Below are 57,671 nucleotides of genomic sequence, written 5' to 3'. Positions count from 1 at the left end.
TGTCACAAATACTGGTATTGCGACAGCGTGGATTTCAAGACATCCAGCTAATATGCAAACTATTTTAGGGACAATGAAAGAAAGTCGCGTAAAAGAAGTGGCACTTGCTTCGGATATTGTTCTGACTCGTGAAGAATGGTATGAAATTTATCGTGCTGCTGGAAATGTCTTACCATAATGACTTGACCTGAGACGGGTTTCATATTCTATAGTTAACCTATCAAGAGGTAGGAGAGTGTTCAACTATGGAAGGAACGGTCTTTATAGGGAGTTTAGAAAGTAGCTTTAAACCTTATAAGACAACTTGTGCTTACCAGCCAGGTTGTTTTATTTTTTTTAATGTAAATAGAAAAATATGGATTTCTGATATAGAGCAAGTGGTGGTGACAATGAGAATTATTCAATTTAATTATCAAGGTGAGAAATATTGTCTAGCTTCTCAAGGTAATGGAGTGTTTGAACCATTAAAACTTCATTTAGAAGAAGCGTTAAAGAAATCGATCGTTTAAGAGAGGTGAGAGAATGGCTACGATAAGAGATGTTGCAGCACTATCAGGGTATTCAGTATCGACAGTTTCAAGGGTATTGAATAATCATCCTTATGTTTCAGATGAAAAAAGAGCGCGTGTAAAAAAAGCGATGGCTGAGCTAAATTATATTCCTAATAACCAAGCTCGTATTTTAAGTTCTGGACAATCGTTTAGTGTTGGATTAGTTGTTCCAAATACAACTAACCCATGTTTCGCTCAAATAATAAGTGGGTGTTTATCTGCAGCAGGAGAGTTAGGGTACCGTGTGACAATCTTACAAACAGATTTTGTCGAAGAAAAAGAACGTGAGTATCTTCAACAATTATTATCGAAGGAGTATGATGGACTTATTGTTAGTTCACATGCTATACCTCTAGGTGAAATCGCATCTGCTGCTAAAATGGCGCCGATTATTTGCTGTGAAAATCCAAAAGATGTCGATATTTCTGCCGTATATAGTTACAGAGATGATGCATATAACGAGTTGTTTGAAACATTAAAAAAAGAAGAGCATCATTCAATTGGTCTTGTCTTAAGTCGAACGGAAAATGAAAGTCCTAGTATGAATGCTATTGTTCAAGCTTATATTAGCCGATATGGTGATATAAAAGAGGACTATGTTTATCGTGAGGCTATGACTTATCAAGATGGAAGCTTAGCTGCCGACTATTTTAAGTTAAGTTCTAATTTACCGACAGTTATTATTTGTAATGATGATGAAGTTGCTGCAGGATTAGCAAGTGGATTTACTGAAGAAATATCACCTTTAATTATTGGACAGGGAGATAGCTTGATTAGTAAAATAACTAATTTATCAACAATTAACCATCATTATGATCAAGTTGGATATGAGAGTTTTAAAAAATTATTTAGTGAAAAAAGAGAAAAAATTGAATTTAAAAGTGATGTCATTTGGCGTTAAAAAGCTTCTCTTATAGCAGAAGCTTTTTTTATTTGGTTATTTTGTGTTATGATAGATTTATTTTATAAATAGTATAGGTATCTAGCATGTGAGAGCATTGGATTGGTAACCTCTTGGAGGATGAAAGTAATGAGTATATTAACAATTGAAGAATTGAATTATGAACTGCCAGATAAAGTGTTATATCAAGATAGTTCGTTGACGTTAAATGCAGGTGAGCATATCGGTTTAACAGGTAAAAATGGTGCTGGAAAAAGTACTTTAATAAAAATATTGATAGATGAAGTCTTACCAGATTCAGGTAAGATAACATGGCAAAATAATATAAAAATTGGTTATTTAGAGCAATATTTAAAAATAGAAGAAGAACAATCGATACGTAATTTTTTAAAATCAGCTTTTGCAGATTTATATAAATTAGAGCAGGAAATACAAGAGCATTATGATCAGTACGCCATTGATTTTTCAGACGAAAGTCTTGCTAAAGCAGGAGAAAAACAGGCGACTCTTGAACAAAAAGGATTTTATGAGATTGAACAACAAATTGAAAGAATGGCGTTTGGTTTGGGGATTACAGCAATCGGACTAGATAAAAAGTTAGTTGAATTAAGTGGTGGGCAACGTTCGAAAGTTTTTCTAGCCAAACTATTATTAGAAGAGCCAGATGTTTTACTTTTAGATGAGCCTACAAACTACCTGGATGATAGCCATGTTCAGTGGTTGAGTGAGTTTTTATCAGAGTTTGAAGGAGCCTACTTAGTTATTTCTCATGATGCTCATTTCTTAGATAGTATCACTACTTATATTGCCGATATTGAGTTTGGTAAAATCAAAAAATATCCGGGTAATCTTAATAAAGCACTAAAACTGAAAGAGATAGCAAATGAAAATTATTTAAAAGAGTTTCATGCTCAGCAAGAAAAGATTAATAAGTTAGAAAGTTATATCAGAAAGAATAAAGCAGGTTCTCGTTCGACAATTGCTAAAAGTCGTGAAAAACAACTGAATAAAATTGATCGGATTGTAGCACCAGAAAAAATTGTAACATCTACGTTTAACTTCCCTTACAAACCTACTTTGGTTAATTATATTGTTGAAACAACGGATTTAGGAATTGGGTATAAGGAAGAACTGTTGCCACGTTTAAATCTCATTATTCAACGCGGAGAAAAAGTAGCGATAAATGGATTTAATGGGATTGGGAAATCAACCTTACTTAAGACACTAATGGGAGAGATACCAGCGTTAAATGGTGAAGCAAAGTTAGCCGATGGAACAGATGTGAGTTATTTTTCACAGGAGCTGATTTGGGAGAGTGACCGTATGAGTCCATTTGATGTTGTCAGACAAGCTTATCCTGATTTAGTGGATAAAGAGGTTCGACAATTTTTAGCTCGTGCAGGTATTCAGGATGATAACGTTAAGAAATCTCTTAAATATTTGAGTGGCGGGGAACAAACGAAGGTTAAATTGAGTTTGATGACAGTGGATTCTAGTAACGTTTTGATATTAGATGAACCAACCAATCACTTAGATAAAGAAACTAAACGAGCTTTAAGAAAAGCTATTTCTACATACGAAGGAACAGTGTTACTTGTTTCTCATGAAAAAGAATTTTATACGCCGTTTATTGATCGAGTGATTAATATAGAAGACTTAACATAAAATTTCTTATCTAACTAGGAGTAGAGCTACAGAATAGTACTAAAAATAATCAGATTGAATTCCTCATTTATGAATTTAATCTGATTATTTTTTATTATAAGTTAAAGAGTTAGAGACAAATTCACAAATTATGCTTACCAAAACACCTAAATTGTATATGTTTTTTTTTTTTTTGGTACAATAAAAATTTTAAAAAAAATATATCTTAACAAAATGTTAAGATGATTTATGAAGTTAAATTACAAAAAATTAAATATATGGAGGAATTATATTATGACGAAAAAATCAATCGTTAGTAAAAGTGTTAAGTATTTAATGCTAGCATCAATTTTAGGAACTACGGGGATCAGCTTAATGGTTGGATCTTCAGCAGACGCTTCTCAATTAAGCCCTGTTGTAACACAAGAATTAAAAGCAAGTGAAAAAATTCAAAACTCAGCAATCACTTATGTAGATGCTGATGGTTATATGCAAGTAATGCCTATTGAAGAAGGCGCGGTTGTTTCTTTATCAGGTACAAAAAAAGCAATCACTGTTAAAGTTGGTAAAGAAAAAACTAAAATTGAAGGTGCTAAAGAAGTAATTTTCAAGGGAATTACAATTGCTAAAAAATCACACTTACATTTAACTACAAGTATCGAAAAAATTAAATTAGATAACGTTAAAACTGAAAAAGGTTTTGAGATTAAAGATTTACCAAATTTAGATACGTTCTTAGTTAAAGATTCAAGCTTTGGTTCTGAATCTGCTTATTCAATGAAAGTTCATGGAAATGATAAATTAACAAGCTATATCATTGATAATACTAAATTTGAAGATAATTTTTATATCCATCACAATGATGAATTAGAAGTTTCTTACATTTCAAATTCTGTATTTGACAAAAATGTTCGACAAGAAGATAACAAAGAAGGTTACTATACTCAGTTCGTAGGAAATACTTTCGTACGTGATGGTAGACACGAAGATTCAATCAGTTCTGGTGGAAAATCAGAAAAAGATATCTTCTTTATTAATGAACATAAAGAAATCGAAATGGGTGCAACACGTTACAATGCTGAAAAAGAAGGAAAAATTAAATATATTTTACCAGATGGCGAAAAACAAAAATATGTTGTTCCAGTAGGTGTCGATGTAGAAACAGTTGTAGATAAAAAAGATACTGTTATTATTACATTAACAAATGGTGAAGTTTTAACGTTACAATCACCAAAATCATTAACGTTTAAAAATGTGAATATTACAAAACGTATCTCTTTCCAAAATAAAAAATTAAAATTAGAAAATCTAGCATTCAATGATTGTAAAACAGCAACTATTGATATTGCACATGTACATTCATTAAAAACAGCACAATTCTTCTACACACATGTTGGAAATGGTCATAATGCACATGTAAATATTCATGATAATGATGGTATGGAAATGTTTGTTGTTCAAGATTCAGTTGTTGATGCTAAATTACGTTTAGATGACAGTGAAAAATTAACAAAATATGTTTTGAACAATGTTTTGGTCCCAGGATATATGAATGCTGATGATTTAGGAGAAACTGTTTTAGAAATTAGTAACTCTAAATTTGATCACAAAATCTATAGCAGTCAAACTATTGGTGGAGAAGCTGGTAGAATGAATACAGGTGATGAGCCAGTCTTAACATCTGAAGATAGTGCTAAATTTGACCCATTTGTTGAGTTAACAAGGGAAGAATTAATGTCTAAATTTAATATTTTAGCAATGGACGATGATGATGGTGATATTACTAAAAATGTAACATTTGAAGGGCTTGAAAATGTTGATATTTATACAGATGGAACATATGAAATAACAATTGTTATTTCAGACTCTGATCAAAATATTGTTAAGAAAAATGTCCAGTTAGTTATAGGATACTAAAAAAAACGCTAGTTATTTAAGGCTTTTGTCAATAAGTCTTGATAGACTTAGCTTATAAAGAAACTATGCGAGAAAGGTTATTCTTTCTCGCATAGTTTTTTGTTATCTTATTTCTATTAGTTGATTCATCATAAATAGTCTTAATTTCATATACTCAAATATTTTTACCCCATATGATACGAGTATTAGAGTTTTTGTATGTGTTTAGGTTCTATATTTCCATTCGAATAAGAATAAACCATCGGAGTTCTAATGTCTACATCATAGCAGTAAGGTCATTTTTTGAGATTCATAATAATTAAGTAGATGATCAATCATTATTTCTTCCGCTCACAAATTCTAAAATTTTAAGATAATTACATGTTTTGTTAGTTGAAGATAGTAGTATTCATATTAGAGTAACCGTTAGAGCACTTATTAAAAGATTAAAAGGTAGTTTTTCATACTTTTAAGTACACTGTCTAAAGGGTCTAATAGAAACGCAGTAAAGCTTATTGGCCAAGCGTATAAAAACTTTCTCGTAAAGTGAATCAATAATTTAAAAACTCGCTTTTCCAGAGTGTGAGTATCTTTTTAAATGAAGTAAGTTTAGTATGAATAATTAAGGTATTTCTATTTTTAATTCTAGCGTAAAATGATTAAAATAGAGTTTAATTTATTGAACTGTTTTTTATTTTCTGATATAAAAAAACCAGTTGGTCATATGACTAACTGGTTTTTCATTTATTCGTAAACTAATATTTTATACTAAAGATTCAAAACTAGAAAATGAGACAATTAATCGGTTGTTCAGTTCTTCGCTACGTTCTGCATCAATTGCTTCAGTCTGACTGACAATAACAAGTGCTGAAGATTCGTAAAGCTTTTCGACTGCTCCTTGGAACTGTTTTTTTAGGATAGGACTTGTACATACATATGTTGAGCCTACTTCAATAGCATCTGCTTTCATTTCAAATCACCTACACTTTTATCTTCATTGATTTAATAGTATCATAGTACGATATTTTGATGTGTTTAGCAACCATTATTTTAATTAAATAACATTAAATAGACGTATTCGCTCTGAAAAAAAATAAATACATTAATCTTACATACATCTAAACACGAACATTATGTTAGGAACTTATCTAAAAAGATAAGAAAAAGTTGGATTTTAGTTAGAAGTGTCGTATATTATAGAGGTGGTCAGCTGTTAATTGCAAAAGCTGATTAAAAATGTGTCTTTAAAAGGGGAAATAAAAATGGAAATTTTTGATTACGAAGATATTCAGTTAGTACCTAGAAAATGTATTGTTACAAGTAGAAAAGAGTGTGATACAACAATAAAGTTTGGTTCACATATATTTAAAATGCCTATAGTACCTGCAAATATGCAGACTATCATAGATGAGTCGCTAGCAGAATGGTTAGCAGAAAATGGTTATTTTTACGTGATGCACCGTTTTGAACCAGGAAAAAGAATTTCATTCATTGAAAAAATGGCTCAAAAAAAATTAATTTCATCGATTAGTGTCGGTGTAAAAACAGAAGAATATGAGTTTATAGATGACTTAGCAACAAAAGGATTAAACCCAGATTATATTACTATTGATATCGCACATGGTCATTCTGAAAGTGTGATTGAAATGGTTAAACATATTAAAGAGAAACTACCTGAAACATTTGTGATTGCTGGTAACGTTGGGACGCCAGAAGCTGTTATTGATTTAGAGCAAGCAGGTGCGGATGCTACAAAAGTAGGGATTGGACCTGGTAAGGTTTGTATTACAAAAATCAAAACAGGTTTTGGAACAGGTGGCTGGCAATTAGCAGCTCTTAAACAGTGTAGTGAAGTCGCGACTAAACCGCTTATTGCTGATGGTGGTATCAGAACTAATGGAGATATTGCTAAATCATTACGTTTTGGAGCGGATATGATAATGATTGGCTCATTATTCGCAGGTCATAAGGAATCTCCAGGAGATTTGATTGAAGTCGATGGTAAGTTAATGAAAGAATATTTTGGTAGTGCATCTGAATATCAAAAAGGGGAACATCAAAATGTTGAAGGTAAAAGAATGTTAATGCCTTATAAAGGGAATTTGGAAGATACACTTATTGAGATGGAACAAGATTTACAATCTTCTATTTCATATGCAGGTGGGACATCAATTCAAGCAATCAAAGAAGTTGATTATGTTATTTTGAAAAATTCGATTTATAATGGTGATCGCTAATTTTTAATAAAAAGGATAACTATGCTTGCATAGTTATCCTTTTTTGTTTAAAAAATAACATATATTAAAAAAAACTGATATTTTTATACTATTTTATAGTATTATAGAGAGTAGAGATTAAATCGTGAGAAGTTGACGAGAAAGGAGTAATACTGTGTTTTGTGAAGATTGTGAAGAGGAACTAAAAGAAACCGATAAGGTCTGTCAAGTTTGTGGTAAAAAAGTGAAGCAGCCTATCGATAAAAAGAAGTATTTAATGGCTCTAGCTCTAGTCACTTTAGTTGGTGGTACAGCAACAGCTGGTGTAGTAGCATATAAAAATAATCAAAAAGATTCAGGAAGTGTTTCGACAACAGAAACTAGTGGAAGTAAAGGCGGTATCATGTTAGAAGAGGCTGATGAAACGGAAGAAACTTCTAAGGATAAAGATAAGCCTAAAACTGATGACAAATCTAAAGACAAAGATAAGCCTAAAACTGATGACAAATCTAAAGACAAAGATAAGCCTAAAACCGATGACAAATCTAAAGACAAAGATAAGCCTAAAACCGATGACAAATCTAAAAACAAAGATAAATCTAAGGGCGAGGACAAATCTAAAGACAAAGATAAGTCTAAAGACGAGGATAAATTTAAAGACAAAGATAAATCTAAGGGCGAGGACAAGGCTAAAGACAAAGATAAATCTGTTGGTATATCACCAGGATCTTCAGGTCAAAATACTTCAAACTTACTTGATGATGGAACAGAGGAGATTGCTAATCCAGAAGTGAGATCAGCTCTAGATACACAATTAAAAAATGTTTATGGTACTAATTCTTATTATTTCCAAGATATAAGTGTTCAACAAGCTTTTGAAACAAATGATCAAAAACAGTTGGCTGCAGGAATGATTAATTTATACATTATGCAAATGCTATTTGATAAAGTAGAACAAGGTAAAATGGAACTATCGGGCAGCTATAAACTAACGTCTAAAGATAAAACAAGTGGTACTGGTGTATTGAAAGATATGTCAGATGGTACTAGTTTAACAAACGAAAAATTAGTTGAGTATATGCTGGTCGATAGTGATAATACAGCAACGAACGTTTTAATCAACCGTTTAGGTGGGCTTGGTGAAATAGAGAAATTTATCCAATCTAAAGGCTATTCAAATACCCATATTAATCGTAAAATGGCCGATATGGGAGCAATAAGTCAAGGAAAAGAAAATTACACGTCTGTAAAAGATACTGGAAATTTACTTTCTAAATTGTATAAGCATGATCTAGTTTCTAAAGAGATGGATGACAAGATGCTTGCCATTCTTTCTAAAACTAAAGATAAAGCCAAACTAAGAAAAGATTTACCAAAAGATGTAACAGTTTATAGTAATTCAGGTCAATTTAGTAATTACGGTGTTATCAATGATGCAATGATTGTAAAAACAAAAGATAAAACATTTGTATTAGTTGTTTTAATGCAAAATGGAGATCAATATACTCAGGTCTCGAATATGAATACAATAGGTTCCAAAGTATATAATTTAATGACTGGTAAATAAAAAACACTGAGAAGCGCTAACTTCTCAGTGTTTTTTTATTAATTATAACGATGTTTTCTTGTAGAATGATTGAGTTAATTTTTTCAATGAAGGGTAAATCAGCGTTACGATAATGACAGTTGAGATTGTATTAACAAGTGTAGCAGGTAGTGATCCGATTGCGCTAACCAGTGCTGTTTTAAAATTAGTTGTCATAATGAAAGATATGCCCAAATTTTTTAGAAATGTCATAATGATTTTAGCCACCCCAGCACCTGCTGCAGTTAGGGTAATCGTTAAGATGCTTTCATTTTTAGTTTTCAGGACATTGAAAATAAGAATAGCAACACCACCTACGATAAAACTTTCAACAAAGAAATAAGGTGCTTCTAAAGGGAAACCATTTAAAAGGTCAAAAATTGCAAATCCCATTCCGCCTGCTAGGGCTCCTTTTTTATAGCCCAGTAATAACACTGCTAGGAGAAGCACACTATTTCCTAAGTGGATGAAAGGTGCTCCGAAAGCACTAGGTACAGGTATTCTAATCATGGTACCGATAATAGTAAGTGTAGCGAAAAGTGCAATAAGCACGATATCATTTGTTGCGATTGTTTTTTTAGTTTGAGAGGTCATTTATTAATTTTTCTCCTTTTTGAGTCTTAGTTCAGCTTGATTATAGGCACCATGCCACACATGTCCTAGGAATGGATTGATTTCTAGGCCGTTTTTAATAGCAGCCGCAACGAATTTTTTTGCTAACAGAACGGAGTCTTTGACAGATAAACCGTTACCTAATCCCGCAGTGATGGCAGCTGCAAAAGTACAACCGGCACCGTGATTATAATCTGTCTCAAATTTTTCATTCTCTAATAAAAGAAATTCGTTTCCATCATAAAATAAATCAATAGCTTTATCAGATTTTAAACGTTTGCCACCCTTTATCACGACAGTTTTAGGACCAAGTTCAAGAATGTTACGTGCGGCTTTCTTCATGTCATCAAGAGTTGTTAACTCTCCTAATCCTGATAAAATGCCAGCCTCGATTAGATTAGGTGTAGTAATAGTTGCAACAGGCAGAAGTAACTCTTTCATTAGCGCAACATTTTCTGGTTGTAATAATTCGCTCGTCCCTTTACATGCCATAACAGGATCGACAACAACATTTTCCTGGTTATATGTATCAATATATTTTCTAGCAAGACGAATAGTTTCGAGTTCACCGAGCATTCCGGTTTTCAGTGCCTGAAGAGGTGCCCCAGCATAAACTGTTTTTAGTTGCTTATCGACGAGTTCAGCAGATAAAGAAGTTACTGTATGTGACCAATTCTCGTCAGCATTCATCGTGACAAAACTAGTGATTGTTGAAAAACCAAAAGTTCCGTATTCTTGAAATGTTTTTAAATCAGCTTGGATGCCCGCACCACCACTTGAGTCGGATCCAGCTATAGTTAAAATTTTAGGTATCATAATAAGTTAACCCCCATTTAGTTTGTTGTCATAATAATAAATGATATACTCTTTTATAGAAACATCCAATTGGGTTATCTTTAGGTCATCCACTTTAAAGGGAGGTTTATAAAATGTGGCAATTAAAGAAAGAAAAAAATAAACCAGTTTATCAGCAGATTGTAGAGCTTATTCTAGGGTATATTGACCAAGGGAGGTTGCTTCCTGGTGAAAAGATACCATCTGAAAGGAAATTAGCCGAATTATTAACTGTTAACAGAACAACAATTGTCCATGCTTTAGATGAGTTGGTATCCATGGGAGTCATCGTAAGAAAACGAGGAAGTGGTACAGTCATAAATGATGGGAAATGGGGCGTTTACCGTGGGAGTACAATTGATTGGCGTCATTATTTATCTAAAGGTAACACGATAAAAACGCATGAGTATAATAAAAAAGCTCATAGGATATTAGCAAATCGAGTGGAAGTACTGGATGTGTATTCTGGTGACTTGCCGTTAGGATTAGTACCGGAACTAGATTTACCGACAATTTCATGGAAAGAATTTTTAAATGAAGAAAAAAAACAGGATAGTTATGGCTACTTTCCACTGCGCCAATTGATTGTTGAACGTCTTAATGAAACGAATAAACTATCTTTAGATGTTCCTAATTTGATGTTAACACCTGGTGCACAACAAGCGTTATTATTATTAGTCCAAGTGTTATTAAATAATGGGGATGCTTTGGCTATAGAAGAGCCTTCATCTTTTTATCAGTTGTTTATTTTCCAAGCAGCAGGAATTAGAGTTTATGGGATTCCAGTTGATAAAGAAGGGATGAGGGTAGACGTACTTGAAGAAAAGATATTGAAAAATCGGATAAAAATGGTGTTAGTTAATCCAAATTATCAAAATCCGACGGGAACGACTATGAGTCTTAAGCGTAGAAAAGAGTTGATAAGCATATGTCGCAAATACCAACTTCCAATAGTGGAAGATGATGTATTCGGTGAGCTATACTTTGATGAAGAGTCACGACCACCATTATTAAAAAAAATGGATCCGGAAAATGTTATTTATATTGGGTCATTCTCTAAAATTCTTGGTGCGACGACCAAAATAGGGTGGCTTAGTGGTCCTGTAAAAGTAATTGAAAAGGTAGCAAAAATTAGGTCAGACTTAGACTTAAATATGAGCATATTTCCTCAAGTGTTGGCGTATAATGCTTTGGAAAATAAAACCTATGAATCCCAGATGTCAGATTTGAGACTAGTATTATTTGAAAAGATGACTGATTTAACTGTTAGGCTTGATGAAAAGTTAAAGGATGAGGTCAGTTATTATGTCCCTGAGGGAGGTTGTTATTTATGGTTAACCTTTAAGAATGTAAAAATAACAACAACTGACTATGATCTTCTTTTAACACAAGGGGTAATAGTGACACCGGGCTTTGTTTTAGGAGCAGGACCTCAGAGTTTGCGTATTAATTTCTCGAGGCTTATACCCGAACAGTCTGTTATTTTGGTAGACGTTTTGACAGAAATGATTCGGAAAAAAATAGCAAGTAATTAGGATATTGTTTGACAGAATTAAAAGTAAGGGCTACACTGTATGTGAATCAAGAATAAAGATACAATCTGTTAGGTGAGGCTCCTATATTGGAAATACGCTGCTGCTCAAAAATGTCGAGAGACGCCAATGAGTCAACTGGAATTGTCGAACAAGGCTCTTCCTAATGTAGCTGACGAGGTATTCGTCTAAGCCATATAGTGCTAAAACTCGACGATGAGATTTGGTATTTGCTTGTAGGCTTATTTAAGTTTATTTCTGCATGCACTTCTCATTAGTTGAGGAGTGCATTTTTTGTACTCAAAATTTAGATTGAAGATCTGTTCTTAAATTAGGATAAGAGAAAGGGTGAGGAGTTTGGATAGTTGTAGACAGTTAGAAAAAGCAGAACCTGGAAGTAGTCGACAGCAAAGAAGGACGATTATTGGTTGCTTTGATGATAGAGACATCAAGCTCCCTGCTCTAAAATAATGAATTGTTTATTTTTTAGCCTGTAGTTTGCTAGTATCAAAGTGTTGATGGCAGTTTTTCTTTGCTACTTAGGAAAGCGAGGAAATTGACATGAAAAACAAAAAAAGAAACTTTAATCAATTAAACAGACAGGAAGTCAAAGATTCAGAATTAAAACAATTAGCAGCTCTATCGGAACGCGAGTTGATGATGACGTTAAGAACATCACCAAATGGCCTATCGAAAGAAGATGCAGAGGACCGTTTAGAAGAATATGGTCCAAATGAAATAGCAAGTGAAAGTCCCGTCCCAGCATGGCGTTTATTTTTAAAAGCTTTTCAAGATCCTTTTGTTTATGTATTGGCGTTATTATTAGTCGTATCAGCAGCAACAAAAGATTATGAAGCAGCAATTATTATGGGGATTATGATTTTATGCAGTGCCTTAATTCAGTTTGTTCAAAGTTACCGGTCACAAAAAGCAAGCTTTGAATTAAAAGAAATGATTGAAAATACATGTGCCATTACTAGGGACGGTGTGACAACAGAAATACCTATGGATGAAGTTGTGCCAGGTGATATTTTAACTTTATCCACCGGAGATATGATACCAGCTGATGCGGTACTAATTTGGTCAAATGATTTATTCGTCAATCAAAGTTCTTTAACAGGTGAATCAATGCCTGTTGAAAAATTTGTTGAAGCGGGTGTTGATGAGAAACAATTAAAAGATCCAAGTTTAACAGCTTTAGACATGGAAGATTTGGTCTTTATGGGCACAGATGTACTAAGTGGTCAAGGCAAGGCGATTATTTTAAGAACAGGTGCGAGTACCTTCTTCGGTGATATTGCGAAAACAGCAACGGGTCAAAGAGGCGATACAGCTTTTGATGTTGGGATGAATAAAGTGAGTAAGCTACTACTTAGAATGGTAGTCGTGTTATTCCCGATTGTTTTATTACTAAATGGCTTTACAAAAGGAGACTGGAGCCAGGCATTCTTCTTTGCAATTGCAGTAGCAGTAGGGTTAACACCAGAGATGTTACCGATGATCGTCACAAGTAACTTAGCTAAAGGTGCGTTAAGTCTTTCTAAAAAGAAAGTCATTGTTAAAGAATTAGCAGCTATTCAAAACTTAGGAAGTATGGATGTGCTATGTACGGATAAAACAGGAACCATTACAGAAGATGAAGTAGTTCTAGTGGAGCACGTTAATCCATTAGGTAAGGAAAATGATGAGGTACTGAATCTAGCTTACTTGAATTCAAACTATCAAACGGGTTGGAAAAATCTAATTGATCATGCGGTGATTAATTATTATAGTAAAGCAGTTGCAGAAAATGATCGTCCTAATGTAGAGAAAATTGATGAGATTCCTTTTGATTTTACACGCAGACGTTTAACTGTGGCTGTGGAAACTGAAGGACACCAATTGATGGTAACTAAAGGTGCGGTTGAAGAGATGATGACAATCTGCTCGCAAGTCGAGATAGATGGTGAAATCAGAGCATTAACACCAGAATTGCATGAGGAAATGATGACGGTTAATAACAGTATGAATGAAAGAGGCATGCGTGTTATTGGAGTGGCTTACCGAAAAGATGTTTATACAGAAGCAGAGTATTCTGTGTCAGATGAGCAAGATATGATTTTAGTTGGCTTCATTGGATTTTTAGACCCTGCAAAAGTTTCAGCTATTCCTGCGATTTCATCTTTACAAGAGCACGGTGTAACCGTTAAAGTGTTGACGGGTGACAATGAAATCGTAGCTAGAAAAGTATGCCAAGATGTGGGGATTCCAGTGACTGATGTTTTAGTCGGAAATCAAATAGAAGAGATGACGGATGATGAGCTTATTAATATAGTAGAAACTGTTAATTTGTTTGCTAAATTATCACCTATGCAAAAATCAAGAATTATTAGTTTACTTCAACAAAAAGGACATACTGTTGGTTTTATGGGGGATGGGATTAATGATGCCCCTGCATTAAGAAAAGCAGATGTAGGAATCTCTGTTGATACAGCAGCAGATATAACAAAGGATGCAAGTTCAATTATTTTATTAGAGAAAAGTTTAACGGTACTTGAAGATGGGATTATAGAGGGGCGTAAAGTATTCTGCAATATGATGAAGTATATCAAGGTAACAATCAGTTCGAACTTTGGTAATGTCTTCTCTGTTTTAGTAGCCAGTGCCTTTTTACCATTCTTACCAATGCTATCACTCCAACTATTAGTACAAAATTTAGTTTACGATATTGCACAATTAACAACTCCTTGGGACAATGTGGATGAAGAGGATATTGAAAAACCGGTAAAATGGGGAACAAATGGATTATTGAAGTTCACATTATGTATTGGACCTGTAAGTAGTATTTTCGATATTTTAACATTTGCCTTAATGTGGACAGTGTTTGGTGCGAATACAGTAGCAGAGCAAGGTTTATTCCAAGCGGGTTGGTTCTTAGTTGGCTTAACAACGCAAACGTTAGTTGTACACATTGTTAGAACTAAAAAAATTCCGTTCATTCAAAGTCGTTCAAGTTTTTCACTTGCATTGGCTAGTATAGCTGCGATTTTAATAGGGATTGGAATTATAGCGACACCTTTGCGTGACGCCTTCCACTTTAGTGCACTGCCATCTAATTATTGGGGATGGTGGATTGCAATAAATATCATGTATATGATAACAGTACAAGCAGCGAAACAACTTTATATCAAAGTAAATGGTGAGTGGTTATAAAAAACAAAAAAGTTTTTAAAAAATTCTAAAAGGATTTTTTTCACTAAGTAATATAAATGACAACAGTTTCATTAAATAAAACGTAAGGACTATTAGAATGATTAATGGTCCCTACGTTTTATTTTTTTGTGAATTAAAGTATAAAAAAGCAAGAAGTACGAACAGTTAAGTGCATAAAACTTGATGATAGAGCGTTTTTAAAGATATAATAAAGGTATATAGAAAACGTTTTCTGTTGAATGGTTATGTTATATGTTTTATTTTATAACAGATGTAAAATAAAAAACATCCTAGTTATAGATAGTGAATACCCTCACTAACTATAACAGGTTGTTTAACTGTTATAGTTCTGTTGCTATATTTTGACGAGCTTAATCACTTGCAATGGTTCAAATCACGTGGTAAATTAGACTCGTAAGCACAGAGGAAACTGATACAGATTTTAACTCTGTTTAAAAAAACACACTAATTAATGTAAAAGAGAGGATTGTGTCACAATGGCGAAAGAAAAAAACAACCCGCTTGATTTTGAAAAGTTCCTAGCAGATATTAGCGCTGACTTTCCAACATACCAAGTTTTAGATGAGGATGGAAATGTAACAAATCCAGATTTAATGCCTGAATTATCAGATGAAGAATTAGTTGAATTAATGAGTAATATGGTTTGGTCACGTGTATTAGACCAACGTTCAACTGCTTTAAACCGTCAAGGACGTTTAGGTTTCTACGCTCCAACTGCTGGACAAGAAGCTTCTCAATTAGGTAGTCAATTTGCAATGGATAAAGAAGATTACTTATTACCAGGGTACCGTGATGTACCTCAATTAATTAAACAAGGTTTACCACTAACAGAAGCATTCTTATGGTCACGTGGCCATGTTGCTGGTAACTACTACCCAGATACATTAAAAGCATTACCACCACAAATCATTATCGGTGCACAATATGTTCAAGCAGCAGGTGTTGCTTTAGGACTTAAAATACGTAAAAAAGATAACGTTGTTGTAACTTACACTGGTGACGGTGGATCTTCACAAGGGGACTTCTACGAAGGTATTAACTTCGCTGGAGCATACAAAGGAAACGCAATTTTCTTCATCCAAAATAACGGATTCGCGATTTCTACTCCACGTGAAAAACAAACAGCAGCAACTACATTAGCTCAAAAAGCTGTAGCAGCAGGAATTCCAGGAATCCAAGTAGACGGTATGGATGCATTAGCCGTATACGCTGTAACTAAAAAAGCTAGAGAATGGTCAATTGCAGGAAATGGTCCTGTATTAATCGAAACATTAACTTACCGTTATGGTCCACATACATTATCAGGCGATGACCCAACTCGTTACCGTTCAAAAGAAGAAGATACTATTTGGGAAAAACGTGATCCATTAAAACGTCTACGTATCTACTTAACAAACAAAGGCCTTTGGTCAGAAGAAAAAGAAGAAGCTGTTATCGAAGCTACTAAAGAAGAAATCAAAGTTGCTATTAAAGAAGCTGACGCTGTTCCAAAACAAAAAGTATCAGACTTCCTTAAAAACATGTTTGAAGTTTCTCCTCAAAGCATTAAAGAACAAATCGAAATCTATGAAGCAAAGGAGTCTAAATAATCATGGCACAAAAAACAATGATCCAAGCGATTACAGATGCGCTTGCTGTTGAATTAGAAAAAGATCCTAATGTCCTAATCTTTGGTGAAGACGTAGGTAATAACGGTGGGGTATTCCGTGCGACTGAAGGCTTACAAGCTAAGTTCGGTGAAGACCGCGTGATGGATGCACCTCTTGCAGAATCAGGTATCGGTGGTATGGCTTTCGGTTTAGCATTAGAAGGTTACCGTCCAGTTCCTGAAATCCAATTCTTCGGATTTATCTTCGAAGTTATGGATGAAGTAGTAGCACAAATGGCACGTACACGTTACCGTATGGGTGGCACTCGTCACATGCCTATCACAATCCGCGCACCATTTGGTGGAGGAGTTCATACTCCAGAATTACATGCTGATAACTTAGAAGGGCTTATTGCTCAATCTCCTGGTATCCGTGTTGTTATTCCATCAAACCCATATGATGCTAAAGGATTATTAATTTCAGCTATTCGCGATAACGATCCAGTTGTCTTCTTAGAGCACATGAAATTATACCGTTCATTCCGTGAGGAAGTTCCAGATGGTGAATACACTGTTCCTTTAGATAAAGCAGCTGTTACTAAAGAAGGTAAAGATGTTTCTATCATTACTTACGGTGCAATGGTTCGTGAATCTATTAAAGCAGCAGAAAAATTAGAAGCAGCAGGTATCTCAGTAGAAATTATTGACTTACGTACAGTTGCTCCATTAGATATCGAAACAATTATCGCTTCAGTTGAAAAAACTGGTCGCGTAGTAGTTGTTCAAGAAGCTCAAAAACAAGCTGGTGTTGCAGCACAAGTTATTTCTGAAATCTCAGAACGCGCTGTTCTTTCATTAGAAGCACCTATCGGACGTGTACCTGCTCCAGATACTATCTTCCCATTCGGTCAAGCTGAAAATGCTTGGTTACCAAATGCGGCTGATATCGAAGCTAAAGTTAAAGAAGTTTACGAATTCTAAGACTAGATAATTAAAATGGAAGTTTAGGGAGTGAGCTTATAAAGAGCTGCTCCCTAAGCTATAACAATAACTGAAATTGAAGGGAAGAGTGCGATCATGGCATTTAAATTTAAATTACCAGATATCGGTGAAGGTATTGCAGAAGGCGAAATCGTAAAATGGTTTGTAGCAGTAGGCGATACAATCAACGAAGATGATACATTATTAGAAGTACAAAACGATAAATCAGTGGAGGAAATTCCATCTCCAGTAACAGGTAAAGTTTTAAACATTGTTGTTTCTGAAGGAACTGTAGCAAATGTTGGTGACGTATTAATCGAAATCGACGCTCCAGGACATGAAGATAATGACGCACCAGCTGAAGTACCAGCGGCAGCACCTGCACCAGCAGCGGCTCCAGCAGCACCAGCAGGCGGCGTATTCCAATTCAAATTACCAGATATCGGTGAAGGTATTGCAGAAGGCGAAATCGTAAAATGGTTTGTAGCTGTAGGCGATACAATCAACGAAGATGATACATTATTAGAAGTACAAAACGATAAATCTGTTGAAGAGATTCCATCTCCAGTAACAGGTAAAGTTGTTAACGTTGTTGTTCCAGAAGGAACTGTAGCAAATGTTGGTGACGTATTAATCGAAATCGACGCTCCAGGACATAACGATGCACCTGCATCAGCTCCAGCGGCAGCAGCACCTGCAACTTCTTCAGCAGCTCCAGCAGCGGCAGCAGTAGTTCCAGTAGCAGCTGATCCATCAAAACGCGTTTTAGCAATGCCTTCAGTACGTCAATATGCACGTGAAAAAGGGATTGATATCACAACTGTACCTGCAACAGGTAAAGGTGGACGTGTTCTTAAATCAGATATCGATGCAGTAGCAGCAGGCGGCGCTCCAGTAGCGGCAGCAGCTCCAGCAACAACTACAGAAGCACCAGCAGCAGCTCCTAAAGCAGCGGCTACACCAGTTGCAGCACCAATTGCTCCAGCAGCAAGTGGCGAAGCTCAAACTCGTGAAAAACTTACACCAATGCGTAAAGCAATTTCTAAAGCAATGGTTAACAGTAAACATACAGCGCCACACGTTACATTATTTGATGACGTTGAAGTTTCTAAAATGTGGGATCACCGTAAGAAATTTAAAGATACAGCAGCTAAGCAAGATGTTAAATTAACATTCTTACCTTACGTTGTTAAAGCGTTAGTTGCGACAATGCGCGACTTCCCAATCTTAAATGCTTCAATCGATGATACAACAGAAGAAATTGTTTACAAAAACTACTATAACATCGGTATTGCTACAGATACTCCAAACGGATTATTTGTACCAAACATTAAAAATGCTGATTCAAAAGGTATGTTTGCAATTGCAAGCGAAATTACCTCTAATGCTCAAAAAGCAATGTCAGGTAAATTAGCTGCAGGCGAAATGCGCGATGGTACTGTTACAATCAGTAACATTGGTTCAGCTCGTGGTGGCTGGTTCACTCCAGTTATCAACTACCCTGAAGTAGCTATCTTAGGTGTAGGTACTATCGATCAACAACCAATCGTAAACGAAGATGGCGAATTAGCTGTTGGACGCGTTATGAAATTATCATTAAGCTTCGACCACCGTATTGTTGATGGCGCGACAGCTCAAAATGCTATGAACAACATTAAACGTTTATTAGCAGATCCAGAATTATTATTAATGGAAGGGTAAGGTGACTCACACATGGTAGTAGGAGATTTCGCTTTAGAATTAGATACAGTAGTAATCGGAGCTGGCCCTGGTGGGTATGTAGCAGCAATCCGTGCAGCACAAATGGGACAAAAAGTAGCAATTATTGAACGTGAATACATCGGCGGCGTTTGTTTAAACGTCGGATGTATTCCTTCAAAAGCCCTAATCAGTGCTGGTCATAAATATCAAGAAGCTTTAGATTCAGAAATCTTTGGTGTTACAACTAAAGGTGTTGAATTAGACTTCGCTAAAACTCAAGACTGGAAAGATAACGGCGTTGTTAAGAAATTAACTTCAGGTGTTGAATTCCTTCTTAAGAAAAATAAAGTTGAAGTAATCAGAGGGGAAGCTTTCTTCGTTGATGAGCACACTTTACGTGTTATCAATGACGAATCAGCTCAAACTTATGAATTCAACAATGCGATTGTGGCAACTGGTAGTCGTCCAATCGAAATCCCAGGATTTAAATTTGCAGGTCGCGTTTTAGATTCTACAGGCGGATTAAACTTAAAAGAAGTTCCTAAGAAAATGGTTATCGTTGGGGGCGGAGTTATCGGTGCTGAATTAGGTGGCGCATATGCTAACCTAGGTACTGAAGTAACTATCCTTGAAGGTTCACCACAAATTTTACCAACATTTGAAAAAGATATGGTTAAATTAGTTGAATCATCATTCGATAAAAAAGGTATTAAAGTTGTTACTAAAGCAATGGCTAAAGAAGCTGTTGACAATGGTGACAGCGTAACAGTTAAATACGAAGTTGATGGTAAAGCTGAAGAAGTAACTGCTGACTACGTAATGGTAACTGTTGGACGTCGTCCAAATACTGATGAATTAGGTTTAGAAGTAGCGGGTGTTGAAATGACTGAACGTGGTTTAGTTAAAGTAGATAACCAAGGACGTACAAACGTATCTTCAATCTTCGCGATTGGTGATATCACTCCTGGAGCTGCTCTTGCTCATAAAGCAAGCTACGAAGCTAAAATCGCTGCTGAAGCCATCTCAGGTAAAGCAGTTGCAATTGATTACACAGCTATGCCTGCTGTAGCCTTCACAGATCCTGAATTAGCTACTGTTGGTTTAACTGAAAAAGAAGCTAAAGAACAAGGCTTAGATGTTAAAGCATCTAAATTCTCATTAGGCGGAAATGGCCGTGCTATTTCTCTTGACCAAATGGAAGGTTTCGTTCGTTTAGTAACTACTAAAGAAGATAACGTAATCGTTGGGGCACAAGTTGCCGGTGTATCTGCAAGTGACGTTATTGCTGAATTAGGTTTAGCAATCGAAGCTGGTATGAATGCTGAAGACATCGCTTTAACAATTCACTCTCATCCATCATTAGCTGAAGCTGTAATGGATACTGCTGAATTAGCATTAGGTATGCCAATTCACATGTAATATAAATAAAACCTTGTCAGATTAAGTTCTGGCAAGGTTTTTTTATTGTTATAATAAAAATAGAACAAGACCATTGTAATTTTGTTCTATTTTGTAGCTTCAATTGCTATCAAAGTCACTTCATCATTGTTATTAATAGTATATTTTACATCATATGAAAGGTTATAATCGTTGGATGCAAAGAGTTGTGAATCTGTTGGACTGTCTTTTGTATCTTTTAATTCAGCATCAGATGGAAGTTGTTCTTCGATTGCTGATAAGAAAAAAATCTTATTTAGTTTTTTATTGAGAGGTAGATCCTCGAAATTTAGTTCAATTTTTTTAATGATATTATCAGAATCTACAGTATAGTTTGTAAATCCAGTATCTGTTTTTTCTGAAAAAACAAGCGTATCTTCTTTTTCTAAATTTTCTTTATCTAGTACACCTAGAAGTGTGTTATTTGGGTATTTAGACGTTACTTTTTTCTTTCTTTCACTACTTTTTTCAATTTTTTTTGAACTGTCTGTTTTACCATTTCTCGGTGGATCAGGTGTACAAGCGGAAAGTGAAAGTAAAACGATGACTAAAGCTGTTCGAAATAGTGTTTTTTTCATAGGGACTCCTTTACAGTAAGTTATTACTATTTTTGTTAAAAAGGTTATAAACTACTTTAATGATAACATAATTGTTCAAAAAAAAATTATTCTTTTTTTTTTTAATAAAAAAGAGTAAAAATTAAATTTGTTTGTTTATAAGGACTATAGTATTCTAACTAAAGTGATTACTATACGTATATGTACTTAATAATTTAGGAGGTGAATCATGTTATTCTATCTATTAACGGGATTAATCGTGATTCTATTAGTTTTAATAGTTATAATGAGTGTTGCATTAGGCTATTCGTATATTCAATCTAAACAGAAAGAATATTCTGATAAAAATAAGCTAGAATTATAATTTATGGAAAAGTATTTAAAAAAGTTAAATATTGTTTAAATATAGAGTATAATAAACGTATTGAATTAAAATTTTATAGTTTAAAGATTACCTAGGAGGCTATACAATGAACATTACAAGAAATCCAGAGTTAGTTGAATCATTTCATTATGATTTAAATAATCCAGAGAATGAGTTAGAAACAAACATTGCAGTTGAAATCGTACCACTTGATATGAGTGAGCAAGAAGATTTCCCACATGATACAAGTTGCGTACTAGGCTTACGCGTTGTTTATCAAATTGTTTATGAGGCGTTTGTTTTAACAGGAGCAGTACGTCAACCTGTTATTGTTAATGACCGTATCATCACAGAGCCGTCAGAATTAACACAAGAAGAGGTTAGTGAATTAATGCAACCTTTATTCTCAATCATTAAACGTATGACGTATGAAGTGACTGAGATTGCTTTAGATCAGCCAGGTGTAGAGTTAAACTTCTCATCAACTGCTGAACCAATGCAAGAAGAAACAGAAGCTTAAAACAGCCATTATGGCTGTTTTTTTGTTTATTATTAGTAGAGAAAGCTGGTTTCAGTTATAATGGTAGGGCAGTCTATTTTATGACTAAATATGAAATAGTAAAAGAAGGGTTTGTGACGCTAATGGCTACAGAGTTAAATCAAGATATTTTAATATTAATAGAAAAAGAATTAAAGACGTATTCAATGAAACAAATCAAAACAGTTTTAAATTTATTGGAAGATGGGAATACAGTTCCGTTTATTTCGCGTTACCGTAAAGAAATGACCGGTAGTTTAGATGAAGTGCAAATTCGTGAGATTTCGGAACGTTATACGTATAGCTTAAATCTAGAGAAACGTAAGGGTGAAGTATTACGTATTATTGAAGAACAAGGACAATTGACACCGGAGTTAAGTGCTAAAATTAAAAAAGCGACAAAAATGCAACAAGTGGAAGATTTATATCGTCCTTACAAACAAAAACGTCGTACGAAAGCAACTATTGCTAAAGAAAAAGGGTTAGAGCCATTTGCAAAATGGTTGAAAACTTTCCCGATTCCTGCCGATGTGGCTGCTGAAGCTAAAAAGTATTTATCAACAGAACATGAATTAGCAACAGTTGAAGAAGTATTGGCTGGTGCTCATGAAATCTTAGCTGAAGCAATTGGTGATGAACCAACTTACCGTACATATCTACGTGATTATTTAGCGAAAAATGCTCAATTGACAAGTACAGTTAAAGATGAAGAAAAAGATGAAAAAGGCGTCTATGAAATGTACTATGATTATACAGAATCAGTTAGTAAAATCGTAGCCCACCGTATTTTGGCAACAAATCGTGGGGAAAAAGAAGGGATTCTTAAAGTAAGTTTAGATGTAGATGAACAGCCTATTTTAAATTATTTAGAAAGCCAATTGATTGGTAAAAATAGTGATTCGCCAACAGCTGAATATGTTAGGTTAGCTTATCAAGATGCCTATAAACGATTTATTGGTCCAGCTATTACGAGAGAAATCCGTAACGACTTAACTGAAAAAGCAGATGAACAAGCGATTTCTATTTTTGGAGAAAATCTACATAATTTGTTACTCCAATCACCCCTAAAAGGTAAAGTAGTATTAGGATTTGACCCAGCTTATCGTACAGGCTGTAAGATGGCGGTTGTGGATGAAACAGGTAAAGTATTAGCTATTCAAGTTATTTATCCCCATAAACCAGCAAATGCAGACAAACGTCAAGCAGCAGGTCCAGCTTTTGTTGAGTTAGTTGAAAAATATCAAGTTGAAATGGTAGCAATTGGAAATGGTACGGCGAGCCGTGAGTCTGAATTATTTGTGGCAGAGCAATTAAAAACGATTAAACGTGATGTTTATTACGTTATTGTCAATGAAGCAGGAGCTTCTGTCTATTCAGCTAGCGATATTGCACGTCAAGAGTTTCCTGATTTACAAGTTGAGGAAAGAAGTGCGATTAGTATTGCGAGACGTCTACAAGATCCATTAGCAGAACTAGTGAAGATTGACCCACAAGCTGTAGGTGTCGGTCAGTATCAACATGATGTATCTCAAAAAATGTTAACAGAACAATTAGACTTTGTTGTGGAAACTGCAGTAAATAAAGTAGGGGTTACAGTTAATACAGCGAGTCCGAGATTACTTCAAAATATTTCAGGTTTAAATAAAACAACGGCTCAAAATATTGTGACTTACCGCGAGGAAAATGGCGCCTTTACATCTCGTACTCAACTAAAAAAAGTCCCACGTTTAGGACCGAAAGCTTATGAACAAGCAATTGGTTTCTTACGTATTCCGCAAGCTAAAAATATTCTCGATAATACAGGTATCCATCCGGAAAGTTATCCAGTAGCTAAAGAAGTATTAGCTAAAGCGGGTATCACAAATAAGGAATTAGGGACATCAGAGGCGAAAGAACGTTTAGAACAACTTAAAACAACACAAGTTGCTGAAGAGTTATCAGTTGGGTTAGAGACCTTAACGGATATCATTGCAGGATTAAGCCAACCAGGTCGTGACTTACGTGACGAAATGGCAGCACCATTACTTAGAAAAGATGTATTAAGTATGGAAGACTTAAAACCAGGTATGGAATTAGATGGTACGGTCCGTAACGTTGTAGATTTCGGTGCGTTTGTAGATATAGGTGTGAAACAAGATGGGATGGTTCATATTTCTAAATTAAGTCGTCAATTTGTGAAGCATCCTACTGATGTTGTTGCTGTTGGGGATATCGTAACGGTATGGGTTGAAGATGTTGACCTTAAAAAAGGGCGTGTTGCTCTTAGTATGTTAGGGCCAGTTGAGGCAAATGCTTAACCCAAAATTTATTGATGGAAAGCGGTTTGAAAAAGAAGCCAAGCAATTACTTCAATTGATTGATAGAGAAAATTTATCTAACGATAAGCTACAAGCATTGGTTGAACTAGTTTCTGTTTGTTTTTTCGATCGACCTTTTAAGCATAAGGCAACTTTCAATTCACGATTACGTACGACAGGTGGTCGTTATCATTTATCTGGTCACAATTTAGACTTTAATCCTAAAGTATATGAAAAATTAGGGCCTGAAGAGTTTATTAAAGTTATCAAGCATGAACTTTGTCATTATCATTTACATCTGTTAGGGATGGGGTATAGACACCGAGATGTTGATTTTAAAAATTGGTTAGCATGGACGGGTGGTAGTCGTTTCGTGCCACGTATGGATGAAGAAGAAAAAGCGTATAATTATACCTATGAATGTATAAGGTGTTATCAGATTTTCAAGCGACAAAGACGTGTATCTGTAAAAAGATACCGTTGTCCCTGTGGTGGAACGTTGCATCTAAAGGAGTCTAGTCTATAAGATGGACTTCTTTTTTTGTATGTATGGTAATGGCTAGTTATTTGAAATTTTAAAAATAAGTAAGTGCGTATAGCTTATATATAAAAGAATTTGAATATCCTTGCGTTTTCGGCTATAATTAATAGAGTTAGTATCATGAATTAAATTTTGGAGGTTATCTTTTATGGCTCAAAAAGTATTTTCTGAAAAGAAAATGGCAAACGTAGTGACACAGTCAAATGAATGGTTTGCTGAATATAAAACAAGTACACAGTTTAAGAATTTAACGGCTTCAGAACAAAAAAACAGTGAAGCGATTATTTTAACATTCTCTGAATGGATGTATAGAGAAGAATTACGCAGTGGGAAAGAATGGACAGGGGCATCAGTTGAAAATGTTCTGACAACAGTCTTACCTAAAGAAATGTCTAATTATTCTGAAGTAGCAGGAGATCTAGTAGCTGTTTTATCTTCATATTTTGATTTCTTAACAACAGTGGGGAATATTAAGAACGGGGAAACATTAACTCGTAAATTAGAAAAATTACCAACTGATGTGTCTAATGAAGTGAAAACTGAAGAAGCACCTAAACAAGAGGTTAAAAAAGAAGAACCTATCAAAAAATCAACACCTGCTAAGAAAGTTAAGTCTTCATCAAGTGAGTATTCAGCTGATGAAATCCAACGCTTTAATCGTTTTGTGATGGGCGAGTCTATTACAAAAATCAATACCAATAAAGCAGTACCACAAACAAATAATGTTTCAGTTGGACGTAATGATTTATGTCCATGTGGTAGTGGTAAGAAATACAAAAAATGTCACGGTAAATAAAAAACTACTAGGGAATTCCCTAGTAGTTTTTTTATTTAGACTTGTTCAATCATAAATTCTGTTAGTTCATCTTTTGTTAAATTAGCATTTAATGCCACTAGTAATTTGATACGGGCTTTTTGACTGTTTAAACCATTACAGAATAAGACGCCTTTTCGCTCTAACTGTATGCCACCACCGTCGTAGCTATAGACTCCTTCAGCTACACCATTGAAACAACGTGAAACGAGAACGACAGGAATACCGCTTGCAATCATATTATCTATTGCAGGAAGTGTTTGAGGTGGTAAGTTGCCAGCTCCAAGAGCTTCAATAACTAGGCCGTCAATGTCACTTTCCGATAAAATATCTAAAATAGAGCCTTCCATTCCAGCATAAGCTTTAACAATAGGAATACGTGCATCAACAGTTGTGACATCTAAAGTGTGACTTGTAATGAGTTGCTGATAAAAACTTACGTTATGCTTATTAACCAAACCGACTGGTCCAAAGGTAGGGGTTCTAAATGTGGCAACATTAGTTGTATGAGTTTTTGTAACATAACGAGCGGTATGAATTTCATCATTCATTACAACGAGCGTTCCTTTGTTAAGAGCGGAATCGCTTGCTGCTACACGAATAGCGCTAAGAAAATTATATAAGCCATCAGAGCCAATCTCATTGCTTGAACGCATCGCACCTGTGATAACGATAGGGATTTTATCACCTATTGTGATATCTAAGAAGTAAGCTGTTTCTTCTAATGTATCTGTACCATGTGTGATAACAACACCGTCGATCCCTTCTGAAAGAGCACTTAAGATACGTTCTTTTAGGGCAAGCATATGTTTCGGCGTAATGTGAGGGGATGGGATATAAAAGAAATCCTCAACAATTAGCTCAGTTTCAAGACCAACGGATTGAGATACTTTTAACAGAGGATTAGTTGATTCAGTTGAGACCTCACCTGTTTGGCTATCTTCTGCCATGGCAATTGTGCCACCAGTGTGTAAGACTAATATTTTTTTCATTTCGACCCAACTTTCTATATGTAGTTTCTAAACAATTATAACAAAAATAATTAAAACTATCTTGTTTTTGAAAAATAAAATACATTGAGTTACACTAAATAAATAAGGGGGAAGAAACGATGATAAGAGTTGGTTTAACAAGTTGGGGCGAACATCCCATTTTGCTTAATAAAGACAATATAACATTAGCGGAGTATGCCTCTGTTTTACCTATAGTGGAGTTAGATACTTCTTTTTATGGTATTCCCTCAATTAAAACGGTAAACAATTGGATTGAAGCGACACCTGCTGACTTTAAATTTATAATAAAAGCCCACCAATGTATGACGACACATAGACCATGGCAAGATTTTTTTGAATCTGAAAAAGCTTTATATGAAAAATATATAACAACATTCACACCATTGCTGACATCTGGTAAATTAGGAAGTATTTTATTTCAATTTCCAGCTACATTTGCTTGTACTGAAAGTTCTATTATTTATTTACGACGCTTACGAAAGATTTTGAAAGACTGGCCATTATCAATAGAATTTAGACATCCAAGCTGGTATGACTCTCTGAATTATAAACAGATGTGTCAGTTTATGAGAGATGAGAAATATAGTTTACTGACTATCGATGAACCACAGGTACAGAATAAGTCAGTGCCATTTGATACAGTTCGAACAACATCTGATTATCACATTTTCAGATTTCACGGTAGAAATCCTAATGCGTGGGTTGCTAAAGGTGACAATTGGCGTAAGAAGAGGACCTTATACCGTTACAATGAGGAAGAATTAACAAATTTGGCTGCTCATGTGAGCATGGTATCTGAGAGTGTTAAAGATGTTTATGTTATTTTTAACAATAATTCTGGAGGAGATGCAGGGGCGAACGCATTAACATTCACATCGAAATTAAATTTGGTTTATGATAATCTAAATCCAAAACAATTAGATTTGTTTGGGGAATAAAAATAACAGCAGTAAATCATAAAATACAAAGTTTTAATAGAATACATTCTATTAAAAAAAATGTATTTTAGTAGTGATAGAAATAAGTTATTGTGATATAATTCAGAGTAGATGCAAAAAATTAGATGACATAACGTTACGATAAAAAAATAAATGAATGAAATGATTATTCTTAGTGTCGCATTACTTGTAAACTAAAGATGATGTTCAAAAAAAATGGAGGAAATTTAATGAAATCAAATACTATCCTGTGGATATTCTTGGCTATTATTTTGATTGCAGCAATCATGTATTTAGTTGCTTTCTTAATAAGACGAAAAAATGAAGAACGCTTAGATGATTTAGAAAAGCGTAAGAGTGCTTTATTCGATCTACCTGTCGTCGATGAAGTTGAAGAAATCAAAAAAATGCATTTGATCGGTCAAAGTCAAAATACATTCCGTGAATGGAATCAAAAGTGGACGGATATTTCAACAACTTCCTTCGCTGCATTAGAAACGAGAATTTTTGAAGCAGAAAATTTAAATGAAACATTACGCTTTATGCAAGTGAAACAAGCGGTCAACGATGCGTTTGAAACAATGGATGAAATGGAAAAAGAAGTTGAAGAGGTTCGTGCAGGCTTAAAAGAACTTAGAGAAACAGAGGAAAGAAACTCAGTTGAAGTTCAAGAAGCTTTAGACAAGTATGAAATTATTAAAAAAATGTCTAAAGAAGAACCAAACAAATTCGGTCCAACGTTATCAGAAATCAACAAACAAATCGATGAAATTGAATCTGAATTCAAAGAGTTTGTTAACCTAAATTCGTCAGGGGATCCTGTTGAAGCTGGTGATGTTTTAAAACAAGCTGAAAATCACACTTATGAATTAGAATCAACAATGGAAAGTATTCCTCCACTTGTTGAAGAACTAGAAACAGAGTTTCCTAGTCAATTAGAAGAGTTGCAAGAAGCTTATCAAAAATTATTAGAGCAAAATTACAAATTTGTCTCAGATGATTTTGAAAAAGAATTTGAAAAAGTTAAAACAAAAATTGAATTAAATGTTAAAACATTAGGACGCTTTGAACTGTCAGATGCACGAGAAGAAAATGAAAAAATCGCATCACGTATTGATGGTTTATATAGTCAATTAGAAAAAGAAATTGAAGCTAAGCAATTTGTACATGAAAAGCTACCAGTTGTTGAAGCATATATCCAACATGTTCTAGAAAATAATCATAAACTAGTCATTGAGTTAGATCATGTTTCTCAAAGTTACGAATTAAATAAGAATGAATTAGGGATTACAAGAGGGTCGCAAACTCAATTAGAAGACCTACAAAAATCATTTGAATCATTAAAAGAAAATGTTGAAGCTGAAGAAGTTATCTACAGCCAAGTTCAAGCTCGTTTAGAGAATGATATTGAGATGTTAGATGAAATCGAAAATCAACAGATTGAAATTACAGAAGCATGCGATGCATTACGTGAAGGTGAAAAAGTAGCTCAAACTAAGATTGATGAGTTTGAATTTGATTTAAGAACTTTAAAACGTTATGTTGATAAACAACGTTTACCAGGTATTCCACAAAATTATTTTGACTTCTTTTATGTGGCAACTGATCGTATTGAAGAATTAAGTCATGAGTTAAATAAAATTAGAATTGATATGGATCGTATCAATCAACTAGTTGATTTCTGTGAACAAGATTTAGAAGTTTTACATACTAAGACAGAAGAACTAATTGATAGTGCTGCTTTAACTGAAGAGATGTTACAGTATGCGAATCGTTACCGTATGAGTCATGAAGAAATTGCTATTGCAGGTGAGAAGAGCTATCGTCTATTTGTTCAAGAGTATAATTATCATGATGCATTAGATGAAATTGGTGTTGCTTTAGAAAAAGTAGAACCAGGTGCTTTCAAACGTATTGAAGCAGCTTACTTCAAAACTAAAAATCAAGATATTACTTTCTAAAAACCAGAGGCTTAAGCTTCTGGTTTTTTTATATGTTATGGGTTTGTAAGATTGATATTAGTTGGGATAAAGACTATAATTAATAATGATTTGTAACAAGAGACGGTTAAGTTCTATAGACTTAGTCATGACTAATATAAAGAGGTGTTAACGATGATATATTTTGATAATAGTGCAACAACTGCAATTCATCCTAGTGTTTTAGATGCCTACATGAAGACATCTCAACGTATTATGGGAAATCCTTCAAGTTTACATCATTTAGGAAATCAAGCAAGCCGCTTACTTTCAGAGTCACGGAAACAAATTGCAGAAGGTTTAAGTGTAACGCCAGAAGAGATCTTCTTTACAAGTGGTGGGACAGAAGGCGACAACTGGGTCATCAAAGGAACAGCAATTGAGAAACACGGCTTTGGTAAACATATTATTATTTCAGCAGTTGAACATAGTGCCGTTTCTAAAGCAGCAGCACAACTTGTTGAGTTTGGTTTTGAAATTAGTGTGTTACCTGTTGATAAACGCGGACGTGCTAAAGTTGAAGAATTAGAAAGCTTAATTCGTAAAGATACCATCTTAGTATCTGTAATGGGTGTTAATAATGAGATGGGTGCGATTCAACCTATTAAAGAAATTGGAGAAGTATTAGAAGCTTATCCAACCATTCATTTCCATGTAGATGCTGTGCAGGCGTTAGGTAAAGTTCCAGTTTCTAACTATCTAACACCTCGTGTTGATTTTGCGACATTCTCAGCTCATAAATTCCACGGACCAAAAGGGGTTGGATTTATTTATTGGCGTAAAGGTCGTCGTATTGCACCGTTATTAAATGGTGGTGGACAAGAGGGACAAAAACGTAGCGGGACTGAAAATGTAGCAGGAATCGTAGCGATGGCAAGAGCGGTTAGATTGCAACTAGAAGACCAAGAGTTGAAAAATAAACGCGAAGCCAATATCAAAGAGTACTTAATGGATTCATTAGGAAAATACGATAAAGTAACGTTATTCTCTGAAGATTCTGAAGATTTTGCACCACATATTATTTGTTTTGGCTTAAAAGATATCAAAGGCGAGGTACTTGTACACGCTTTTGAGAAAAAGGATATTATTATTTCGACAACAAGTGCTTGTTCAAGTAAGAGTAAAGTATCTGGTAGTACACTACATGCTATGGGAGTTGCTGATGATAAAGCTATTACAGCAGTTCGAGCAAGTTTAAATGCCGAATCAACAATGGTTGAAGCAGAGCAATTTATGGTTGCTTTCAATCAATTACAAGAACAGTTTTCAAAAATTAATAGTTAGTAAGGACGGAACTGAATGAATTATACAGAGATAATGGTTCGCTATGGCGAGCTATCGACAAAGGGTAAAAATAAAAAGATTTTTATTCGCATATTAGCACAAAATGTAAAAAAAGCATTACGTGCTTATCCAAATGTTAAAGTACACGGTGAACGTGATCGTATGCATTTACTTTTAAATGGTGAAGATAGCCAAGGTGTTATTGAAGCGCTAAAACCAATTTTTGGGATTCAAAACTTTTCTCCCGCAATACGTGTTGAAAAAGATTTGGATACAATCTATGAAACAGCTGTTAAAATGGTCAAGGAAAATTATGAAGACGGTATGAGCTTCAAAGTTAACACAAGACGTGCTGACCATGATTTTGTCTTAGATACAAATGAGTTAAACCGTGAAGTAGGCTATCATGTCATTCAAGCTATTCCAGACATTGCAGTTAAGATGAAACAGCCTGATATTACGATGCGTGTAGAGATTCGTATGGATGGGGCTTACTTATCATGTGAGACAATAAGAGGTGCTGGTGGTTTACCAGTAGGCTCTAGTGGCAAAGGAATGTTAATGTTATCTGGAGGAATCGATTCACCAGTAGCTGGATTCTTAGCCATGAAGCGTGGAGTGGAAATTGAAGCCGTTCATTTCCATAGTCCTCCATACACAAGTCAACAAGCTTTAGATAAAGCCAAAGATTTAACTGTTAAATTAGTGCCATATGTAGGTGGCATTCAGTTTATTGAAGTCCCATTCACTGAAATACAAGAAGAAATTAAGAAACATGTGGATGAAGGGTATCTAATGACAATCACACGTCGATTCATGTTACGTATAACAGATGAAATTATGAAGAAACGTAAAGGTTTAGCTATTTTTAATGGGGAGTCATTAGGACAAGTAGCCTCTCAAACCTTACATAGTATGATTGCGATTAATGACGTGACAACGACGCCGATCATTAGACCAGTTGTTGCTATGGATAAAAATGAAATTATTGAAATTGCTGAAAAAATCGACACGTTTGATTTAGCAATCCAACCGTTTGAAGATTGTTGTACAATTTTTGCGCCACCTAAACCAAAAACAAAGCCACGTTTAGACCGGGCGCTTGCGTTTGAAGAGAAGATGGACGTTGAAGGGCTTGTTGCTAGAGCGGTTGATGGCATCGTCATTTCTGAAATACAATCAGGACAGACTTATTTACAAGGTGAAAAAGACGAGTTTTCTGATTTATTATAGTATAAAAAAGACTAGAAATAACATTTTAGTCTTTTTTTGTTTGGTTAATTCTTCACAAAGTTGTTGTCAATAGGTCTAGACAGTGGTAAACTGAAAGTGTGAATATTTTAACAAGGAGGTGTCAGTATGAGCAAGGTAGAAGAATGTAAGATTCCTAATGCAACAGCCAAGCGTATCCCGTTGTATTATCGTTATTTAAAAATGCTTGAGGAATCAAAAGTAGAGCGTATTAAATCAAAAGAATTTAGCCAACTTATCCAAGTGCCATCTGCCACCATTCGTCGTGATTTTTCTCACTTTGGGGAATTAGGTCGTAGTGGTTATGGCTACGATGTCAGTTATTTAATCCAAGTTTTCAGTCATATATTAAATACCCAAGTTGAAAAGAAAATCGCCTTAGTAGGTGCTGGTAATCTAGGAAAAGCTCTAGTAAAAAATAATTTCCGACGTAATGATAACCTGACGATTGTGGCGGCATTTGATAGTGATCCTGAATTAGTAGGGACAAAAATTAATAACATTGTTATTCAAGACATGAAAGATTTAACAAAAATAGTTGAAAAAGAAGGAATTACAACAGCGATTGCCACTGTTCCAAGTCAACATTCTCAAGCAGCAGTCGATCAAATGGTTGAAGCCGGAATTACAGCTATTCTAAATTTTGCACCAGGGCGTGTAAAAGTACCTGATAATGTTAAGATTCAGTACATTGATTTGACGACAGAGCTTCAAACTCTGATTTATTTTGATGAGAACTTTACATCTAATAAACAGTTTAATTTTGCTAATCAATAGTGATTGGATATAAAATCACAAGCGTCTTCTTGGTAGAGGATGCTTTTTTTTTGTACACTGGGGGTAGAACAAATAGACTAACGGAGGCGTATAGTATGGAAATTACATTAAAAGGCAAACCAGCACAATTAGAAGGAACTCAAGTAACAGTCGGAGAGAAAGCTCCAGAGTTTAAATTAAACAATTTAGAGGATAAGGAAATTTCATTAAGTTCATTGAAAGGACAACCAGTAGTGTTAAGTATCGTTCCAGATATTAATACATCAGTTTGTCACATTCAAACTAAACGTTTCAATCAAGAAGCCGCAAATCTAGAAGGGATTCATTTAATGACAATCTCTTCTAATACTAAAGAGCAACAAGCTAATTGGTGTGCAGCTGAAGGCGTAGGGATGGAAATGTTACACGATCCTGAAAAAGTATTTGGTAAAGCTTATGGTCTTTATATTCCAGAGATGGATTTCTTAGCTCGTACAATTATCGTAATCGATGCTGAAGGTATTGTCAGATATCAAGAAATCGTTCCGGAAGTAGCGGAAGAGCCTAATTACGAAGCAGCTCTTGATTTTGTGAAATCACTATAAGATTAGAATTGACGAATAGAATATTAACGTGTAAACTGTTGATAAGACCCTGATTAAGAGGAGTAACTTCTGGTGAAGTCGTAGAGAGAAAATCCAAGGCTGAAAGATTTTTATTTCTAAAGAAGTGAAGGTAGCTTATAGTCTGAGTAGCTGAACTAATAGTAGGCTATTCCGAGTTGTGACCGTTATTTCACACCAAGATGTAGCAGTATAGTCTGCTATAAATTTAGGTGGTACCGCGTAAATTCGCCCTAAAACACACATGTGTTTTAGGGCTTTTTTTATTGATAAAATACTGTCACCTGACTGTCACTGTTAATCATTATTATTAAAAAAAACTTATATAAAAGAAAGAAGGAATCGATATGACAGAAGAAAAAAATCTGGCAACAAAGTACGAACCGCAAGCTGTTGAAGCGGGACGTTATAAAAAATGGGTAGAAAAAGGGTTATTTAAACCAAGTGAAGACCCTAAAGCAGAACCTTACTCAATCGTTATTCCACCACCAAACGTAACTGGTAAACTACATTTAGGTCACGCTTGGGATACAACCTTACAAGATATTATTATTCGTCATAAACGTATGCAAGGCTACGATACATTATGGATGCCTGGAATGGACCATGCTGGTATTGCGACACAAGCAAAAGTTGAAGCTAAATTAGCAGAAGACGGCATTTCACGTTATGACTTAGGCCGTGAAAAATTCTTAGATAAAACATGGGAATGGAAAGAGGAATATGCAGGACATATCCGTGAGCAATGGGGTAAAGTTGGGATTTCTGTAGACTATGACCGTGAACGTTTTACATTAGACGATGGGTTATCAGATGCAGTTAAAAAAGTATTTGTTAAATTATATGAAAAAGGCTTAATTTACCGTGGTGAGTTTATCATCAACTGGGACCCTAAAGCTAAAACAGCTTTATCAGATATCGAAGTTATTCATAAAGATGTTGAAGGGGCGTTCTACCACATGAGTTATTTAATTGCTGATGGTAGTGGAGATAGCGTTGAAATTGCGACAACTCGTCCTGAAACAATGTTAGGAGATACAGCAGTTGCAGTTCACCCTGATGATGAACGTTACCAACATTTAATTGGTAAAAACGTTATTTTACCTTTATTAAATAAAGAAATTCCAGTTGTTGCTGATGAGTACGTTGAGATGGACTTTGGAACAGGTGTTGTTAAAATTACACCAGCTCACGACCCTAATGACTTTGAGGTTGGTAATCGTCATGACCTTCCTCGTGTTAATGTTATGGATGAAGATGGCTCTATCAATGAGTTAGGTGGCAAATATGCCGGAATGGACCGTTTTGAAGCACGTAAAGCAGTTATTGCTGATTTAGATGCTGAAGGACGTTTAGTTAAAATTGAAAAAATGACACACAGCGTTGGGCACTCAGAACGTAGTGGTGTTGTTGTTGAACCGCGTTTATCAACTCAATGGTTTGTTAAGATGGAGCCACTTGCTAAAAAAGCAATGGACAATCAAGCAACAGACGATAAAGTGGAATTCTTCCCTCCTCGTTTTGAAAATACGTTTATGTCTTGGATGGAAAATGTTCATGACTGGTGTATCTCTCGTCAATTATGGTGGGGACATCGTATTCCAGCTTGGTATCATAAAGAAACAGGCGAAATGTATGTAGGAGAAGAAGCACCAAAAGATCCGGAAAACTGGAACCAAGATGAAGATGTGTTAGATACATGGTTCAGTTCTGCGTTATTCCCATTCTCAGGTATGGGCTGGCCAGATGAAGAAAATCCAGACTACAAACGTTATTTCCCTAATTCAACATTAGTAACAGGGTATGACATTATTTTCTTCTGGGTAAGTCGTATGATTTTCCAAAGTTTAGAATTCACTGAAAAAGCACCATTTGAAAATGTATTAATTCATGGTTTAATCCGTGCTGAAGATGGACGTAAGATGAGTAAATCTCTAGGTAACGGAATTGACCCAATGGATGTTATTGATAAATACGGTGCAGATAGCTTACGTTGGTTCTTATCAACAGGGTCTACACCTGGTCAAGATATGCGTTTCAGCTATGATAAGATGGATGCTGCTTGGAATTTCATTAACAAAATTTGGAATGCGAGTCGTTTTGTATTAATGAATACAGAAGACTTTAGCTATGAAGATATTAACTTAGAAGGTCATAAGACAGTTGCAGACCGTTGGATTTTAACACGCTTAAATGAAACGATTGACCGTGTGAATACGCAATTTGAAAAATATGAATTTGGTGAAGCGGGACGTTACCTATATAACTTTATCTGGGATGATTTCTGTGACTGGTATATTGAAATGAGTAAAGAAGTTCTTTACGGTGAAGATGAAGTCCAAAAACAAATGACACGTAGTATCTTAGTTCACACATTAGATAACATTATGCGTCTAATCCACCCAATTATGCCTTTCGTATCAGAAGCGATTTGGGAAAAAATCCCTCATCAAGGTGACTCAATCGTTGTAGCACCGTACCCAGTTAAAGACGAAAGTATGATTGATACCAAAGCGGCAGATGGGATGGAAGTACTTAAAGAATTAATCCGTTCAGTTCGTAACATCCGTTCTGAGGTAAATACACCAATGTCTAAAACTATTACATTATTAATTAAAACAACAGACAGTTCAGTAGAAGAATTCTTGAAAGAGAATACAAGCTATATTGAGCGTTTCTGTAATCCAGAAGAATTAGAAATTTCACCAAGTATTGAAGCACCAGAGCTTGCGATGAGTGCCGTTATTACAGGAGCTGAAATTTACTTACCACTTGCTGATTTAATTAATATTGATGAAGAAATTGTGCGTCTTGAAAAAGAATTAGACAAATGGACGAAAGAAGTAAAAATGGTTCAAGGAAAACTTTCTAACGAGCGTTTCGTAGCAGGTGCTCCAGAAGCAGTTGTTGCAGCAGAACGTGAAAAAGAAAAAGATTATCTTGAAAAACAAGCCGCTGTTAAAGAACGTATTGCAACTTTAAAAAAATAATAAACTAGGAGGGTTTGAATGACGTATCAAGAAGCATTAGATTGGATTCATGGTCGATTAGCCTTTGGCAATCGACCAGGGTTACAACGTGTCGAAGCGTTGCTTGAAAAGTTGGATAACCCTCAAAATAAAATCAAGACCGTTCATATAGCCGGTACAAATGGTAAGGGCTCGACAGTCACTGATTTAAGATGTTTATTAGAAGAAGAAAATTTAAAGGTGGGGACATATACCTCACCTTTTATTACTTATTTTAATGAACGAATTGCGATAAATAATCGACCTATTCCTAATGACGAGTTAGTCAGATGGGTCTTAAAATTACAACCTCTTGTAGCGGAGTTAGATGCTACCGAGGAGGTTAGTGGGATTACTGAATTTGAAATTGTGACAGCTTTAATGTTTGGTTATTTTGCTGAACAAAAAGTGGATATAGCAATTGTGGAGGTTGGTTTAGGTGGCTTGTTAGATTGTACGAATGTTATCATGCCTCTTGCTTCTGCTATTACGACAATCGGCATGGATCATATGGATATTTTAGGCAATACGATTGAAGAGATTGCTTTTCAAAAAGCAGGGATCATTAAAGTGGAAGTGCCAGTTGTATTAGGTGATTTACCAGAGGAGGCAGTATCGGTTATAACCGGTGAAGCTAATTCTAAAACATCATCAGTATACAAATATGGAGAGTCGTTTAAAAGTAGTGAGCAGCAGTCTGTTGAATGGGTTGGAGAGATGTTTGCCTATCAATCTGATGAATTAAACTTATCAGAAGTGATGGTGTCTTTAATAGGCAAACATCAAGTGGATAACGCTTCAGTTGCAATTAAGCTTTATGAATTATTAGCCCAGCCTCTTGGATACAAATGTAGCGAAGGTACGATTAAATCAGCGTTGTCAAAGGCACATTGGTCAGGACGTATGGAAGTCATACGAAAAGAGCCGCTTATTATTTTAGATGGTGCTCATAATGAGCCGGCAGTGACTCGACTGGTCGAAAGTTTGGCGAGCATGGCTCATGATCGAAAAATTCATGTAATGTTTGCTTCGTTATCAACAAAAGACTGTCAGCCAATGATAGAGTTATTTCAAACCTTGCCTAACGTTGAACTAACAGTGACGACGTTTGATTATCCTAAGGCACGTGCTATTAAGGATTATCCAGCATCTGTATTGTCAGAGGTCAAAAGTGAGAGGAATTGGCAAGAAGGTCTGTTAAAACTAACTAAAGCCTGTCATTCAGAGGATATGGTTGTTGTGACAGGGTCGCTTTATTTTATTTCTCAAGTAAGAGCATTTATTTTAGGAGGAGAATTCTATGAGTAAAAGCTACAAAGGGATTATATTTGATATGGATGGTCTGTTATTTGATACAGAGTCTATCTATTGTGATGTTCATACGGCTTTAGCGCCAGATTACGGTATTAAAGGCTATGATGAGGCATATTACATGAGACATGTTGGAAAGTCTGATGAGGAACTTCATGAGGCGTTTTACACTGATTTTATTTCAGCAGGTAAAGAGGCAATTGATGAATTTATTCAAGTGACTTATGCAGAAACAGAACGTCGTTTTGAAGCGGGATTAGTTGATTTAAAACCAGGCGCACGTGAGTTGCTTGATCAGTTAAAAGAGCAAAATATTCCATGTATTATCGCTTCAAGTAATTTGCGTCGATTTATTGACATTTTAGTAAGAGAAGCTGGAATATCAGATTATTTCATCGATATCGTCTCATCAGAAGATGTTAAGCGTGCGAAGCCAGACCCTGAGATTGTCGAAAAAGCAGTCGCTCGTTTAGGATTAGAGTCATCAGAGTGTTTGATGTTAGAGGATTCAATCAATGGGGTACGTGCTGCATATGGTGCAGGTGTCGATGTGGTTGTCGTTCCTGATTTATTACAGCCTAATCCTGAGATGGTAGAAAAAGCAGAATCAATTGTAACAAGTTTAGTTGACGTTAAAGAAATGCTAACTAAATAAAATTAAAAGACTTTCTTTCACGTATCTAGTAATTAGAGTGTGAAAGGAGGTCTTTTATTGATTATTAAAGAATTATCAAAAGAACTTGTTGATTTTCCACAAAACGAATTACCAAGGGAACGAGCATTGAATGAAGGTGTAAAAGCTTTAGCCACGTATGAACTATTAGCAGTGGTGTTAAGAACAGGTGGCAAAGAAAAGAATGTTATTGAATTAGCTATTCAGATTATGCAAAATTTTCCGACATTGTATGATTTAAAAAAAGCAACGGTTGAAGAATTACTCGAGATAAAGGGGATCGGGAAAGTCAAAGCGATTGAAATAAAATGCGTATTAGAATTAGGAGAACGACTAGCTGAATCTAAAATAGAAAAAACAGGGAAGGTGTCATCAAGTGAAGGGATTGGAAAAAAACTAATCCATGAAATGAAAGATTTACATCAAGAGAAGTTAGTTGCCTTATACCTAAATACAAATAATGAAATAATCAAACAGGAAACAGTTTTTATAGGGAGTTTAAATCAATCAGTGGCTCATCCTAGGGAAATATACCGATTGGCTGTAAGGTATTCAGCGGCTCATTTGATTCTGGCGCATAATCATCCATCGGGAAATTTAACACCTTCAGAAAATGATAAAGCATTTACCAAACGTGTAAAAGAATCAGGGGATATTATTGGGATTCCATTATTAGACCACTTGATTATTGGGAACGATTCATACTATAGCTTTAGAGAAATGGGAGAGTTTTAATAGATATCACATTTCTCTATAATCGTTTTCCTTGCTTAATACTATAATTTGGCGTACTATATAAGTGTAATCTCTAGGAAGTAAACGTGAAAGTTTTAACTCTCTCGTGCTTTACTGAGTAGACTACATCATTATATAGTGCATATATGCACGAGGAGGAATGTAACATGGAAAAAGGGTCAGTTAAATGGTTTAACGCAGAAAAAGGGTTCGGTTTTATCGAACGCGAAAACGAAGGCGGAGACGTATTCGTACATTTTTCAGCAATTCAAGATGAAGGTTTCAAAACATTAGAAGAAGGTCAAGCTGTGACTTTCGATATCGAAACTTCAGATCGTGGACCTCAAGCAACAAACGTTGTTAAAGCGTAAGCGATTTATATAGAAAAGCTCCCCAGAGATAACTCTTTGGGGAGCTTTTTAGTGGTAAGAATGATTATTTAATGCTATTCTCTAAATCGGAAAGTAAATCTTCGATGTCTTCAATTCCGCATGATAAACGAATTAAAGTAGGGGTAACACCCATATTTAGGCGCTCTTCTTCAGGCATGCAGGCGTGGGACATTAGCCAAGGATAAGACAAGATAGATTCTACTCCCCCTAAGCTTACAGCTACAATTGGAACACGACATTGTTCAAAAAGGTGGGCAACTTGTTCTTCAGTTTCTAATTCGAATGATAACACTGCGCCGCCGTCACTAGCTTGTTTGACATGAACATCATGATCTTTATGAGTGCTTAAACCAGGATAGTAAACATTTTTTACTTGCGGTTTAGTTAGTAAGTGTTCGGCAATTTGTTGCGCATTGGCAATTGACTTTTCCATGCGAAGTCCCATTGTTTTAACACCACGTAACATTAACCAAGCATCTTCAGCACCTAAAGTACCACCCAACGCTTTTTGATGCATTTTTAATTGTGTATGTAAGTCTTCATTATTGGTAACCACAAGTCCAGCCACAACATCACTATGACCGTTTATAAATTTGGTAGCACTGTGAATTACGATATCAATACCCAATTCTAAAGGATGTTGAGATAAAGGGGTCATAAAGGTATTGTCTGATGCTGTTAAAATATTATGTTTTTTGGCAATAGTAGCCACTTCTTTTAAGTCTGTAATAGTAAGAAGTGGATTTGAAGGTGACTCTAAATAGAACATTTTAGTGTTAGGTTGGATAGCTTCTTCCCATTCTTGTACATTTGATTCATCAACAAATGTACATTCAACACCAAAACGAACTAAGAAGTCATTTACAGTTTGGAAAGTACCACCATATATATTTTTCCCAAGAACTAAATGGTCACCGTTAGATAGCATAAATAGAACGGAGTTGATAGCTGCCATCCCTGATGAAAAAGCTAGACCGTATTCTGCATTTTCGAGTGCGGCAATACATTTTTCAGCAGCATCAACTGTTGGATTGGCAAAGCGACTGTAGCTATAGCCAGTGTGATTAAATACATCTTTTTGATGGAATGTTGACGTTTGGTATTTTGGAATTGAAGAAGCGCCAGTTTCTGGATCAATGACTGGATAACCGTGTAAAAGTTTTGTGTTGATTTTCATAATAAAACACCCTCCATTTTTTTATAGTGACCACTAGATATAAAAAATTATCATAGAAATAAATCCCTTTCACCACAAAAATACCATTTTATGAAAACGTTTGTCAATAGTTTTTGATAAAAAATTATCAAAGATAAACTAAAAAACCAATGAGAAAACTAACTATTAAATTTAGAAATAACACATTATAGGAAAATGCTTACATGCTTGTCTTGTCTTGTGTATAAAGTTTTTATAGATGATTGACAAGCTTTTTTTTGTGTGTTAAATTTTGAGTGTGAAAAAATTATCTAGATGATAAAAAAATATCTTTTGGATAAAAAATGATTATTACGGACGTAATAATAACACTAAAATTAGGAGGAAATTAAAATGGGAAAAATTCCAGCAGCAATCGGACCGTATTCAGTATATAGAGAGGTAGGGGACTTAGTCTTTGTATCTGGTCAATTACCAGTAGATGGTATGACAGGTGAGTTTCCATCAGATAAGTTTGAAGATCAAATTAAACAAGTAATGGAAAATATGGCTCTTATCTTAAATGAAGTGGGAGCATCATTTGATCAAGTGGTTAAAACAACTTGTTTCTTAAAAGATTTAAATGATTTCGCAGTGTTTAATGAAGTATATGGTAGTTATTTTGGAACTGAATTCCCAGCGCGTTCAGCTTTCCAAGTAGCTAAATTACCAAAAGATGCACTAGTTGAAATTGAATTTATCATTGATAAAAAAGCATAATAATTAATAAATTTATTATTCAGAGGAGATCGACTAATGGAAATCGTTATTATTGGAGGAATTGCAGCAGGGATGAGTACTGCTGCAAAAGCTGCCCGTACAAACAAAGAGGCAACTGTAACAGTTATTGAGAAAGAAAAATATGTTTCGTTTGGAGCGTGTGGTTTACCTTACTATTTAGGAAACCAGTTTGAAGACCAAAATGAAATGTTTGCTCGTACGCCGGAACAAATGGAAGCATCAGGCGTTAACTTAATGTTAGAGCATCAAGTAACAGCGATTGACTTTAAAACAAAAACAATCACAATGACAGATTTAAAAACAGGTGAAGAAAAGACTAAAACTTATGACCGTTTAATGATTGCCACAGGAGCGCAACCTATTGTCCCGCCTTTAGCAGGAATGGATAGTGAAAATGTGTATACGATAACTAAGATTGATCAAGTGAATCGCTTGAAAGAAAACTTAGCTAAGTATAATAAGATTGTTGTCATTGGTGGCGGATTTATAGGGGTTGAAGTAGCGGATCAATTAGCGATTCAAGGAAAAGAAATGCGCTTAATTGAAGCAGGTTCAGCAATTATGAGTGGCCCATTCGATCCGGAATTCTCTGAGAAATTAAAAGGTGCTGTTGAAGAAGAAGGCGTAGCCATTCATTTAGATGAATTAGCTCAAGAGCTTATTACAACAGATGGTAAAGTGACGGCTGTTAAGACCCATAAAGGGGATTACGAAGCGGATGCTGTTATCGTAGCGATTGGTTTCAGACCTAATACAGCGTTCTTAAAAGGACAATTAGAGATGCTAGGGAATGGTGCAATCATTATCGATAAATATGGTCGTACATCTGAAAAAGATGTCTTCTCTGCGGGAGATTGTGCATCAGTTCCGCATCGTCTTTTAGGAGACTCTTATATCCCACTTGCGACAACTGCGAATAAATTAGGTCGTATTGTTGGAACAAATATTGCTGTTTCAGAAGATAAAATGGAAGAGTATGTCGGAGCTTTAGGTAGTAGTGCGATTAAAGCTGGTGCTTATGAAGCAGCTAGTACAGGACTTACTGAAAAGCAAGCGAAAGCTAAAGGTTTAAACTATAAAACAACATGTATCGAAACAAATAATCACTCTAACTACTATACAGTGCAAGAGAAAATTATGATTAAGTTAGTTTATGATGCTGAAACACTTGTTTTATATGGAGCTCAATTATTCGGTAAAAATGAAACTGTTTTACGTGCGACAGGTTTAACAGCAGCGATTCATGCTGGTTTAACAACTAAAGAATTAGGATTTGTCGATTTTGCTTACGCACCACCATTTGCTTCTACTTGGGAAGCGATTAATGTTGCGGCCAATACAGCTAAATAAAGGGAGATGAAGACATATGATAGATGCACCGTTTTTTACTCAGTTTTTGAAGGTTAGTAATTTTTATACAATCGGAGCAATTGCGCTTTTGATTGTAGCAATTCTGTTTTTAAAAGCATTAAAAGGAAAACGTGTTAACTTTTCAAAACGTATGATTATTGCGTTGGTTGTTGGGTTAGCAATGGGTGTGGTAGTTGATTTAATTGGAAGTAAGAGTGCTGTTTATACAGACTACGCTCAATTAGAAATTTCTACATGGTACGGATTAATCGGAACAGGATTCTTGAAATTAGTGCAATTATTAGCTGTTCCAGTCGTATTTTTATCTATTATTAAAGTAGTAATTGATGTAAAAGGGGATCGTTTAAAAACCTTAACAGGTAAAACATTTACAGCTTTACTTGGTACAACAGCGATTGCTGCCGCTATCGGAATTTTAGTTGTAAAACTTTATGGTCTTAATGGTGCAGATTTTGCTGGAGATTTAACAGAAGCTAAAGTTGAATCAATGAGCAACATAGCGTCTCAAAGTTTCCCAGAATTCTTCTTGAATTTAATTCCAAGTAACATTATTAATGTTATGGGAGATAACGGTAGTATCGTATCAGTAGTTATTGTTGCAGCGTTATTTGCAAGTGCGATTCGTTTCTTACAAGTGAAGAAACCAGATCAAGTCGCTCCATTTGTAACACTGTTAGATTCATTAAAAGTAACAGTTAACTCAGTATTAACAAACGTTATTAAATTAATGCCGTATGGTGTTGTTGCGTTAGTAAGTAATACTATTATTTCAAAAGGAATTCAATCTATTCTTGGAATGTTAGGGTTCATCGCAGCGCTTTATACAGGTGTTATCATAATGATGTTAATTTATGTAGTGATGCTTGTATTAATGGGTGTTAGCCCAGTAACGTTCTACAAAAAAGCTTTCACAACGTTATTATTTGCTTTCTCTTCACGTTCAAGTGTGGGAACGTTACCGTATACACTTAAAACATTAGAAGATGATATGGGTGTTTCTCAAGAAACATCAAACTTCGTTGGAACATTAGGAACAGCAGTTGGAATGAATGGTTGTGCCGGTGTATTCCCAGCGATGTTAGGAACATTAATTGCGTCAGCTGCAGGTGCTGAAATGAACTTCTCGTTCTACGTTTTAGTAGTAGTTGTTGTAACAGTAGGTTCTATCGGAATTGCCGGTGTACCAGGAACAGCGACAGTAGCGGCGACAGTAACGTTAAATGGTTTAGGATATGGTCAACATATCTCAAGTATTGGTGCTATCTTCGGGATTGACCCAATTGTTGATATGGGACGTACGATGCTAAACGTTGCAGGTTCAATGGTATCAGCTATTATGGTTGATAAGTGGGAAGGTACTTTTGACAAAGAGGCATTCAATAGACCTGTAGAAGCTAAAGAAGAATAAAAAAATGGCCATGACACGTGTCATGGCTTTTTTATTTGCATTCTACTATTTTGATGTAGCGGTAAACACTAGGTTCTGAGATATTTAAAATTTCAGCAACTCGAGCAACGGCTCCTTTAATTTGGAAAATCCCTTTGTCGTTTAAGTTACTAATGATTTCAAGCTTCAATTCCTTGCTTAATAAGATTTTCTGATCGAGTAAGTCAGGCGAAATAACGCTATGGACAATGCCTTCGATTGAATCTTCTAACACTTCAATGGAATCATGAGAAGGTTGAATGTGAGGTGTATCAAAGACAGTATCACAAGGTGATGTCAATCCTGCTAAGCTTAAAATATCTCGTGATAATTCCTCGTATAGACTAGTATCTTGGTTAATACAAAGCATTCCTTCAAGACTCCCATCTTTTCCTCGTATGAAAAAAGTAGAGCCTTTTAAATTTTTTCCATTTACGGTTTGTGATTTATAATCTACTACGTAATCTTCACTAAGATGTTTTTTTGATTTAATTAATTCGAGTGCGAAACCGGTGATAGGCGAATTGATAGTCCTACCACTAATGTGATTGTTTTCAATTGCTGCGATATGGTAGTTGTCAGTATCTAAAACATGTAAGATGATTTCGAAGTTACGACCCAATGTTTTTCCTAAAAAGGTGGTAAGTGAACAATAAAATGCTAAGTTTTCTTTATTCATATGCGCGCTCCTAATAAGTTATTATCATGTTAAGAATACCATATACTGTTCTTTTTTTCATTTTAAATCAAAAGAAAAAGCCTGATTATAATTAAATAATCAAGCTTTGTTTAAATTAACGAGCGCGACTTTTGCGCATTGCTTTGCGACGGTTTTCGATAACTTCGTTTTCTTTTTCTTCCATTGGATCGATTACTGTTTTTTTAACGCCATACATAAGGCCTGCAATTGTAGCAACTGTTAAAGTAGTCCCTGCAACAACACCTGATACGAATTTTTTCATATGTGTTCACCTGCACTTTCGGATTAATATACATTTATTATCTAATAAATGGACAAAAAAAGCTAGTAAAAAGAAATAACAGCCAAACTATAACTTTTTACTAGAAAGTGATAGAATAGTAGGGAATTGGAGGGATTGATATGACTAAAATAATAGCCCATCGAGGAAGCAAAGGGACTCATCCGGAAAACACATTAGCAGCTTTTAAAGAGGCGATGCTTGTAGGAGCCGATGGTATTGAGTTAGACGTTCAATGCACAAAAGATAATAAGTTAGTTGTTATCCATGATAACACTGTAAATAGAACAACCAATGGAAAAGGTGAAATAACAGATTTTACTCTAAAACAATTGAAAAAATTAGATGCGGGCAGTTGGTTTGATCCGAAATTTAAAGGTGAAAAAATTCCAACGCTAGAAGAAGTGTTAGTGTGTTTGCAAGAAGCGAGTTATACAGGTGTTTTGAATATTGAAATTAAGACAGATGAGAAAGAATATCCAGGAATTGAAGAAGCGGTTATGAATGTGATGAACTCACAGGACTGGACGTTTAGTTATTGGTATTCAAGTTTTAATTTCCAATCATTAGAACGTATTCAAGAATTTGATAAAGAAACACCTAAAGCGTATATCATGTCGACAGAAAAGGATAAAATTAGTTTATCTAATCATGTTGATTACATTGAAGCTATTCACCCTAGAATAACATTTGTAACGGCAAGAGAAGAAACGAACTCTTATACCCCTAAGAAAGTTCGACCATGGACTGTGAATAAAGTAGAGCAAATGATTGGTGCTTTTGAACGAGGATTGGATGGTATTCATACTGATTTTCCACGTAAGGCACTTGCTGTTCAAGCGATTTTTGAAGCGTTAAATGAAGAGGAGTAACAGAATGAAAGAAAAAGTATTAGTTATTGTAGGACCGACAGCTGTTGGGAAAACTGCATTAGGTGTTTCTCTTGCTAAAAAATATAATGGCGAGGTCATCAGCGGTGATTCACTTCAAGTCTATCGTGGTCTTGATGTGGGAACGGCGAAAGCAACAGAAGAAGAGATGGACGGTATTCCCCATCATTTAATTGATGTTTGCGAGTTAGGAGATACCTTTTCTGCGTCTGATTTTCAAGAACAAGGTCGTGCTTTAATTCAAGATATCACATCACGTGGAAAGTTACCGATTATTGTAGGTGGAACGGGGTTATACGTCCAAGCGTTATTGTTCGATTTTCAATTAGGTGGCGAAGAGAAAGTACAAGAAAATAGTGTGCTGCGTGATGAATTGCAAGCTTACGCTGATACAGAAGGACCAGATAAGCTATGGAAGCGACTTGAGAGTCAAGATAAACGAGCGGCTGGACAAATACATCCTAATAACGTGAAGCGTGTTATACGAGCAATAGAGGTCATTGAAACGACAGGGAAAAGTATTACGGAGCAAAAACAAGTGGATTATAAAGACTTGTCAAATGCGTTATATGATGTGAAATTTATAGCGCTGGGAACAGACCGTGAGCGATTATACGAACGTATTAATCGTCGAGTGGATTTAATGGTACCAAAAGGAATTGAAACGGAAGCAAAAATGATCTTTGATTTTGGAGAATGTCAGGCGGCACAAGGGATTGGATATAAAGAATTCTTCCCCTATTTTGAAGGTCGTGCGACAAAAGAAGAGACCATAGAACTTGTAAAACAACAGTCAAGACGATATGCTAAGCGTCAAATGACATGGTTTAGAAATAGAACATCAGCACAGTGGTGGGATATTTTAAGTGAACCAGATGCTGTCGAACAATTAGAAAAATCAGTAGCAGAGTGGTTATAGGAGGTGTCTCATGGAAGAGAAACGTGAAAAAGTCATCATAGTTGGTGTCGAAACCGCTGATAATTATAGATATTTTAGTGAATCAATGGAAGAGTTAAAAAACTTAACAGAGACGGCTCAAGGCGAGGTTGTTTTTGAAATTGTTCAAAAGCGTCCGAATGTTGACCGTCAAACCGTTATTGGTAAAGGTAAAGTAGAGGAATTAGTGAGGTTTGTGGATGCTTATGAGGCAGACCTTGTTATCTTTAACCAAGAATTAACGCCGCGTCAAAGTCAATTAATCAGCGATGCTGTTCAGGTGAAAGTCATTGACCGTGTTCAACTGATTTTGGATATCTTCGCCATGCGAGCTCAATCAAAAGCAGGGAAACTGCAGGTTGAATTAGCGCAGCTGAATTATTTGTTACCTCGATTAGTCGGACAAGGTGCCGCGTTATCTAGATTGGGTGGAGGAATTGGAACACGTGGTCCAGGTGAAACGAAGTTGGAAACAGACCGTCGTCATATTCGTAATAAAATTACAAATATCAAGAGAGAGCTAAAAGAAGTAACTGCTAGCCGAGAGCGTAATCGTCAACAACGTAAGGCATCTCAAATTTTCCAAATAGGATTAGTAGGCTATACGAATGCTGGGAAATCAACGTTGTTAAATATGTTAACGAATGCCGAAGCGTATTCGCAAGATCAATTATTTGCAACACTGGACCCTTTAACAAAACAATGGCAATTAGCGGAAGGGTTCCAAGTGACACTAACTGATACGGTAGGGTTTATTCAAGATTTACCGACACAATTAGTTGAAGCTTTCCAGTCAACATTAGAAGAAAGCCGTAATATGGACTTACTACTTCATGTGGTTGATGCTAGTTCTCCTGATAGAGACTTGCAGGAACAGACGGTACTGGAATTACTTGGGGATTTAGAAATGAAAAAAATTCCTGTTTTAACTGTCTATAATAAAATGGATAAAGTAACGCCTGAAGCTTTTGCGCCCACCCTGTTCCCGAATGTTCAAGTGTCTGCCAAATGTCCTGAGGACCGTACCGAATTAGAAGGAGCGATTCGTCGTCAGTTGATGGAGATGTTTGAACCGTATGATTTGGAGTTGGCGCCTAGTGAAGGCTATTTATTAAATAAATTAACAACAGATACGCTTGTGATTTCCCAAGACTTTTGTGATGAAACCGAGCAGTATTTAGTTAAAGGGTTTGCCCCTGAAACATCCCGTTGGGTTAAAACGGAGGAGGAAGAAGAATGGTAAATTGGATGAGCTCTTTTTCAGAAGAGTTGCAAGATAAAATAAAAAAAGTAGACGAGTTGATTATGCCAGCTCGTTTAAAAGTTCAAGATGTAGCTCTTTATAATCAAGGGAAAGTATTAGAAGCTTTTCGTAAAAATCATGTAGCGGAAAGTCATTTTGCTTTAGGTAGTGGCTATGGTAATGACGATATGGGACGTGATGCTTTAGAAGCGATTTATGCAGATGTCTTCAAAACAGAGGATGCTATCGTAAGGCCGCAAATTGTGTCAGGGACACATGCTATTGCGACGGCTTTATTTGGAATTTTACGTCCTGGAGATGACTTGCTTTATATTACAGGAACGCCATATGATACGTTGCTAGAAGTTATCGGTGTCAATGGTAATGGTATTGGGTCATTTAAAGAATACAATATCGGCTATGATGAGGTCGCTCTTAAAGAAGATGGTTCGGTTGATTTTGAAGGAATCAAAGCGAAAATGACACCTGCAACTAAAATGGTTGCCATTCAGCGCTCACGTGGTTACGCAGAACGCCCTTCGTTTACTGTGGCACAGATCGCAGAGATGACAGCTTTCATAAAAGAAAATTACCCTGATGTGGTTATTTTTGCGGATAATTGCTACGGTGAATTTTCTGAAGTTAGTGAACCAACAGAAGTCGGAGTGGATTTAATTGCGGGGTCATTAATCAAAAATCCAGGTGGTGGTATCGCTAAAACTGGTGGGTACATTGCAGGGAAGAAAGAATTAATTGAGAAATGTGCTTACCGCTTAACAACACCAGGGGTTGGTAAAGAAGGTGGGGCTATGATTCATAGTACTCACGAGATGATGCAAGGTTTTTTCCTAGCACCACACGTGGTTAGTCAGGCGATTCAAGGGGCGATTTACACGTCTGCTTTGTTAGCTGAATATGGCGTGAAGTCAACGCCAAAGTGGGATGATCCTCGTACCGACTTGATTCAAATGGTTGAGCTGGGAAATCAAGAAGCGATGGTTAAATTTTGCCAAGCGATTCAAAAATTTTCACCAGTGGATGCCTATGTTGCACCAGTACCGTCATATATGCCAGGATATGAAGATGATGTGATTATGGCAGCTGGAACTTTTGTCCAAGGGGCAAGTTTAGAATTGACAGCAGATGGTCCGATTCGAGCGCCATTTAATCTATATGTTCAAGGTGGTCTAACCTATGAGCATGTGAAAGTAGCAGTGAGTCATGCTGTAAATGATGTTTATTCTCAAAAATAAAAAGACTAAACCCTTGATTAATCAAGGGTTTTTATTTATGATTAAAAAAAATACGTCTTATGTTAGGAAAGCTGACATGGATTATTGACACTCTTTTTTTGAATTGGTATATTAAAAAAGTCGAAACGAGGTAAGCTGGAATGAGCGAAAAAGAACTCAGGAAATCAATGGCTGTTTTTCCGATTGGTACTGTAATGAAGCTGACAGATTTATCTGCCAGACAAATTCGTTATTACGAAACTAAAGAATTAGTCCATCCGGAACGTACGGAAGGTAATCAACGAATGTATTCCCTAAATGATGTCGATCGATTTTTAGAAATAAAAGATTGGCTACAAGCGGGATACTCCATGGTTGAAATTCAAGGGATGTACAAGGAAGAAGAAACAGAAGAGGTTATTCATTGGGAGAAAAATAAGTTATCTGACCATGATGTTAGACGATTATTTTATGATGAGTTGTTATCTGAGAGTCGCTTAGGTCAAGGCAATCCGTTTCAACGGTAATGAGTATTACCACCCAAAATAAGAGAGGTCGCGAAAAAATGGAAGACAAGTCAAAAAGAGTAGCAGAAATCAAAGAGATAGCTAAAAATGAAAATGTGAGATTTTTACGTTTGATGTTTACAGATGTTATGGGAACAATCAAAAATGTAGAAGTTCCAGTTAGTCAGTTAGACAAAGTACTTAGCAACAAAATGATGTTTGATGGCTCATCAATTGAAGGATTTGTCCGCATTGAAGAAAGCGACATGTATTTATATCCAGATTTAAATACGTGGTTAATCTTCCCGTGGGAAAATGGAGAAGGGAAAGTAGCTCGCTTGATTTGTGATATCTACACACCAGCTGGTGAACCGTTTCCAGGAGATCCTCGTGGGAATTTAAAACGAATTGTAGGGAAAATGAAAGAGTTAGGATTTAGCTCATTTAATTTAGGGCCAGAACCAGAATTCTTCTTATTCAAACTAGATGAGATGGGAAAACCGACTTTAGAATTAAACGATAGCGGTGGCTATTTTGATTTCTCACCACAAGATTTAGGAGAAGATTGCCGTCGTGATATCGTATTAGAATTAGAAAAATTAGGCTTTGAAATTGAAGCCTCACATCATGAGTGTGCGCCTGGGCAACATGAAATTGATTTCAAATATGCAGATGTTATTGAAGCGTGTGATAATATTCAAACTTTTAAATTAGTGGTTAAAACGATTGCTCGTCGTCATGGTTTACATGCAACCTTTATGCCGAAACCGTTACACGGGATTGCAGGTTCAGGAATGCACTGTAATATGTCATTATTTAATGAATCAGGAAATGCCTTTTATGATGAGAATGGAGAACGTGAGTTAAGCCAAGATGCTTATTATTTCTTAGGAGGATTGTTAGAGCATGCCAGAGCGTATACGGCTATCTGTAATCCGACTGTCAATTCGTACAAACGACTAGTACCAGGATTTGAAGCGCCAGTTTATGTGGCGTGGAGTGGTCAAAATCGTTCGCCATTAGTCCGTGTTCCGGCATCAAGAGGCTTATCGACTCGTTTGGAATTACGTTCGGTAGACCCAGCAGCTAATCCTTATCTTGCTATGGCTGTGTTGTTAGAGGCTGGTCTAGATGGGATCCGTAATAAAATAGTACCCCCAGCAGAAGTGAACCGTAATATTTATGTGATGAATGAAGCGGAAAGAGAAGCAGCTCAAATTACAGATTTACCTTCAACATTACACAACGCAATTAAAGCGATGCGTCAAGATGAAGTAGTTAAGAGTGCTTTAGGTGAACATATTCATGCTAACTTTGTTGAAGCGAAACGTTTAGAATGGCATGCGTTCCGTCAACAAGTATCAGATTGGGAAAGAGAACAATATTTAGAATTTTATTAAAATAGAAAAGGAACCTGTTATTTACTTAAAATAACAGGTTCCTTTTTATTTTATGGTAAGAGTTGAATTGACCACGTTACAGTTGATTCGTAATTCCCAGCACTAGGGAAGTGTGTATTTTTATCAACGGCTAATGAAATGTTTTTTTCTTCGTAAAGATGTTCTTTTTGTAATTCAGGATCGATTGCTTCAGGTCCTAATACAAGATAACCATCCTCGGTTAAGTTATCTGGAGTAAAGGGTGATAACCAATGCTGGCCGCGAGCCGCTTCTCCTCTGTAGTCAGCAACAAGAGTTTCGTTGCTTTCTTCAATTGTCAGGTTAGATGTTAACCAATATGAGTCGGGTGAACCTGCTTCGTTTGAGCGGAAATCACAAAAGAAGTCCATGCGATCGTTAAAATTACCCATGAAAAGGTGAATGCCCTCAATCGCTGCTCCGTTTTCCGTGTTAACGAAAGGGGTACGTTTGACAGAGACTTTAAAGTCTGGATTCCCAAGTTTACTATTATCTATTCTAACAATAGCGTCTTTTGGTGGTCCAGGGAATGGTTCTGGGTCAACGGGTGGAAACTCGTAAGGATTTGTTGAATTACCTTGATTGAATGATGTTGCTTCTGTTGGATAAGCAACCGTTGTTTGTTTAATTGTTGGATGATAGTAAGTAGTGTCATTCGTTGATGGTTCAAGTTCAGGGAAAGTTGAAACCATTTTTGTTGAAGGCATTAGTTTAAGAGTGCCCTCTTTAACTGTTACTGAAAATTTTTGCTCTTTTTTATTACTTTCAGCATGTACGTTAGATGTTGTTGCAAGCAAAGAAAATGAACTTAGACCGATTAGCGTATAAAGTTGTAACTTATTTTTCATAATAAACTCCTTTAGATTTTTTCAAAAAATATTTTTTGTTAAGTAAATCATATCAAAATGAAAAGGTGTTATTTTTTTTAAAACTTTCTTAAATTACAAATTAGACAAAAATTAGAAAACCTTTTCAATTCAGTGTTGATTATTTTAGTTATATTTAGTAAACTTTTACTAAAGAGTGAAACTATCAAGAAAGTTGGGATAATATGTCAATCGTAAATGAGTTTAATGAGGTTTTTGGCACGCGAGAAAATAGCGTGAGTTTTTTATCACCAGGGCGTATCAATTTGATTGGAGAACATACTGATTACAATGACGGTTATGTTTTTCCTAGTGCTATTTCAAGTGGAACTTATGGTGTTGTGTCGTTGAGAGAAGATTCTCTTATTCGTGTCTATTCAGCTAACTTTTCAGAAGATGGGATTATTGAGTTGGATTTAAATGATTTAAAACGTCATGACTTACAGTGGCCTAATTATATTATTGGGATGGTAACATTCTTAAAAGAAGAAGGGTACCAAATTGATAAAGGATGGGATTTTTATATTAAAGGGACCATTCCAAATGGCGCAGGCTTATCATCTTCCGCTTCTTTAGAAATTTTGGTCGCAACGGTAGTAAAAGAATTATTTGGCTTAGATGTATCAGATTTAGAGTTAATTCGCTTAGGTAAAAAAGTAGAAAACGAATTTATCGGAGTCAATTCAGGGATTATGGACCAATTTGGTATTGTGAAAGGTCGTAAAAATAAAGCGGTATTATTAAATTGTCAAACGCTTGAGTTTGAGCACGTAACAGTAGATTTGAAAGAACATCAGATCGTGATTATGAATACGAATAAAAAACGTCAACTATCAGATTCAGATTATAATAGCCGTCAAAAAGAGAGTGCAGAAGCTTTTGAGATTTTAAAACGTGAACGTGGTATTTCAAGTATGTCAGAAGTGACTTTGGAAATGTTATTAACGTTAGAGGATACATTGGGAGAAGTGTTATTTAAACGTGTCCGTCATATTGTGACAGAGAGTGCCAGAACGTTATTAAGTTATCAAGCTTTAAATAAAGGTGACTTAGATGGATTTGGTGAATTATTAAATCAATCACATCGTTCCTTAAGAGACGATTATGAAGTGTCTTGTTTAGAGTTAGATACATTAGTTGAAACAGCGTGGGAACAACCAGGAGTGCTAGGTGCCAGAATGATGGGTGCCGGTTTTGGTGGGTGTAGCATGGCTATCGTAAGTGAAAAAGAAGTTCCTGCCTTCATTGAGGCAGTGGGAGCGAAGTATAAAGAAGTGATCGGTTATGAGGCGGATTTCTATATTGAGACAATTGGGGATGGTCCGCGAGTTTTAGATTAAAAAAAGTAAGAGTGGAGAAGGGGTGTATAAGTTATGCAAACAGTGATTGACCAATTTGTATCAGCGCTAATAGCGTATGGTGATTTTGAAGAAATAGACAGAGTTTATTTAACAAATAAAGTCCTGGGAATTTTGGGACGTGATGATTATCCGGAGTCGCAAGAAATTAATAAAAAAGTCTCGCCATGGTCAGGAGAGTTATCAGAATTTTTAGTAATACTAGACAGATTAGCTGAAGATGCCGTATCACGCGGTCTTATATCAGACACTCAGAATATGAAAGACCGCCTAACGGGTCAATTAGTCGACATTATGACATTAAGTCCGTCTGCTATTAATAAAAAGTTTTGGTCTTTCTATGAAGAATCACCGAGAAAAGCGACGGATTTCTTTTATAATTGGAGCAAACTTACAAATTACATTAAGACTAGAGAAGTTGCTAAGAGCCCTAATTTTTTGTATCACTCTAGTTATGGTCCACTTGAAATAACTATTAATTTATCTAAACCAGAGAAAACAACTGCAGAAATTATTGCTGAAAAAGCAGCGCCTAAAGTAAATTATCCAAGTAACTTTCTGTGTGTTGAAAATGAGGGGTATTTAGGGCGTGAGAATTATCCTGCCCGCTCACAACATCGTTTAATTCGTTTTCCTCTAGGGGATCAAGAGTGGGCGTTACAATATTCACCTTACGCGTATTATAACGAACATTGTATATTTTTAAATACAAGTATTGTGCCGATGAGTGTATCTAAAGACTCCTTCAAACGACTTGTTGATATTGTATCAGTGTTTCCAGATTATTTTGTGGGGTCTAATGCTGATTTACCAATTGTTGGAGGCTCTATTTTATCTCATGACCATTATCAGGCAGGGCGCCATACTTTTGCGATGGAAAAAGCGCCTCTACGTGAAACATTTGAATGGTCTGAGTTTCCTGATGTTGAAGCAGGGATTGTCGAGTGGCCAATGTCAGTTATTCGCCTAGTTTCTAAAGATAAAAATCAAGTTGTAGAAGCAGCGGATAAGGTCTTTCAGTCTTGGAAAGAGTATTCAGATGAGAGTGTTGATATCAAGGCTTACACAGAGGGTACTCGCCATCATACGGTGACGCCGATTGCGCGTAAAGTAGACGGTAAGTATTGTCTAGATATTGTCTTGAGAGATAATCATACATCTGAAGAACATCCAGAAGGCATTTTTCATCCACATCGTGAATGGCACCATATTAAGCAAGAGAATATTGGGTTGATTGAAGTGATGGGACTTGCTGTCTTACCAGCTCGATTGGATAAAGAGTTAGCTGAGGTAGAACGTTACTTGTTAGAGCAATCTCATGAAATGGCAGACTATCATAGTGAGTGGGCTGAGAAAATTAAAGCAAGTCATCAGATAACGCTTGAGAATTGTCATGAAATCGTTCAAAATGAAGTAGGAAAAGTCTTTTTAGAAGTGTTAAAAGACGCAGGTGTCTATAAAGATACCGAAGAGGGGCGAGAAGCATTTAGACGTTTTGTGGCCCAATTATAAGGGAGAGTATCACGATGGCAACGATTAAAGATATAGCAGGACAAGCAGGAGTATCGGTAGCAACGGTTTCACGCGTCCTTAATTACGACAGTAGTATTTCAGTAGCAGATGAAACAAGACGTAAGATATTCGAAGCGGCTGAGAATTTAAATTATACAAAGCATATGAAAAATACTAAAGGGAAGGGGCGTCCTAAAAAAATTGCTCTCGTTCATTGGTATTCAGAGTCAAAAGAACTTGAAGATTTGTACTATCTATCCATCCGCATGGGGGTTGAAAAATACGTCCAAGATAAAAAAATTGAACTCGTACGTGTATTTGAAGGTCAAGACTTGCCTCAAGATTTAGAAGTGGATGGCATTGTTGCGATTGGTAAATTTAGCGAATCTCAGCGACAAGCTTTGGCTGATGTTAGTCGAAATCTCGTTTTTGTTGATTCTGACCAGACACGAGAAGGTTACGACTCGGTTGTTGTTGATTTCGTTCAAGGCGTTCATGAGGTGTTAAATTATTTTATTGAAAAGGGCATAACTGAAATCGGAATGATTTCAGGTCAAGAATCGGTTAAAGGGTCAGAACACTACCTTACTGATTTGAGAACAGAAACATTTACAACCTATATGCGTCAGCGTGATTTGTATCGTCCGGAATGGGTATATACGTCGGAGTTTAGTGTAGACGCAGGTTACGATTTGATGACACGTTTAATTAAAGAGAATGTCACGTTACCTAAAGCTTTATTTGTAGCAAATGATGCGATTGCTATTGGGTGTTTACGAGCGTTACAGGAAAATAAAATTGAGGTGCCAAAGGAAATTAGTCTTGTGGGTTTCAATGATATTAGTTTAGCGAAGTACGTCTATCCAACGTTAAGTACGGTTCGTGTGAATACTGAAGCGATGGGAGAAATTGCAGTAGCGACATTAATTGAAGTGATAGAAAAAGAATATGCGGTCTCACGAAAAATTACGATTTTAACAGAGTTTATTAAAAGAGATAGCTCATTATAAAATTGGAGGTAGCCTGAAATGACTAATACTATTAAAGTGAAAAAAAGCTCGAATACTGTTTTGGAATTCATAACAATCGAAAGAGATGGTAGAGAGTTGACAACTGTCAATTACGGCGCACGTTTGACTAGTTTTTGCGTCCCTGATTGTCATGGGAAATTGACAGATATTGTTTTAGGCTTCGATTATGAAGAAGATGTATTGAAAGATCAGGCGTGTTTTGGTGCTACTGTTGGTCCAGTTGCAGGAAGAATAAAAGAGGGCTCATGGAATGGCTATAACTTTTCTAAAGGTGAAAATGGTCATACGCTTCATAGTGGTGAAAAAGGTTGGCAAAATCGCATATGGGAAAGTAGCCTCCTAGAGCAAGCTGATTATACAGGTGTATCTTATCGATTGATGGATAAAGAAGCGGTAGGATTTGAGAGTGACTTTGATGCTAGAGTGGATTATTTATTATATGATGAGGGTCGGTTAGAGATGGTTTATTATGTAAAACCGAGTGGGACGACGTTATTAAACCCAACAAATCACAGTTATTTTAATCTGAGTGGAAATGGTCTTGAGACGGTAGGGACTCATTATTTAACTATTGAGTCTGAGCAAGTACTTGTGACAGATGATGAGTTGATACCAACAGGCGAATTTAAAAATGTAAAGGGTACTGCTTTTGACTTTACTAATCCTCGTTTATTGGAAACGAGTCTCAAACAGTTAGATACGGGACTGGATACGACATTTGTATTGAAACAGGAGGTAGAGGGTCCGAGTTTAAGGTTGTTCCATCCGCAAACGGGAATTGAATTATCTGTTGAAACTGAAAGAAAAGCGCTCGTGATTTATTCATCTGGTGGGATAGCTGAAACGGCGATGATGCACGGTTCTCCGATGAAGGAGTATAGAGGTCTAGCGATTGAACCTCAAGAGCATCCAGATGCGTGTCATCATGAAGAGTTCCCTTCTATCATTGCTGAAGAAGGACAAGAGAAAATATACCGAACAACATACAGAACAGCTGTCAGAAAATAATAATAGAAAAGAGGAAAAGTCATGTCAATTTTAGTAACAGGTGGAGCAGGCTACATCGGGTCTCATTGTGTCGATGTATTAATTGAAAAAGGGTACGAAGTAGTCGTTGTAGATAATCTGCAAACAGGTCACGAAGAATCTATTCCTGAGACGGCGACTTTTTATCAAGGTGATATTAGAGATAAACGCTTT

The 57,671-nt window shown here is 35.8% G+C and carries 52 protein-coding genes, 1 riboswitch and 1 other annotated feature (2 of these 54 running past the window's edge); of the genes, 43 read left to right on the top strand and 9 right to left on the bottom strand.

The features are described from left to right. The 5 genes from CBF31_RS05425 to CBF31_RS05405 all read left to right on the top strand — a co-directional run. A protein-coding gene (locus CBF31_RS05425; protein WP_126831377.1) for an aldo/keto reductase crosses the window boundary here: on the top strand, positions 1-178 show its 3' end. It extends 743 nt beyond the left edge of the window; the window shows 178 of its 921 coding nt (coding positions 744-921); its start codon lies beyond the left edge, outside the window; the stop codon is at positions 176-178. Between the two features lie 67 nt (positions 179-245). Continuing rightward, positions 246-509, top strand: coding sequence for a hypothetical protein (locus tag CBF31_RS05420; protein ID WP_126831376.1), 264 nt, complete (start codon positions 246-248; stop codon positions 507-509). A 13-nt stretch (positions 510-522) separates the two neighbouring features. Beyond that, positions 523-1,452, top strand: a complete 930-nt coding sequence (locus CBF31_RS05415; protein WP_126831375.1) for a LacI family DNA-binding transcriptional regulator — start codon at positions 523-525, stop codon at positions 1,450-1,452. A gap of 129 nt (positions 1,453-1,581) precedes the next feature. After that, on the top strand, positions 1,582-3,117 hold the full coding sequence (locus tag CBF31_RS05410; RefSeq protein ID WP_126831374.1) for an ABC-F family ATP-binding cassette domain-containing protein: 1,536 nt from the start codon (positions 1,582-1,584) through the stop codon (positions 3,115-3,117). Between the two features lie 273 nt (positions 3,118-3,390). Then, a complete protein-coding gene (locus CBF31_RS05405) occupies positions 3,391-5,013 on the top strand; it encodes a DUF5011/hyalin repeat domain-containing protein (protein ID WP_126831373.1) in 1,623 nt (540 codons plus the stop codon). Between the two features lie 742 nt (positions 5,014-5,755). Here CBF31_RS05405 and CBF31_RS05400 read toward each other — a convergent pair. After that, positions 5,756-5,962, bottom strand: coding sequence for a hypothetical protein (locus CBF31_RS05400; RefSeq protein WP_126831372.1), 207 nt, complete (start codon positions 5,960-5,962; stop codon positions 5,756-5,758). 292 nt (positions 5,963-6,254) lie between these two features. On the opposite strand from CBF31_RS05400, the gene CBF31_RS05395 reads away from it, so the two are divergent. Both CBF31_RS05395 and CBF31_RS05390 read left to right on the top strand, forming a co-directional pair. After that, positions 6,255-7,229 carry a GMP reductase gene (locus tag CBF31_RS05395; protein WP_126831371.1) on the top strand — a complete coding sequence of 325 codons (975 nt, stop codon included), beginning with the start codon at positions 6,255-6,257 and terminating at the stop codon, positions 7,227-7,229. Positions 7,230-7,383: 154 nt separating this feature from the next. Continuing rightward, the gene (locus CBF31_RS05390; protein WP_126831370.1) at positions 7,384-8,775 is read left to right on the top strand and encodes a serine hydrolase; all 1,392 of its coding nucleotides are present in this window, start codon (positions 7,384-7,386) and stop codon (positions 8,773-8,775) included. Positions 8,776-8,817: 42 nt separating this feature from the next. On the opposite strand, the gene CBF31_RS05385 is transcribed toward CBF31_RS05390, so the two are convergent. Further along, on the bottom strand, positions 8,818-9,387 hold the full coding sequence (locus tag CBF31_RS05385; RefSeq protein WP_126831369.1) for an ECF transporter S component: 570 nt from the start codon (positions 9,385-9,387) through the stop codon (positions 8,818-8,820). A gap of 3 nt (positions 9,388-9,390) precedes the next feature. Beyond that, positions 9,391-10,221, bottom strand: a complete 831-nt coding sequence (gene thiD / locus CBF31_RS05380) for a bifunctional hydroxymethylpyrimidine kinase/phosphomethylpyrimidine kinase (RefSeq protein WP_126831368.1) — start codon at positions 10,219-10,221, stop codon at positions 9,391-9,393. 113 nt (positions 10,222-10,334) lie between these two features. Here thiD and CBF31_RS05375 point away from each other — a divergent pair, with 113 nt between their 5' ends. The 6 genes from CBF31_RS05375 (at position 10,335) to lpdA (ending at position 20,673) form a co-directional block, all read left to right on the top strand. Beyond that, on the top strand, positions 10,335-11,774 hold the full coding sequence (locus tag CBF31_RS05375; protein WP_126831367.1) for an aminotransferase-like domain-containing protein: 1,440 nt from the start codon (positions 10,335-10,337) through the stop codon (positions 11,772-11,774). Positions 11,775-11,831: 57 nt separating this feature from the next. Beyond that, positions 11,832-12,000, top strand: a riboswitch (M-box (ykoK) riboswitch). A 332-nt stretch (positions 12,001-12,332) separates the two neighbouring features. Then, a complete protein-coding gene (gene mgtA, locus CBF31_RS05370; protein ID WP_126831366.1) occupies positions 12,333-14,963 on the top strand; it encodes a magnesium-translocating P-type ATPase in 2,631 nt (876 codons plus the stop codon). 497 nt (positions 14,964-15,460) lie between these two features. Further along, the gene (pdhA, locus tag CBF31_RS05365; protein WP_126831365.1) at positions 15,461-16,573 is read left to right on the top strand and encodes a pyruvate dehydrogenase (acetyl-transferring) E1 component subunit alpha; all 1,113 of its coding nucleotides are present in this window, start codon (positions 15,461-15,463) and stop codon (positions 16,571-16,573) included. A gap of 2 nt (positions 16,574-16,575) precedes the next feature. Further along, on the top strand, positions 16,576-17,553 hold the full coding sequence (locus tag CBF31_RS05360; protein ID WP_126831364.1) for an alpha-ketoacid dehydrogenase subunit beta: 978 nt from the start codon (positions 16,576-16,578) through the stop codon (positions 17,551-17,553). A 96-nt stretch (positions 17,554-17,649) separates the two neighbouring features. Beyond that, on the top strand, positions 17,650-19,254 hold the full coding sequence (locus CBF31_RS05355) for a 2-oxo acid dehydrogenase subunit E2 (protein ID WP_126831363.1): 1,605 nt from the start codon (positions 17,650-17,652) through the stop codon (positions 19,252-19,254). A gap of 12 nt (positions 19,255-19,266) precedes the next feature. Beyond that, entirely contained in the window at positions 19,267-20,673 is a 1,407-nt protein-coding gene (gene lpdA, locus CBF31_RS05350; protein ID WP_126831362.1) for a dihydrolipoyl dehydrogenase, read from the top strand. An 86-nt stretch (positions 20,674-20,759) separates the two neighbouring features. Here the strand turns inward: lpdA and CBF31_RS05345 are convergent, their stop codons facing one another. Continuing rightward, positions 20,760-21,269, bottom strand: a complete 510-nt coding sequence (locus CBF31_RS05345) for a hypothetical protein (protein ID WP_126831361.1) — start codon at positions 21,267-21,269, stop codon at positions 20,760-20,762. Positions 21,270-21,477: 208 nt separating this feature from the next. Here CBF31_RS05345 and CBF31_RS11255 point away from each other — a divergent pair, with 208 nt between their 5' ends. The 5 genes from CBF31_RS11255 (at position 21,478) to CBF31_RS05325 (ending at position 25,784) form a co-directional block, all read left to right on the top strand. Continuing rightward, positions 21,478-21,612, top strand: a complete 135-nt coding sequence (locus tag CBF31_RS11255; RefSeq protein ID WP_281272807.1) for a hypothetical protein — start codon at positions 21,478-21,480, stop codon at positions 21,610-21,612. A gap of 106 nt (positions 21,613-21,718) precedes the next feature. Next, complete coding sequence (locus CBF31_RS05340) at positions 21,719-22,132, top strand: DUF1149 family protein (RefSeq protein WP_126831360.1); 414 nt, start codon at positions 21,719-21,721, stop codon at positions 22,130-22,132. 122 nt (positions 22,133-22,254) lie between these two features. Then, entirely contained in the window at positions 22,255-24,447 is a 2,193-nt protein-coding gene (locus CBF31_RS05335) for a Tex family protein (protein ID WP_126831912.1), read from the top strand. Next, positions 24,440-24,973 carry a SprT family protein gene (locus tag CBF31_RS05330; RefSeq protein WP_211330821.1) on the top strand — a complete coding sequence of 178 codons (534 nt, stop codon included), beginning with the start codon at positions 24,440-24,442 and terminating at the stop codon, positions 24,971-24,973. Before CBF31_RS05335 ends, CBF31_RS05330 begins: the two co-directional genes overlap by 8 nt. Positions 24,974-25,136: 163 nt before the next feature. Beyond that, positions 25,137-25,784: a YecA family protein gene (locus tag CBF31_RS05325; protein WP_126831359.1), complete on the top strand. Its 648-nt coding sequence runs from the start codon at positions 25,137-25,139 to the stop codon at positions 25,782-25,784. Positions 25,785-25,819: 35 nt separating this feature from the next. Here CBF31_RS05325 and CBF31_RS05320 read toward each other — a convergent pair whose 3' ends face one another. Next, positions 25,820-26,794: an asparaginase gene (locus CBF31_RS05320; RefSeq protein WP_126831358.1), complete on the bottom strand. Its 975-nt coding sequence runs from the start codon at positions 26,792-26,794 to the stop codon at positions 25,820-25,822. Positions 26,795-26,913: 119 nt separating this feature from the next. On the opposite strand from CBF31_RS05320, the gene CBF31_RS05315 reads away from it, so the two are divergent. From CBF31_RS05315 to CBF31_RS05265, 11 genes are all read left to right on the top strand, one after another. Continuing rightward, on the top strand, positions 26,914-27,753 hold the full coding sequence (locus tag CBF31_RS05315; RefSeq protein WP_126831357.1) for a DUF72 domain-containing protein: 840 nt from the start codon (positions 26,914-26,916) through the stop codon (positions 27,751-27,753). A gap of 230 nt (positions 27,754-27,983) precedes the next feature. After that, on the top strand, positions 27,984-29,714 hold the full coding sequence (locus tag CBF31_RS05310) for a septation ring formation regulator EzrA (RefSeq protein WP_126831356.1): 1,731 nt from the start codon (positions 27,984-27,986) through the stop codon (positions 29,712-29,714). A gap of 153 nt (positions 29,715-29,867) precedes the next feature. After that, on the top strand, positions 29,868-31,016 hold the full coding sequence (locus CBF31_RS05305; protein WP_126831355.1) for a cysteine desulfurase family protein: 1,149 nt from the start codon (positions 29,868-29,870) through the stop codon (positions 31,014-31,016). Between the two features lie 15 nt (positions 31,017-31,031). After that, positions 31,032-32,249 (top strand): tRNA uracil 4-sulfurtransferase ThiI, encoded by a 1,218-nt coding sequence (gene thiI, locus CBF31_RS05300; RefSeq protein WP_126831354.1) that lies wholly within the window; start codon positions 31,032-31,034, stop codon positions 32,247-32,249. Between the two features lie 126 nt (positions 32,250-32,375). Further along, entirely contained in the window at positions 32,376-33,044 is a 669-nt protein-coding gene (locus CBF31_RS05295; RefSeq protein WP_126831353.1) for a redox-sensing transcriptional repressor Rex, read from the top strand. Between the two features lie 95 nt (positions 33,045-33,139). After that, positions 33,140-33,628: a thiol peroxidase gene (tpx, locus tag CBF31_RS05290; protein WP_126831352.1), complete on the top strand. Its 489-nt coding sequence runs from the start codon at positions 33,140-33,142 to the stop codon at positions 33,626-33,628. A gap of 39 nt (positions 33,629-33,667) precedes the next feature. Next, positions 33,668-33,885 (top strand) — a binding site (T-box leader). Positions 33,886-33,993: 108 nt separating this feature from the next. Then, entirely contained in the window at positions 33,994-36,636 is a 2,643-nt protein-coding gene (locus CBF31_RS05285) for a valine--tRNA ligase (protein WP_126831351.1), read from the top strand. A gap of 18 nt (positions 36,637-36,654) precedes the next feature. Further along, positions 36,655-37,962, top strand: a complete 1,308-nt coding sequence (locus tag CBF31_RS05280) for a bifunctional folylpolyglutamate synthase/dihydrofolate synthase (RefSeq protein WP_126831350.1) — start codon at positions 36,655-36,657, stop codon at positions 37,960-37,962. Continuing rightward, positions 37,955-38,620, top strand: a complete 666-nt coding sequence (locus CBF31_RS05275; RefSeq protein ID WP_126831349.1) for an HAD family hydrolase — start codon at positions 37,955-37,957, stop codon at positions 38,618-38,620. The genes CBF31_RS05280 and CBF31_RS05275 overlap by 8 nt, the downstream gene beginning before the upstream one ends. Positions 38,621-38,680: 60 nt before the next feature. Continuing rightward, positions 38,681-39,373 (top strand): RadC family protein, encoded by a 693-nt coding sequence (gene radC / locus CBF31_RS05270; protein ID WP_126831910.1) that lies wholly within the window; start codon positions 38,681-38,683, stop codon positions 39,371-39,373. A gap of 167 nt (positions 39,374-39,540) precedes the next feature. Next, positions 39,541-39,744 (top strand): cold-shock protein, encoded by a 204-nt coding sequence (locus CBF31_RS05265; RefSeq protein WP_126831348.1) that lies wholly within the window; start codon positions 39,541-39,543, stop codon positions 39,742-39,744. Between the two features lie 64 nt (positions 39,745-39,808). On the opposite strand, the gene CBF31_RS05260 is transcribed toward CBF31_RS05265, so the two are convergent. Beyond that, complete coding sequence (locus CBF31_RS05260; protein WP_126831347.1) at positions 39,809-40,942, bottom strand: trans-sulfuration enzyme family protein; 1,134 nt, start codon at positions 40,940-40,942, stop codon at positions 39,809-39,811. Between the two features lie 372 nt (positions 40,943-41,314). On the opposite strand from CBF31_RS05260, the gene CBF31_RS05255 reads away from it, so the two are divergent. Genes CBF31_RS05255 through CBF31_RS05245 form a run of 3 tightly spaced genes read left to right on the top strand, consistent with a single transcriptional unit; the run spans position 41,315 to position 44,480 of the window. Then, positions 41,315-41,680: a Rid family detoxifying hydrolase gene (locus CBF31_RS05255; protein ID WP_126831346.1), complete on the top strand. Its 366-nt coding sequence runs from the start codon at positions 41,315-41,317 to the stop codon at positions 41,678-41,680. 36 nt (positions 41,681-41,716) lie between these two features. Beyond that, positions 41,717-43,051: a CoA-disulfide reductase gene (locus tag CBF31_RS05250; RefSeq protein ID WP_126831345.1), complete on the top strand. Its 1,335-nt coding sequence runs from the start codon at positions 41,717-41,719 to the stop codon at positions 43,049-43,051. A 16-nt stretch (positions 43,052-43,067) separates the two neighbouring features. Further along, complete coding sequence (locus CBF31_RS05245) at positions 43,068-44,480, top strand: cation:dicarboxylate symporter family transporter (RefSeq protein WP_126831344.1); 1,413 nt, start codon at positions 43,068-43,070, stop codon at positions 44,478-44,480. 31 nt (positions 44,481-44,511) lie between these two features. On the opposite strand, the gene CBF31_RS05240 is transcribed toward CBF31_RS05245, so the two are convergent. Beyond that, entirely contained in the window at positions 44,512-45,177 is a 666-nt protein-coding gene (locus tag CBF31_RS05240) for a helix-turn-helix transcriptional regulator (protein ID WP_126831343.1), read from the bottom strand. A gap of 115 nt (positions 45,178-45,292) precedes the next feature. Continuing rightward, positions 45,293-45,460 carry a DUF3042 family protein gene (locus CBF31_RS05235; RefSeq protein WP_126831342.1) on the bottom strand — a complete coding sequence of 56 codons (168 nt, stop codon included), beginning with the start codon at positions 45,458-45,460 and terminating at the stop codon, positions 45,293-45,295. Between the two features lie 140 nt (positions 45,461-45,600). Here CBF31_RS05235 and CBF31_RS05230 point away from each other — a divergent pair, with 140 nt between their 5' ends. The 6 genes from CBF31_RS05230 to glnA all read left to right on the top strand — a co-directional run bounded on the left by CBF31_RS05230 (position 45,601) and on the right by glnA (position 51,686). Then, positions 45,601-46,350 (top strand): glycerophosphodiester phosphodiesterase, encoded by a 750-nt coding sequence (locus CBF31_RS05230; RefSeq protein ID WP_126831341.1) that lies wholly within the window; start codon positions 45,601-45,603, stop codon positions 46,348-46,350. A gap of 4 nt (positions 46,351-46,354) precedes the next feature. Next, positions 46,355-47,287, top strand: coding sequence for a tRNA (adenosine(37)-N6)-dimethylallyltransferase MiaA (gene miaA, locus CBF31_RS05225; protein ID WP_245977928.1), 933 nt, complete (start codon positions 46,355-46,357; stop codon positions 47,285-47,287). A 10-nt stretch (positions 47,288-47,297) separates the two neighbouring features. Continuing rightward, complete coding sequence (hflX, locus tag CBF31_RS05220; protein ID WP_126831339.1) at positions 47,298-48,548, top strand: GTPase HflX; 1,251 nt, start codon at positions 47,298-47,300, stop codon at positions 48,546-48,548. After that, a complete protein-coding gene (locus CBF31_RS05215) occupies positions 48,542-49,801 on the top strand; it encodes a methionine gamma-lyase family protein (protein WP_126831338.1) in 1,260 nt (419 codons plus the stop codon). The genes hflX and CBF31_RS05215 overlap by 7 nt, the downstream gene beginning before the upstream one ends. A 140-nt stretch (positions 49,802-49,941) precedes the next feature. Then, positions 49,942-50,307 carry a MerR family transcriptional regulator gene (locus CBF31_RS05210; protein ID WP_126831337.1) on the top strand — a complete coding sequence of 122 codons (366 nt, stop codon included), beginning with the start codon at positions 49,942-49,944 and terminating at the stop codon, positions 50,305-50,307. A gap of 38 nt (positions 50,308-50,345) precedes the next feature. Next, positions 50,346-51,686 (top strand): type I glutamate--ammonia ligase, encoded by a 1,341-nt coding sequence (gene glnA / locus CBF31_RS05205; protein WP_126831336.1) that lies wholly within the window; start codon positions 50,346-50,348, stop codon positions 51,684-51,686. 50 nt (positions 51,687-51,736) lie between these two features. Here glnA and CBF31_RS05200 read toward each other — a convergent pair whose 3' ends face one another. After that, positions 51,737-52,552: a hypothetical protein gene (locus tag CBF31_RS05200; protein ID WP_126831335.1), complete on the bottom strand. Its 816-nt coding sequence runs from the start codon at positions 52,550-52,552 to the stop codon at positions 51,737-51,739. Positions 52,553-52,755: 203 nt separating this feature from the next. Between CBF31_RS05200 and CBF31_RS05195 the strand changes: the two genes are divergently transcribed. The 5 genes in view from CBF31_RS05195 to galE are tightly spaced (at most 33 nt apart) and all read left to right on the top strand, a layout consistent with a single transcriptional unit that may run on beyond the window. Then, positions 52,756-53,910 (top strand): galactokinase, encoded by a 1,155-nt coding sequence (locus CBF31_RS05195; RefSeq protein ID WP_126831334.1) that lies wholly within the window; start codon positions 52,756-52,758, stop codon positions 53,908-53,910. Positions 53,911-53,943: 33 nt separating this feature from the next. Next, positions 53,944-55,440, top strand: coding sequence for a UDP-glucose--hexose-1-phosphate uridylyltransferase (galT, locus tag CBF31_RS05190; protein WP_126831333.1), 1,497 nt, complete (start codon positions 53,944-53,946; stop codon positions 55,438-55,440). 14 nt (positions 55,441-55,454) lie between these two features. Beyond that, positions 55,455-56,450: a LacI family DNA-binding transcriptional regulator gene (locus CBF31_RS05185; protein ID WP_126831332.1), complete on the top strand. Its 996-nt coding sequence runs from the start codon at positions 55,455-55,457 to the stop codon at positions 56,448-56,450. 18 nt (positions 56,451-56,468) lie between these two features. After that, complete coding sequence (locus tag CBF31_RS05180) at positions 56,469-57,479, top strand: aldose epimerase family protein (protein WP_126831331.1); 1,011 nt, start codon at positions 56,469-56,471, stop codon at positions 57,477-57,479. Positions 57,480-57,500: 21 nt separating this feature from the next. Continuing rightward, positions 57,501-57,671, top strand: partial view of a UDP-glucose 4-epimerase GalE gene (gene galE / locus CBF31_RS05175; RefSeq protein ID WP_126831330.1) — the 5' portion only. 813 nt of this gene lie beyond the right edge of the window; 171 of the gene's 984 nt are visible here — the first part of the coding sequence; it begins with the start codon at positions 57,501-57,503; the stop codon falls past the right edge of the window.

The organism is Vagococcus fessus (assembly GCF_003987565.1).
Classification (GTDB): domain Bacteria; phylum Bacillota; class Bacilli; order Lactobacillales; family Vagococcaceae; genus Vagococcus_D; species Vagococcus_D fessus.
The sequence above is the reverse complement of the archived record's forward strand: the minus strand, read 5'-3'. Positions and strand labels throughout refer to the sequence as shown.

What these genes read in the sequence shown, in the direction of transcription:
- CBF31_RS05420 (WP_126831376.1), top strand. Translation starts at nt 246, where the DNA reads ATGGAAGGAACGGTCTTTATAGGGAGTTTAGAAAGTAGCTTTAAACCT.
- CBF31_RS05415 (WP_126831375.1), top strand. Translation starts at nt 523, where the DNA reads ATGGCTACGATAAGAGATGTTGCAGCACTATCAGGGTATTCAGTATCG.
- CBF31_RS05410 (WP_126831374.1), top strand. Translation starts at nt 1,582, where the DNA reads ATGAGTATATTAACAATTGAAGAATTGAATTATGAACTGCCAGATAAA.
- CBF31_RS05405 (WP_126831373.1), top strand. Translation starts at nt 3,391, where the DNA reads ATGACGAAAAAATCAATCGTTAGTAAAAGTGTTAAGTATTTAATGCTA.
- CBF31_RS05400 (WP_126831372.1), bottom strand. Translation starts at nt 5,962, where the DNA reads ATGAAAGCAGATGCTATTGAAGTAGGCTCAACATATGTATGTACAAGT.
- CBF31_RS05395 (WP_126831371.1), top strand. Translation starts at nt 6,255, where the DNA reads ATGGAAATTTTTGATTACGAAGATATTCAGTTAGTACCTAGAAAATGT.
- CBF31_RS05385 (WP_126831369.1), bottom strand. Translation starts at nt 9,387, where the DNA reads ATGACCTCTCAAACTAAAAAAACAATCGCAACAAATGATATCGTGCTT.
- thiD (WP_126831368.1), bottom strand. Translation starts at nt 10,221, where the DNA reads ATGATACCTAAAATTTTAACTATAGCTGGATCCGACTCAAGTGGTGGT.
- CBF31_RS05375 (WP_126831367.1), top strand. Translation starts at nt 10,335, where the DNA reads ATGTGGCAATTAAAGAAAGAAAAAAATAAACCAGTTTATCAGCAGATT.
- mgtA (WP_126831366.1), top strand. Translation starts at nt 12,333, where the DNA reads ATGAAAAACAAAAAAAGAAACTTTAATCAATTAAACAGACAGGAAGTC.
- pdhA (WP_126831365.1), top strand. Translation starts at nt 15,461, where the DNA reads ATGGCGAAAGAAAAAAACAACCCGCTTGATTTTGAAAAGTTCCTAGCA.
- CBF31_RS05360 (WP_126831364.1), top strand. Translation starts at nt 16,576, where the DNA reads ATGGCACAAAAAACAATGATCCAAGCGATTACAGATGCGCTTGCTGTT.
- CBF31_RS05355 (WP_126831363.1), top strand. Translation starts at nt 17,650, where the DNA reads ATGGCATTTAAATTTAAATTACCAGATATCGGTGAAGGTATTGCAGAA.
- lpdA (WP_126831362.1), top strand. Translation starts at nt 19,267, where the DNA reads ATGGTAGTAGGAGATTTCGCTTTAGAATTAGATACAGTAGTAATCGGA.
- CBF31_RS05345 (WP_126831361.1), bottom strand. Translation starts at nt 21,269, where the DNA reads ATGAAAAAAACACTATTTCGAACAGCTTTAGTCATCGTTTTACTTTCA.
- CBF31_RS11255 (WP_281272807.1), top strand. Translation starts at nt 21,478, where the DNA reads ATGTTATTCTATCTATTAACGGGATTAATCGTGATTCTATTAGTTTTA.
- CBF31_RS05340 (WP_126831360.1), top strand. Translation starts at nt 21,719, where the DNA reads ATGAACATTACAAGAAATCCAGAGTTAGTTGAATCATTTCATTATGAT.
- CBF31_RS05335 (WP_126831912.1), top strand. Translation starts at nt 22,255, where the DNA reads ATGGCTACAGAGTTAAATCAAGATATTTTAATATTAATAGAAAAAGAA.
- CBF31_RS05330 (WP_211330821.1), top strand. Translation starts at nt 24,440, where the DNA reads ATGCTTAACCCAAAATTTATTGATGGAAAGCGGTTTGAAAAAGAAGCC.
- CBF31_RS05325 (WP_126831359.1), top strand. Translation starts at nt 25,137, where the DNA reads ATGGCTCAAAAAGTATTTTCTGAAAAGAAAATGGCAAACGTAGTGACA.
- CBF31_RS05320 (WP_126831358.1), bottom strand. Translation starts at nt 26,794, where the DNA reads ATGAAAAAAATATTAGTCTTACACACTGGTGGCACAATTGCCATGGCA.
- CBF31_RS05315 (WP_126831357.1), top strand. Translation starts at nt 26,914, where the DNA reads ATGATAAGAGTTGGTTTAACAAGTTGGGGCGAACATCCCATTTTGCTT.
- CBF31_RS05310 (WP_126831356.1), top strand. Translation starts at nt 27,984, where the DNA reads ATGAAATCAAATACTATCCTGTGGATATTCTTGGCTATTATTTTGATT.
- CBF31_RS05305 (WP_126831355.1), top strand. Translation starts at nt 29,868, where the DNA reads ATGATATATTTTGATAATAGTGCAACAACTGCAATTCATCCTAGTGTT.
- thiI (WP_126831354.1), top strand. Translation starts at nt 31,032, where the DNA reads ATGAATTATACAGAGATAATGGTTCGCTATGGCGAGCTATCGACAAAG.
- CBF31_RS05295 (WP_126831353.1), top strand. Translation starts at nt 32,376, where the DNA reads ATGAGCAAGGTAGAAGAATGTAAGATTCCTAATGCAACAGCCAAGCGT.
- tpx (WP_126831352.1), top strand. Translation starts at nt 33,140, where the DNA reads ATGGAAATTACATTAAAAGGCAAACCAGCACAATTAGAAGGAACTCAA.
- CBF31_RS05285 (WP_126831351.1), top strand. Translation starts at nt 33,994, where the DNA reads ATGACAGAAGAAAAAAATCTGGCAACAAAGTACGAACCGCAAGCTGTT.
- CBF31_RS05280 (WP_126831350.1), top strand. Translation starts at nt 36,655, where the DNA reads ATGACGTATCAAGAAGCATTAGATTGGATTCATGGTCGATTAGCCTTT.
- CBF31_RS05275 (WP_126831349.1), top strand. Translation starts at nt 37,955, where the DNA reads ATGAGTAAAAGCTACAAAGGGATTATATTTGATATGGATGGTCTGTTA.
- CBF31_RS05265 (WP_126831348.1), top strand. Translation starts at nt 39,541, where the DNA reads ATGGAAAAAGGGTCAGTTAAATGGTTTAACGCAGAAAAAGGGTTCGGT.
- CBF31_RS05260 (WP_126831347.1), bottom strand. Translation starts at nt 40,942, where the DNA reads ATGAAAATCAACACAAAACTTTTACACGGTTATCCAGTCATTGATCCA.
- CBF31_RS05255 (WP_126831346.1), top strand. Translation starts at nt 41,315, where the DNA reads ATGGGAAAAATTCCAGCAGCAATCGGACCGTATTCAGTATATAGAGAG.
- CBF31_RS05250 (WP_126831345.1), top strand. Translation starts at nt 41,717, where the DNA reads ATGGAAATCGTTATTATTGGAGGAATTGCAGCAGGGATGAGTACTGCT.
- CBF31_RS05245 (WP_126831344.1), top strand. Translation starts at nt 43,068, where the DNA reads ATGATAGATGCACCGTTTTTTACTCAGTTTTTGAAGGTTAGTAATTTT.
- CBF31_RS05240 (WP_126831343.1), bottom strand. Translation starts at nt 45,177, where the DNA reads ATGAATAAAGAAAACTTAGCATTTTATTGTTCACTTACCACCTTTTTA.
- CBF31_RS05235 (WP_126831342.1), bottom strand. Translation starts at nt 45,460, where the DNA reads ATGAAAAAATTCGTATCAGGTGTTGTTGCAGGGACTACTTTAACAGTT.
- CBF31_RS05230 (WP_126831341.1), top strand. Translation starts at nt 45,601, where the DNA reads ATGACTAAAATAATAGCCCATCGAGGAAGCAAAGGGACTCATCCGGAA.
- miaA (WP_245977928.1), top strand. Translation starts at nt 46,355, where the DNA reads ATGAAAGAAAAAGTATTAGTTATTGTAGGACCGACAGCTGTTGGGAAA.
- hflX (WP_126831339.1), top strand. Translation starts at nt 47,298, where the DNA reads ATGGAAGAGAAACGTGAAAAAGTCATCATAGTTGGTGTCGAAACCGCT.
- CBF31_RS05215 (WP_126831338.1), top strand. Translation starts at nt 48,542, where the DNA reads ATGGTAAATTGGATGAGCTCTTTTTCAGAAGAGTTGCAAGATAAAATA.
- CBF31_RS05210 (WP_126831337.1), top strand. Translation starts at nt 49,942, where the DNA reads ATGAGCGAAAAAGAACTCAGGAAATCAATGGCTGTTTTTCCGATTGGT.
- glnA (WP_126831336.1), top strand. Translation starts at nt 50,346, where the DNA reads ATGGAAGACAAGTCAAAAAGAGTAGCAGAAATCAAAGAGATAGCTAAA.
- CBF31_RS05200 (WP_126831335.1), bottom strand. Translation starts at nt 52,552, where the DNA reads ATGAAAAATAAGTTACAACTTTATACGCTAATCGGTCTAAGTTCATTT.
- CBF31_RS05195 (WP_126831334.1), top strand. Translation starts at nt 52,756, where the DNA reads ATGTCAATCGTAAATGAGTTTAATGAGGTTTTTGGCACGCGAGAAAAT.
- galT (WP_126831333.1), top strand. Translation starts at nt 53,944, where the DNA reads ATGCAAACAGTGATTGACCAATTTGTATCAGCGCTAATAGCGTATGGT.
- CBF31_RS05185 (WP_126831332.1), top strand. Translation starts at nt 55,455, where the DNA reads ATGGCAACGATTAAAGATATAGCAGGACAAGCAGGAGTATCGGTAGCA.
- CBF31_RS05180 (WP_126831331.1), top strand. Translation starts at nt 56,469, where the DNA reads ATGACTAATACTATTAAAGTGAAAAAAAGCTCGAATACTGTTTTGGAA.